The organism is Actinoplanes campanulatus (assembly GCF_014647795.1).
GTDB lineage: Bacteria > Actinomycetota > Actinomycetes > Mycobacteriales > Micromonosporaceae > Actinoplanes > Actinoplanes campanulatus.
The window spans coordinates 111,345-169,015 of sequence record NZ_BMPW01000010.1 but is presented as its reverse complement, the minus strand read 5'-3'; the positions used below and the strand labels follow the sequence as shown (position 1 = coordinate 169,015).

49 protein-coding genes, 2 tRNA genes and 3 pseudogenes (2 of these 54 cut by a window edge) are annotated in these 57,671 nt (G+C 68.0%); 22 read left to right on the top strand and 32 right to left on the bottom strand.

Annotation, left to right across the window (positions count from 1 at the left end):
* From IEZ13_RS20690 to IEZ13_RS20675, 4 genes and pseudogenes are all read left to right on the top strand, one after another.
* Positions 1 to 148 carry the final stretch of a proline--tRNA ligase gene (locus IEZ13_RS20690; RefSeq protein WP_183225820.1) on the top strand. The gene continues 1,586 nt to the left of window position 1, outside the view, so the window shows 148 of its 1,734 coding nt (coding positions 1,587-1,734); the start codon falls outside the window, past its left edge; it ends in the stop codon at positions 146 to 148.
* A gap of 56 nt (positions 149 to 204) precedes the next feature.
* A complete protein-coding gene (locus tag IEZ13_RS20685) occupies positions 205 to 570 on the top strand; it encodes a CBS domain-containing protein (RefSeq protein ID WP_183225852.1) in 366 nt (121 codons plus the stop codon).
* A 116-nt stretch (positions 571 to 686) separates the two neighbouring features.
* Positions 687 to 1,130, top strand: coding sequence for a SufE family protein (locus tag IEZ13_RS20680; RefSeq protein WP_183225821.1), 444 nt, complete (start codon positions 687 to 689; stop codon positions 1,128 to 1,130).
* A 1-nt stretch (position 1,131) separates the two neighbouring features.
* Positions 1,132 to 1,772: pseudogene (locus IEZ13_RS20675) on the top strand (DsbA family oxidoreductase).
* A 29-nt stretch (positions 1,773 to 1,801) separates the two neighbouring features.
* Here the strand turns inward: IEZ13_RS20675 and IEZ13_RS20670 are convergent.
* The 3 genes from IEZ13_RS20670 to IEZ13_RS20660 are packed head-to-tail and all read right to left on the bottom strand — an operon-like array spanning position 1,802 to position 3,644.
* Positions 1,802 to 2,353, bottom strand: a complete 552-nt coding sequence (locus IEZ13_RS20670) for a YbaK/EbsC family protein (RefSeq protein WP_183225853.1) — start codon at positions 2,351 to 2,353, stop codon at positions 1,802 to 1,804.
* Positions 2,354 to 2,404: 51 nt separating this feature from the next.
* Positions 2,405 to 2,857: a hypothetical protein gene (locus tag IEZ13_RS20665; RefSeq protein ID WP_183225822.1), complete on the bottom strand. Its 453-nt coding sequence runs from the start codon at positions 2,855 to 2,857 to the stop codon at positions 2,405 to 2,407.
* 1 nt (position 2,858) lies between these two features.
* Positions 2,859 to 3,644 carry an SDR family oxidoreductase gene (locus IEZ13_RS20660; protein ID WP_229794822.1) on the bottom strand — a complete coding sequence of 262 codons (786 nt, stop codon included), beginning with the start codon at positions 3,642 to 3,644 and terminating at the stop codon, positions 2,859 to 2,861.
* A 165-nt stretch (positions 3,645 to 3,809) separates the two neighbouring features.
* On the opposite strand from IEZ13_RS20660, the gene IEZ13_RS20655 reads away from it, so the two are divergent.
* Positions 3,810 to 4,262, top strand: a complete 453-nt coding sequence (locus IEZ13_RS20655; protein WP_183225823.1) for a hypothetical protein — start codon at positions 3,810 to 3,812, stop codon at positions 4,260 to 4,262.
* On the opposite strand, the gene IEZ13_RS20650 is transcribed toward IEZ13_RS20655, so the two are convergent.
* From IEZ13_RS20650 to gyrB, 8 genes are all read right to left on the bottom strand, one after another.
* Complete coding sequence (locus tag IEZ13_RS20650) at positions 4,151 to 4,663, bottom strand: NUDIX domain-containing protein (RefSeq protein WP_229794821.1); 513 nt, start codon at positions 4,661 to 4,663, stop codon at positions 4,151 to 4,153. The genes IEZ13_RS20655 and IEZ13_RS20650 overlap by 112 nt on opposite strands.
* A gap of 93 nt (positions 4,664 to 4,756) precedes the next feature.
* Entirely contained in the window at positions 4,757 to 5,428 is a 672-nt protein-coding gene (locus IEZ13_RS20645) for a DUF6461 domain-containing protein (RefSeq protein WP_183225824.1), read from the bottom strand.
* A 333-nt stretch (positions 5,429 to 5,761) separates the two neighbouring features.
* Positions 5,762 to 5,837, bottom strand: a tRNA-Ala gene (locus IEZ13_RS20640).
* An 8-nt stretch (positions 5,838 to 5,845) separates the two neighbouring features.
* A complete protein-coding gene (locus IEZ13_RS46650; protein ID WP_211304171.1) occupies positions 5,846 to 5,974 on the bottom strand; it encodes a DLW-39 family protein in 129 nt (42 codons plus the stop codon).
* 96 nt (positions 5,975 to 6,070) lie between these two features.
* Positions 6,071 to 6,144 (bottom strand) — tRNA-Ile (locus tag IEZ13_RS20635).
* Between the two features lie 74 nt (positions 6,145 to 6,218).
* A complete protein-coding gene (locus tag IEZ13_RS20630) occupies positions 6,219 to 7,133 on the bottom strand; it encodes a DUF3566 domain-containing protein (RefSeq protein WP_183225825.1) in 915 nt (304 codons plus the stop codon).
* Positions 7,134 to 7,136: 3 nt separating this feature from the next.
* Complete coding sequence (gene gyrA, locus IEZ13_RS20625; RefSeq protein WP_183225826.1) at positions 7,137 to 9,650, bottom strand: DNA gyrase subunit A; 2,514 nt, start codon at positions 9,648 to 9,650, stop codon at positions 7,137 to 7,139.
* Positions 9,651 to 9,759: 109 nt separating this feature from the next.
* Complete coding sequence (gene gyrB / locus IEZ13_RS20620; RefSeq protein WP_183225827.1) at positions 9,760 to 11,712, bottom strand: DNA topoisomerase (ATP-hydrolyzing) subunit B; 1,953 nt, start codon at positions 11,710 to 11,712, stop codon at positions 9,760 to 9,762.
* A 543-nt stretch (positions 11,713 to 12,255) separates the two neighbouring features.
* Between gyrB and IEZ13_RS20615 the strand changes: the two genes are divergently transcribed.
* Positions 12,256 to 12,822, top strand: coding sequence for a hypothetical protein (locus tag IEZ13_RS20615; protein ID WP_183225828.1), 567 nt, complete (start codon positions 12,256 to 12,258; stop codon positions 12,820 to 12,822).
* Positions 12,823 to 12,845: 23 nt separating this feature from the next.
* On the opposite strand, the gene IEZ13_RS20610 is transcribed toward IEZ13_RS20615, so the two are convergent.
* The 6 genes from IEZ13_RS20610 to dnaA all read right to left on the bottom strand — a co-directional run bounded on the left by IEZ13_RS20610 (position 12,846) and on the right by dnaA (position 20,165).
* Entirely contained in the window at positions 12,846 to 13,322 is a 477-nt protein-coding gene (locus tag IEZ13_RS20610; RefSeq protein WP_183225829.1) for a hypothetical protein, read from the bottom strand.
* Between the two features lie 32 nt (positions 13,323 to 13,354).
* The gene (locus IEZ13_RS20605) at positions 13,355 to 13,870 is read right to left on the bottom strand and encodes a DciA family protein (RefSeq protein WP_183225830.1); all 516 of its coding nucleotides are present in this window, start codon (positions 13,868 to 13,870) and stop codon (positions 13,355 to 13,357) included.
* 184 nt (positions 13,871 to 14,054) lie between these two features.
* A complete protein-coding gene (recF, locus tag IEZ13_RS20600) occupies positions 14,055 to 15,185 on the bottom strand; it encodes a DNA replication/repair protein RecF (RefSeq protein ID WP_183225831.1) in 1,131 nt (376 codons plus the stop codon).
* A gap of 3 nt (positions 15,186 to 15,188) precedes the next feature.
* The gene (gene gnd / locus IEZ13_RS20595) at positions 15,189 to 16,061 is read right to left on the bottom strand and encodes a phosphogluconate dehydrogenase (NAD(+)-dependent, decarboxylating) (protein ID WP_183225832.1); all 873 of its coding nucleotides are present in this window, start codon (positions 16,059 to 16,061) and stop codon (positions 15,189 to 15,191) included.
* Positions 16,062 to 16,100: 39 nt separating this feature from the next.
* Positions 16,101 to 17,234 carry a DNA polymerase III subunit beta gene (gene dnaN / locus IEZ13_RS20590; RefSeq protein ID WP_183225833.1) on the bottom strand — a complete coding sequence of 378 codons (1,134 nt, stop codon included), beginning with the start codon at positions 17,232 to 17,234 and terminating at the stop codon, positions 16,101 to 16,103.
* Positions 17,235 to 18,326: 1,092 nt separating this feature from the next.
* Positions 18,327 to 20,165 carry a chromosomal replication initiator protein DnaA gene (gene dnaA, locus IEZ13_RS20585; RefSeq protein WP_183225834.1) on the bottom strand — a complete coding sequence of 613 codons (1,839 nt, stop codon included), beginning with the start codon at positions 20,163 to 20,165 and terminating at the stop codon, positions 18,327 to 18,329.
* A gap of 596 nt (positions 20,166 to 20,761) precedes the next feature.
* Here dnaA and rpmH point away from each other — a divergent pair.
* The 8 genes from rpmH to IEZ13_RS20545 all read left to right on the top strand — a co-directional run bounded on the left by rpmH (position 20,762) and on the right by IEZ13_RS20545 (position 27,353).
* Entirely contained in the window at positions 20,762 to 20,899 is a 138-nt protein-coding gene (rpmH, locus tag IEZ13_RS20580; protein ID WP_183225835.1) for a 50S ribosomal protein L34, read from the top strand.
* Positions 20,900 to 20,935: 36 nt separating this feature from the next.
* Positions 20,936 to 21,292, top strand: a complete 357-nt coding sequence (gene rnpA / locus IEZ13_RS20575; protein WP_183225836.1) for a ribonuclease P protein component — start codon at positions 20,936 to 20,938, stop codon at positions 21,290 to 21,292.
* Entirely contained in the window at positions 21,289 to 21,546 is a 258-nt protein-coding gene (gene yidD / locus IEZ13_RS20570; protein WP_183225837.1) for a membrane protein insertion efficiency factor YidD, read from the top strand. The genes rnpA and yidD overlap by 4 nt, the downstream gene beginning before the upstream one ends.
* 1 nt (position 21,547) lies before the next feature.
* Positions 21,548 to 22,570: a membrane protein insertase YidC gene (gene yidC / locus IEZ13_RS20565; protein WP_183225838.1), complete on the top strand. Its 1,023-nt coding sequence runs from the start codon at positions 21,548 to 21,550 to the stop codon at positions 22,568 to 22,570.
* A 120-nt stretch (positions 22,571 to 22,690) separates the two neighbouring features.
* The gene (locus tag IEZ13_RS20560) at positions 22,691 to 23,257 is read left to right on the top strand and encodes a Jag family protein (protein ID WP_183225839.1); all 567 of its coding nucleotides are present in this window, start codon (positions 22,691 to 22,693) and stop codon (positions 23,255 to 23,257) included.
* Positions 23,258 to 23,388: 131 nt separating this feature from the next.
* A complete protein-coding gene (rsmG, locus tag IEZ13_RS20555; protein WP_229794846.1) occupies positions 23,389 to 24,051 on the top strand; it encodes a 16S rRNA (guanine(527)-N(7))-methyltransferase RsmG in 663 nt (220 codons plus the stop codon).
* A gap of 1,152 nt (positions 24,052 to 25,203) precedes the next feature.
* Positions 25,204 to 26,307 (top strand): ParA family protein, encoded by a 1,104-nt coding sequence (locus tag IEZ13_RS20550; protein ID WP_423243946.1) that lies wholly within the window; start codon positions 25,204 to 25,206, stop codon positions 26,305 to 26,307.
* Positions 26,304 to 27,353, top strand: coding sequence for a ParB/RepB/Spo0J family partition protein (locus tag IEZ13_RS20545; protein ID WP_183225841.1), 1,050 nt, complete (start codon positions 26,304 to 26,306; stop codon positions 27,351 to 27,353). Before IEZ13_RS20550 ends, IEZ13_RS20545 begins: the two co-directional genes overlap by 4 nt.
* A 5,178-nt stretch (positions 27,354 to 32,531) precedes the next feature.
* On the opposite strand, the gene IEZ13_RS20540 is transcribed toward IEZ13_RS20545, so the two are convergent.
* Both IEZ13_RS20540 and IEZ13_RS20530 read right to left on the bottom strand, forming a co-directional pair.
* The gene (locus IEZ13_RS20540) at positions 32,532 to 32,825 is read right to left on the bottom strand and encodes a hypothetical protein (protein WP_183226543.1); all 294 of its coding nucleotides are present in this window, start codon (positions 32,823 to 32,825) and stop codon (positions 32,532 to 32,534) included.
* Between the two features lie 109 nt (positions 32,826 to 32,934).
* The gene (locus IEZ13_RS20530) at positions 32,935 to 33,237 is read right to left on the bottom strand and encodes a hypothetical protein (RefSeq protein ID WP_183226542.1); all 303 of its coding nucleotides are present in this window, start codon (positions 33,235 to 33,237) and stop codon (positions 32,935 to 32,937) included.
* A 1,088-nt stretch (positions 33,238 to 34,325) separates the two neighbouring features.
* Between IEZ13_RS20530 and IEZ13_RS20525 the strand changes: the two are divergent.
* Positions 34,326 to 35,008 (top strand): annotated as a pseudogene (locus IEZ13_RS20525) (hypothetical protein); the annotation flags it as partial.
* 72 nt (positions 35,009 to 35,080) lie between these two features.
* Here the strand turns inward: IEZ13_RS20525 and IEZ13_RS20520 are convergent.
* On the bottom strand, positions 35,081 to 36,040 hold the full coding sequence (locus IEZ13_RS20520) for a D-alanine--D-alanine ligase family protein (protein ID WP_183226541.1): 960 nt from the start codon (positions 36,038 to 36,040) through the stop codon (positions 35,081 to 35,083).
* Positions 36,037 to 37,350, bottom strand: coding sequence for an aminotransferase-like domain-containing protein (locus IEZ13_RS20515; RefSeq protein ID WP_183226540.1), 1,314 nt, complete (start codon positions 37,348 to 37,350; stop codon positions 36,037 to 36,039). Before IEZ13_RS20515 ends, IEZ13_RS20520 begins: the two co-directional genes overlap by 4 nt.
* 155 nt (positions 37,351 to 37,505) lie before the next feature.
* Here IEZ13_RS20515 and IEZ13_RS20510 point away from each other — a divergent pair, with 155 nt between their 5' ends.
* The gene (locus IEZ13_RS20510; protein ID WP_183226539.1) at positions 37,506 to 38,162 is read left to right on the top strand and encodes a GNAT family protein; all 657 of its coding nucleotides are present in this window, start codon (positions 37,506 to 37,508) and stop codon (positions 38,160 to 38,162) included.
* Positions 38,163 to 38,166: 4 nt separating this feature from the next.
* On the opposite strand, the gene IEZ13_RS20505 is transcribed toward IEZ13_RS20510, so the two are convergent.
* The 8 genes from IEZ13_RS20505 to IEZ13_RS20470 all read right to left on the bottom strand — a co-directional run bounded on the left by IEZ13_RS20505 (position 38,167) and on the right by IEZ13_RS20470 (position 46,844).
* Positions 38,167 to 39,318 (bottom strand): N-acetylmuramoyl-L-alanine amidase, encoded by a 1,152-nt coding sequence (locus IEZ13_RS20505; RefSeq protein ID WP_183226538.1) that lies wholly within the window; start codon positions 39,316 to 39,318, stop codon positions 38,167 to 38,169.
* An 87-nt stretch (positions 39,319 to 39,405) separates the two neighbouring features.
* Positions 39,406 to 39,729, bottom strand: a complete 324-nt coding sequence (trxA, locus tag IEZ13_RS20500) for a thioredoxin (protein ID WP_183226537.1) — start codon at positions 39,727 to 39,729, stop codon at positions 39,406 to 39,408.
* Between the two features lie 16 nt (positions 39,730 to 39,745).
* Positions 39,746 to 40,705 (bottom strand): thioredoxin-disulfide reductase, encoded by a 960-nt coding sequence (trxB, locus tag IEZ13_RS20495; protein WP_183226536.1) that lies wholly within the window; start codon positions 40,703 to 40,705, stop codon positions 39,746 to 39,748.
* Positions 40,706 to 40,832: 127 nt separating this feature from the next.
* Positions 40,833 to 41,687, bottom strand: a complete 855-nt coding sequence (locus IEZ13_RS20490) for a hypothetical protein (protein WP_183226535.1) — start codon at positions 41,685 to 41,687, stop codon at positions 40,833 to 40,835.
* Complete coding sequence (sigM, locus tag IEZ13_RS20485; protein ID WP_229794819.1) at positions 41,684 to 42,343, bottom strand: RNA polymerase sigma factor SigM; 660 nt, start codon at positions 42,341 to 42,343, stop codon at positions 41,684 to 41,686. Before sigM ends, IEZ13_RS20490 begins: the two co-directional genes overlap by 4 nt.
* 37 nt (positions 42,344 to 42,380) lie before the next feature.
* Entirely contained in the window at positions 42,381 to 43,997 is a 1,617-nt protein-coding gene (locus tag IEZ13_RS20480) for a protein kinase family protein (protein ID WP_372441894.1), read from the bottom strand.
* Between the two features lie 167 nt (positions 43,998 to 44,164).
* The gene (gene murJ / locus IEZ13_RS20475; protein WP_229794817.1) at positions 44,165 to 45,901 is read right to left on the bottom strand and encodes a murein biosynthesis integral membrane protein MurJ; all 1,737 of its coding nucleotides are present in this window, start codon (positions 45,899 to 45,901) and stop codon (positions 44,165 to 44,167) included.
* A 49-nt stretch (positions 45,902 to 45,950) separates the two neighbouring features.
* The gene (locus IEZ13_RS20470) at positions 45,951 to 46,844 is read right to left on the bottom strand and encodes a hypothetical protein (RefSeq protein ID WP_183226532.1); all 894 of its coding nucleotides are present in this window, start codon (positions 46,842 to 46,844) and stop codon (positions 45,951 to 45,953) included.
* 57 nt (positions 46,845 to 46,901) lie between these two features.
* Here IEZ13_RS20470 and IEZ13_RS20465 point away from each other — a divergent pair, with 57 nt between their 5' ends.
* The 3 genes from IEZ13_RS20465 to IEZ13_RS20455 all read left to right on the top strand — a co-directional run bounded on the left by IEZ13_RS20465 (position 46,902) and on the right by IEZ13_RS20455 (position 49,709).
* The gene (locus IEZ13_RS20465; RefSeq protein ID WP_183226531.1) at positions 46,902 to 48,332 is read left to right on the top strand and encodes a CCA tRNA nucleotidyltransferase; all 1,431 of its coding nucleotides are present in this window, start codon (positions 46,902 to 46,904) and stop codon (positions 48,330 to 48,332) included.
* A 686-nt stretch (positions 48,333 to 49,018) separates the two neighbouring features.
* On the top strand, positions 49,019 to 49,222 hold the full coding sequence (locus IEZ13_RS20460; protein WP_183226530.1) for a hypothetical protein: 204 nt from the start codon (positions 49,019 to 49,021) through the stop codon (positions 49,220 to 49,222).
* Between the two features lie 31 nt (positions 49,223 to 49,253).
* Positions 49,254 to 49,709 carry a methylated-DNA--[protein]-cysteine S-methyltransferase gene (locus tag IEZ13_RS20455; protein WP_183226529.1) on the top strand — a complete coding sequence of 152 codons (456 nt, stop codon included), beginning with the start codon at positions 49,254 to 49,256 and terminating at the stop codon, positions 49,707 to 49,709.
* Between the two features lie 90 nt (positions 49,710 to 49,799).
* Here IEZ13_RS20455 and IEZ13_RS20450 read toward each other — a convergent pair whose 3' ends face one another.
* Both IEZ13_RS20450 and IEZ13_RS20445 read right to left on the bottom strand, forming a co-directional pair.
* Complete coding sequence (locus IEZ13_RS20450) at positions 49,800 to 50,879, bottom strand: inositol-3-phosphate synthase (RefSeq protein ID WP_183226528.1); 1,080 nt, start codon at positions 50,877 to 50,879, stop codon at positions 49,800 to 49,802.
* 23 nt (positions 50,880 to 50,902) lie between these two features.
* Positions 50,903 to 51,529 (bottom strand): PadR family transcriptional regulator, encoded by a 627-nt coding sequence (locus IEZ13_RS20445; protein WP_183226527.1) that lies wholly within the window; start codon positions 51,527 to 51,529, stop codon positions 50,903 to 50,905.
* Between the two features lie 159 nt (positions 51,530 to 51,688).
* Here IEZ13_RS20445 and IEZ13_RS20440 point away from each other — a divergent pair, with 159 nt between their 5' ends.
* From IEZ13_RS20440 to IEZ13_RS20430, 3 genes and pseudogenes are all read left to right on the top strand, one after another.
* Positions 51,689 to 52,156, top strand: coding sequence for a DUF5318 domain-containing protein (locus tag IEZ13_RS20440; RefSeq protein ID WP_183226526.1), 468 nt, complete (start codon positions 51,689 to 51,691; stop codon positions 52,154 to 52,156).
* 406 nt (positions 52,157 to 52,562) lie between these two features.
* Positions 52,563 to 54,935: a transglycosylase domain-containing protein gene (locus IEZ13_RS20435; RefSeq protein WP_229794816.1), complete on the top strand. Its 2,373-nt coding sequence runs from the start codon at positions 52,563 to 52,565 to the stop codon at positions 54,933 to 54,935.
* Positions 54,936 to 55,067: 132 nt separating this feature from the next.
* Positions 55,068 to 56,509: pseudogene (locus IEZ13_RS20430) on the top strand (glycosyltransferase family 87 protein).
* Here the strand turns inward: IEZ13_RS20430 and IEZ13_RS46645 are convergent.
* Positions 56,497 to 57,671: the final stretch of a hypothetical protein gene (locus IEZ13_RS46645; RefSeq protein ID WP_229794815.1), read on the bottom strand. It continues 1,252 nt past the right edge of the window; only the last 1,175 of its 2,427 coding nucleotides appear in the window; its start codon lies off the right edge, out of view; it ends in the stop codon at positions 56,497 to 56,499. The pseudogene IEZ13_RS20430 and the gene IEZ13_RS46645 sit on opposite strands and share 13 nt — an antisense overlap.

Here is a 57,671-nt window from a genome sequence, read left to right as displayed (position 1 = left end):
TGCCGAGCTCATCGGCATCCCGCGGTCCGTCGTGGTCGGCCGCCGTCTTTCGGAGGGGTACGTGGAAGTGCGCGACCGGCGCAGCCAGGAGCGGCAGGAAGTGCCCGTTGCGGATGTGGCGGGTGTGATCACGGCGGAGGCCGGGTAACCGTGAGATACCGGCAGCGGAAGGGTGGTAGCACGGTGAGGCTGGTCGCGGATGCGATGACCCGTCAGGTGGTCTATCTCCCAGAGGACACCCCGCTCGACGAAGCGGCCCAGGCCATGCGTGACCGGGGCATCGGCGATGTGGTGGTGACCAGCGGCCCGACCATGACGGGCATCGTCACCGACCGGGACATCGTGATCCGCGCCATCGCGGAGAATCTGCCACCGGCCACCACGACGCTCGGTGCGATCGCCACCCGGGAGCTGCTCATGGTCGAGCAGAGCGCCTCGGTGGAGGAGGCGGTGCAGGCCATGCGTGAGCGGGGCGTCCGCCGTCTGCTGGTCTGTGACGCCGACCGCAATCTGGTCGGGATCCTGAGCCTGAGCGACGTCGCCCTGCTGCCCACGTCAGCCGCCGCCTGAGCGACATACGCGCTGCTGCCCACCTCGGCCGGCACTGACCGGCTCACGATCCGGCGCTGCCAAGGGCCCGGCGCACCACAGTGGGTCGCGCTGATCAGCGCGTTAGGGTCGATGGCGTGACTGACATGCCACCGAAGCTGGCCGAGATCGTCGACGAGTTCGCCTCCGCCCCGCGCGAGGTCGTGCTCGAGATGCTGCTGGAGTTCGCCGACGCCGTTCCGCCACTGCCCGCGGACCTGGCCGGGCACGAGGGCATGGAGCAGGTTCCGGAGTGCCAGACCGCGTTCTTCCTGAAGGCGGTGGTGCAGCCGGACGACACCGTGGTGGCCCATTTCGACTGCCCACCGGAGGCGCCGACCACCTGGGCGTTCGCCGGCATCCTGGCCGAGGGTCTGGCGGGGGCGAGCACCGGGGAGATCCTCGCCGTACCCGATGATCTCTATGCCCGGATGGGGCTGGCCCAGGCGATCAGCCCGTTGCGGGTCCGCGGCGGGACCGCCATTCTGGCCCGCCTCAAGCGCCAGGTCGCCGCCCAGGCGACCCCGGTCGAAACGGAGTGACGTGGATATTCAGGTTTGGTCCGATGTGGTCTGCCCGTGGTGCTACATCGGGAAGCGGCGGCTAGAGAACGCCCTGGACGCATTCGACGGCCCCGCCACAGTCACCTATCGGGCCTATCAACTGGACCCCGCCCCGGTGCCGGATCCCCTACCGATCAAGCAGGTGATGGCGGCGAAGTTCGGCGGCCCGGCCCGCGCCGAGCAGATGTTCGCGCAGGTCACCGCGATCGGCGCCAGTGAGGGCCTGACCCTGGAATTCGACCGGGCGATCGCGGCCAACACCTTCGCGGCGCACCGGCTGATCGCCTGGGCGCAGACACAGGACCGCCAGGCGGACATGCTGGACGCGCTCCAGCGAGCGCACTTCACCGACGGCATCGACATCGGTTCGCTTCCTGCCCTGGCCACGGTCGCCGGCTCGATCGGCCTGGACGGCACCGCCGCGCTCACCTATCTGGAGACGGATGCGGCTCCAAGGCGGTCCGGATCGACATAGAGGAGGCACGGGCGCTCCGGATCAGCAGCGTCCCGAACTTCGTGATCGACGGGAAGTATCAGGTCCAGGGCGCTCAGGAGACAGAGACGCTGGTCGCCGCCTTCGCGGAGATCGCGCGGCGGGCAGACGTCAACACCGGTCTATGACGTTTCACGTGAAACAGAATCGATGACCGTCACACCGTCTCGCGGGCCAGGCCATCGATGACCTCGGCGCCCGGTAGGGCGCCGAGGGCCGGGCCGGCAATGGCGATTTTGCTGTGCCGAACACCGGAGCCGACAATCACGTGCGGGGCGGCGACCACCCGGGCGTCGACCAGAATCGGCCACGAGGCGGGGAGCCCGATCGGGGTGATCCCGCCGAACTCCATCCCGGTCAGCGCCACGGCGTCGTCCATCGGCGCGAAGCTGGCCTTCCGCACGTCCAGGTGCCGCCGGACCACGCCGTTCACGTCGGCGCGCGTGGTCGCGAGGATGATGCAGGCCGCATAGCGGGTGACCTCGCCGCGGCGCCCGGCCACGATCACGCAGTTGGCGGACTCGGCAAGGCCCACTCCGTACGCCTCACAGAAGGCCGCCGTGTCCGCCAGCCCCGGGTCGATCGGCGCGACCAGCACCTGATCGGCGTCGATCGGTGCCTCAGCCGGCCAGACCGTCAGCGCCTCGGCCACGGCCGGCGCGAGCAGATCCGGCCGGGTCTGGGCAATTTCGGTCCGCAGCCTTCCCATCATGACTACATCCTTGCCCAGTCAATCGATCACAACTCGGCGGGGTACGCCTCAGTCGTAGAAGAACGACTCAAGGTCCTCCATCGATCCGGGCCCGGCCAAAAAGTGCTCGGCAGCCGCGACGGCCCGCTCTGAGGGAGTGTCCGACCGCGCCAGCCAGACCTCACCCCACTCAGCGACCGCATAGATGCCGGACAACAGCTCCGGCATGCGCGCCGGATGCGGTGGCTGGTGCCCGACCACGGGCGACAGGGTCCAACCACCGGCCCGGGCGGCCAAACGAATGACACCCGCCCAGGCCGCTATTCGCCCCACCCGTACGCGTAACGGATCATCGATGAACGGCGGCACCCGGCCGCCGTGGAGGCACTGGGTAGCCACCGTGATGTCCGCGATCACCCGCCTCTCCACGGTGTCGCGAACCCAGCGTCCCTCCTGGGATTCGTCGATCGCGGCCGCCCACCACTCCCAGGCCGCTTCGATCCGGTCCACCGCCTCGTGCATGTCACACAGGTTCGCACCCGGTGTTCCCGTACCGCTCGACCAGGTAGTCGTCCCAGGTATGCGTACCCGTGGATCCGGTGGTACCGACCAGGCCACCCTCCCGAACCGCCCGGGCCAGACCACCCGGCAGCCGCACCAGCCAGACCGGCCGCCTGCTGCCACGCGCCGCGAGCCAGGGCCGGGCCATCTCCCCCAAGGTCAGCGCCTGAGGGCCCGCCAGCTCGGTGGCCTGTCCGGTGGCCGGTTCACCGAGGAGACTTACGATCCGCTCCGCCACGTCCTGGACGTGCACCGGCTGCACCCGAAATCCCGGGTCGACGATGAGCGGCCCCAGGCGGCTCGACGCGGTGAAAAGGGTGTCGACCAGCGAGGGGAACTGGGTGGCCCGCAGGATCGTGAACGGCACGCCGGAGTCGCGAACCACGGCCTCGGTGGCGAGCTTGGTGCGGTAGTAGCCGAGTGGCACCCGGTCGATCCCGACGATCGACACATACAGCGCGTGCCGGACCCCCGCCCTCGCCGCCGCGGCGAGAAGCCGCCGCGTGCCCTCCACGTCCGTCTCCCGCTGGCGGCGGCCCGGCGCCGAGGCCAGGTGCACGATCGCGTCGGCACCGCGCACGGCGTCGTCGAGGCCGTCTCCGCTCGCCAGGTCGGCGGCCACCCACCCCGGCCGCGCCCGCCGGCTCATCGGCCGCACCCGGTGGCCGGCGGCCGTCAGGGCGGGCACCACCGCCGATCCGAGAGTGCCGCTCGCCCCGGTCACCAGCACTGTCATCGAGTCACTCATGCGGGAGAGACGAACCCCGGCCCGGCATCGTGACGTGCCCTCGATCACGATGCGGGCGGACAATAGACCCAAACCCTTTCAGAGGTACGCGGATTCGCGGACCACGAAGGCCTGATTTTCGGAAAGCCCTCAGTTCCGGCCGGATCATGCCGACCGTCAGTGATTGTGGAGGACCGCCGAAAGGCACGCGTTGGGACCGTCAGTGGGCTCGCGCTACTGACCGGTGCGACCGCGTTCATCTCCATTGCCGGCGGCCATCATTCGCTCTTCGCCACCCTACTGCTGGGTCTGCTGGCGGCGATGATGGCGCACGCCCTGGTGGTGGAGGTCCAGCGTCAGGCTCGTCGCCGGTCCCAGGTCCTCTGGTACTGGACGGACACGGTCAACGCCGTGCTGCTGGCGATCTGGGCACTGACCGCCGTCGCCGCGAGCTGCGCCCCGTTCACGTCCCTGCCGGTACGCATACTCGGCGGCCTCCTGGCCGTGGGCTACACCGCCACCTGCATCTACTTCGTGCTGGAGCGGCGCCGCGCCGTGACCGCCCCGTTCCTCCCGGTGCCCGCCCCCTCGGCGGAGCCGGAGGACGCGCCGGTGGCGGACTCGACCCCCACGGTCTGACCGGCAAGCGTCGGCAGAACCACCATCAACGGCGGGACCGGCACCCCGTTGGTCTCGATCGGCAGCTCGGGAACGGGCAGCCAGTCGACACCGAGCTGCTCCGGGCCGGAGCCGTCATCGCGCCCGACACGTGGCTCGCCATCCGCGACACTGACCGCGAAGACCGAGGTCATGCCGGACGGGTAGGGCATCTCCAGCACATAGCGGGCGTCGCTGACGACGAGGCCGGTCTCCTCGAACACCTCGCGCCGCACCGCCTCCTCGGCCGTCTCCCCTGGACGCAGACCGCCGCCGGGAAGAGTCCACCACTCACCGCCACCGGATCGCCGGCTGCGCTCGTGCACCATCAGCACACGGCCGTCCCGCACGATCACGGCGGCGGCCCGTCTTCGTTCGTCCACGCCATGCAGGCTAACCGCCGGGCCTGTGCGCCGCAGGGCTCATTCATTCCTCTGTGGATAACCGGCACAGCCCAAGACCGGGCAAATGCACACCTACGGCTTCGGAACGGTGACCAGCAGATATGTACGGTCCCGCAAGAACGCCGCGGTCAACGCGATGCCGGTGTGCCGGGCCATGAAGCCGAGCGCCGCACCCGTGGGATCCGTCACGCCGCGAGCGTCGAGAAGCCCGGCCGTGGTCAGCTCGGACCGGAACTCGTCCAGCCCGCCGCCCCCGGCCCGCTCCGGTGCCGCCGTGTCGAGGTCCAGAGCGAGGTTCCCGTCCCGGAAGACCATGAGCCGGCCGGGCCCACCCCCGCCTCCCCGGTAGGAGACGATCTCCCCGCCGTCCGCCGACAGCGGCTCCACGATCTGCGAGGTGACACCGAGCGATCCGTTGTCCTCCACCAGGATCGACCAGTCGCCGGCGCTGGCGATCCCGATGAAGAACCGCTTCGGGTCGCCCGTCTCCCCGTCTCCGGGGCCGACGACCCGGTACCACTCGACCCGCTCCAGTTCGTCGCCACCGAGCCGCTCTATCAGGGCGTACGGCTTGATGCCCCGAACCAGGGTGAAGCAGAACCCGTGGGTGAGGTCGGCGCTCCTGGCCGGCCAGCCGTAGTCGACCTCCGGACCGGCCGACGGAAGGGGCTCGGCGAAACCGGGGCTGCCACAGCCGGACAGGCCGGAGAGTGCGATCAGGAGAAGGGCGGAGCGGCGATTCACCGCGACAGTAGATCAAAGTTCTTGTAAGTCTCGCGCCCGCCTACCGGTTAACGCCAATCGACCAACCGTTGATGAGCGGCGCGGATCAGCGTTCCATGCTTACCTCATCGATCACCGAAGTGGTCTGCGTCGCGTCGAGGTCCATAGTGGCCAGGGCGCCGGCGCACCGCGTTCCTGGCAGAGATACGCCGCGAGGTAGCTACTCCTCGCCGAACAAGGCAAATATCGCGGACAGCAGTCCTGCATTCCCTGCGATGGAGGCCGTCGCGGACCGGTGGGACCTGGGCTGAAATGGCCCCGATGTGGTCCCACGATCTTGGTGACAGACCGATTTGGTGGAGCCCAGGGGACTTGAACCCCTAACCCCCGCCTTGCAAAGGCGGTGCTCTGCCAGTTGAGCTAGGGCCCCGTGACCCGCTATCGCAGGTCGGGAGCGGTGGTCGCCTCGTGCCACAGAGCGCGCTCGTCGCTGGAGGCCTTGACCTTCTTGACCACCAGGGCCGCGACCCCGACGACACCGGCAATGATGAGGAGCTTCTTCAGCACTGAACTGCTACCCCCTAGGCACCGCTCGGAAAGGACGGTGAATGACAAGTGGCCCCGACTCACGTGATCTCGTGAGTGGGGCCTCTCAGTCACCCGTGGGGCTAGCTGGAATCGAACCAGCGACCTCAGAGTTATCAGCTCTGCGCTCTAACCGACTGAGCTATAGCCCCTCACCTGCGGACTGAACGTTACCGCATCGGGTTGCGGGCTTCCAAAGCGGGGTACCCGCAACCCGATGCGTTCGTCAGTCCCGCTCGGCCAGTGTCAGCTCGATGCCGCCGACCAGGTCGGCGCAGACGTTGTAAATGAACGCGCTCAGCGTGGCCAGCGCGGTGAAGAGCACCACATTGACCGCGCCGATCAGCATCGACGTGCCGATGACGCCCCAGGCGGTGATCTTGAACGTGCCACTGGACGACGTCTCGTTGCCGCCGCTGGCGGTGACCAGGTCCTGCAGGTTGCCGTTGACCGAGCTCCACACGCCCATGGTGTCCAGGGCGAGGTAGAGCACCGAGGTGGCGACCACCACGACGATGAAGAGCACGATCGACACGGCGAACGAGAACTTCATCACCGACCAGGGGTCGATCCGCTTCAGGTTCAGCCGGGCACGACGGGGGCCGCGCGCCGCCGCCGACGACACCGTCGAGCGGGCCGAACGGACCGCTTCCGAGACACGGGCGGCCCCGACCGCTGCCGCACCTCCGGCGGCAGGCCCGCCCGGAACGGTGCCGGTCCGCTGTTTCGCGGCCCCGGCAGCGGCACCGGGAGCGGCCGGCGCCGCTGACGCGGGCGCGGTGGTGGGTCGCGGCGGGGTGCTCGGGCTCGCGCCGGGAGCAGTTCCGGGGGTACGCCCGGCGGGCGTCCCAGGAGCTGCGCCCTTGCCCTTGGTGACGACCGGCACCGAGGCCGACCCCTTCACCCCGGACTGCGCGCCCGGCCGTTTGTCCGCGCCGTCGCTGCTGCCGGCGGCTGGTTCACCCGGCGGCGGGGCCATTCCCGGCGCGCGGGTGAACTTGGGCGCGGACGGGGCATCGGCGGGGACAGCGGCGCGCCCTGCGGTCTCGCGACCGTTCGAGGCGGCGCCGTCCTTCTTGGCCGCGTCGTCCGGAGTCGCTGAGCTCCCCGGGCCCCCCGACTTCGCCTGTGTCTCCGGCATCAACTAGTCCTGTTCGTCAGGCTCGTCGGCATTGCGAGCAAGCGCCACGATGGTTACACCTTCAGGGAGGTCCATCAGCTTGACCCCCATTGTGTTCCGATCCCGTGTGCGCCGTACAGGCTTCACGGGAGTCCGGATGACACCACCATTGCTGGTGATGGCAAACAGTTCATCCTCCGGGCTGATCACCAGAGCGCCGACAAGTCCACCACGACGCTCCGTGATCTTGGCGGTCAGCACCCCCTTACCGCCACGCCCCTGCACCGGATACTCCTCGATGGGCGTGCGTTTCGCATACCCACCGTCGGTGGCGACCAACACATCCATACCCTCGCGGACGACTTCCATCGCGAGGAGCTCGTCGTTCTCGCCGAACCGCATGCCGATCACACCGGACGTGGCCCGCCCCATCGGGCGCAGCGCCTCGTCGGTGGCGTTGAACCGGATGGCCTGCGCCTTCTTGGAGACCAGCAACAGGTCGTCCTCCGAAGCCACCAGCGCCGCGCCCACCAATTCGTCATCCTCCCGCAGGTTGATGGCGATGATGCCACCGCTGCGGTTGGAGTCAAATTCCTCCAGGCGGGTCTTCTTCACGAGCCCATTCTTAGTGGCGAGCACAAGGTGCGGCGCCACCTGGTAATTCGGGATCTGGATGACCTGCGCGATGTGCTCGTCCGGCTGGAAGGCCAGCAGGTTCGCGACGTGCTGGCCCTTGGCCACCCGGTTGGCCTCGGGCAGCTCGTACGCCTTCGCCCGGTAGACCCGGCCCTTGTTCGTGAAGAACAGCATCCAGTCGTGGGTCGAGATGACGAAGAAGTGCGAGACGATGTCGTCCTGCCGCAGGGATGCGCCGCTCACGCCCTTGCCGCCGCGCTTCTGCGACCGGTACATGTCGACCTTGGTGCGCTTCGCGTAACCGGTCCGTGTGATGGTCACCACAACGTCTTCCCGGGCGATGAGGTCTTCCATGGAGACCTCGCCGTCGAACGGGATGATCTGGGTACGCCGGTCGTCGCCGAACTTCTGGACGATCTCGGCCAGCTCCTCCGAGACGATCGAGCGCTGCCGCTCCGGCTTCGCCAGGATGTCCTTGAAGTCGGCGATCTCCAGCTCGATCTTCGCGAGCTCGTCGACGATCCGCTGCCGCTCCAGCGCGGCCAGCCGGCGCAGCTGCATGTCGAGGATCGCGGTCGCCTGGACCTCGTCGACGTCGAGCAGCTGCATCAGGCCCTGGCGTGAGTCCTCCACCGTGGGCGAGCGCCGGATCAGGGCGATGACCTCGTCCAGCATGTCCAGCGCCTTGGCCAGACCACGCAGGATGTGTGCGCGCTCCTCGGCCTTGCGCAGCCGGAACGCGGTCCGCCGCTGGATGACCTCGATCTGGTGGTCGACGTAGTAGCGGATGAACTGGGCGAGGTTCAGCGTGCGGGGGACGCCGTCGACCAGCGCCAGCATGTTGGCGCCGAACGTCTCCTGGAGCTGGGTGTGCTTGTAGAGGTTGTTCAGCACCACCTTGGCGACCGCGTCGCGCTTGAGCACGAGGATCAGGCGCATACCGGTACGGCCGGAGGACTCGTCCCGGATGTCCGCGATTCCGGTGAGTTTGCCCTCCTTGACCAACTCCGCGATACGCTCGGCCAGGTTGTCCGGGTTCACCTGGTACGGCAACTCGGTCACCACGAGGCAGGGCCGGCCGCGCTGGTCCTCCTCGACCTCGACCACCGCGCGCATCCGGATGGAGCCCCGACCGGTCCGGTACGCCTCGGTGATCGCCGTCTGCCCGACGATCAGGCCGTACGTCGGGAAGTCCGGGCCCTTCACGATCTCGAGCATCGCCTCGAGCGCGGTCGCCTCGTCCGACTCGGGGTTGTCGAGCTGCCACTGCACGGCCGCCGCGATCTCGCGCAGGTTGTGCGGCGGGATCTTGGTGGCCATGCCGACCGCGATGCCCTCGGACCCGTTGACCAGCAGGTTCGGGAACCGGGCCGGCAGGATCGTCGGCTCCTTGGTCCGCCCGTCGTAGTTGTCCTGCATGTCGACGGTGTCCTCGTCGATGTCCCGCAGCATCTCCATGGCAAGCGGGGACAGCTTCGACTCGGTGTACCGCATGGCGGCCGGCGGGTCGTTACCCGGCGAGCCGAAGTTGCCGTTGCCGTCGATCAGCGGGTACCGCAGTGACCAGATCTGACCCATCCGGACCAGGGCGTCGTAGATCGACGAGTCACCGTGCGGGTGGTAGTTGCCCATCACGTCGCCGACGACGCGGGCGCACTTCACGTACCCGCGGTCCGGACGGAAGCCGGCGTCGTACATCGCGTAAAGGATCTTGCGGTGCACCGGCTTGAGGCCGTCACGGACGTCGGGCAGCGCACGGCCGACGATCACGCTCATCGCGTAGTCGAGGTACGAACGCTGCATCTCGACCTCGAGGCCGACCGGCTCGACCCGCTGGGTCACACCGCCGCCGGTGTCGTTCTGGATCTCGTCGCCGTCGGGGGGCTCGGGAGTGTCAGTCACTTTTAACCCTTACTCAAGTGATGCCAGGCAAATACGACCAGAACGGGCATATAGCTGTGGATAACGTTGTGGAAATGCGGTGCAAGCTGTGGATACGGCTTGCCCGGACTCAGATGTCCAGGAACCTGACGTCCTTGGCGTTGCGCTGAATGAACGACCGCCGCGCCTCCACGTCCTCACCCATCAGCACGCTGAAAAGCTCGTCCGCCACCGCGGCGTCGTCGAGCGTCACCTGGCGCAGGGTGCGGGTGTCCGGGTTCATCGTGGTGTCCCACAGCTCGTGGAAGTTCATCTCGCCGAGACCCTTGAACCGCTGGATGTCGTCCGGCTTCGCGTTCGCCTTCTTCTGCTGGCGCAGCGCGATCAGGCCGTCCCGCTCGCGGTCGGAGTACGCGTACTGCGCGTCGTCGCCCCGCTTGTTCCACTTGAGCTTGTAGAGCGGCGGTGAGGCCAGGTAGACGTGCCCCTGCTCGACCAGCGGCCGCATGAAGCGGAACAGCAGCGTGAGCAGCAGGGTCTGGATGTGCTGGCCGTCGACGTCGGCGTCGGCCATCAGGATGATCTTGTGGTACCGCAGCTTCGAGATGTCGAACTCGTCGTGGATGCCGGTGCCCATGGCCGTGATCAGCGCCTGGACCTCGTTGTTCTTGAGCACCCGGTCGATCCGGGCCTTCTCCACGTTGAGGATCTTGCCGCGGATCGGCAGGATCGCCTGGATGCGGCTTTCCCGGCCGGACTTGGCCGAGCCGCCGGCCGAGTCACCCTCGACGATGAACAGCTCGGTCTCGCGCGGGTCGGTGGACTGGCAGTCGGCCAGCTTGCCCGGCATCGAGCCGGACTCCAGCAGCGACTTGCGCCGGGCCAGCTTGCGGGCCTGCTGCGCGGCGATCCGGGCGCGGGCCGCCTGGTCCGCCTTCGTGATGATCAGCTTGGCGTCCGCCGGGTTCCGGTCGAACCAGTCGGCCAGCTGCTCGTTGGCGACCTTCTGCACGAAGCTCTTCATGTCGGTGTTGCCGAGCTTCGTCTTGGTCTGACCCTCGAACTGCGGCTCCCGCAGGGTCACCGAGATGATCGCGGCGAGGCCCTCGCGGATGTCCTCACCGGACAGTTTCTGATCGCCCTTGAGGAACTTCTTCTCGATGCCGTACTTGTTGACGATCGTGGTCAGCGCGGCGCGGAAACCCTCCTCGTGGGTACCGCCCTCATGTGTGTTGATGCGGTTCGCGAAGGTGTAGACCGACTCGCCGTACGACTCGTTCCACTGCATCGCGACCTCGACGCCCATACCGGCGTCGTTGTCCTCGGCGCCGAACTCGATCACGGTCTTGTGGATGGCGCTCTTCGTGGCGTTCAGGTGCCGGACGAAGTCGGAGATGCCGCCCGCGTACATGAAGGCGACCTTGCGGGGCTCACCGTTCTCGTCGGCGAACTCGGTCCGCAGGTCGGTGAAGTTGATGGTGAGGCCCCGGTTGAGGAACGCCATCTCCTGCAGCCGGCGGTAGATCGTCTGGAAGTCGAACTCGACGGTCTCGAAGATGTCCGGATCCGGCCAGAACTGCACGGTCGAGCCGGAATATTCGGTCGGCTCGCCCTTCACCAGCTCGCTGGGCACGGAGTGGTCGTACTTCTGGCGCCAGAAGAAGCCGTCCTTCTGGATCTCCACGGCCATCCTCGTCGAGAGCGCGTTGACGACGGACACGCCGACACCGTGCAGACCGCCGGAGACCTTGTAGGCCTGACCGTCGAACTTGCCACCCGCGTGCAGCACGGTCAGCGCGACCTCGACACCCGGCTTCTTCAGCTGCGGGTGCAGGTCGACCGGGAAGCCACGGCCGTTGTCGGTGACCGAGACGCCGCCGTCGGCGAGCAGGACCACGTCGATGGTGTCGCAGTAGCCGGCCAGTGCCTCGTCGACGGCGTTGTCCACGACCTCCCAGACCAGGTGGTGCAGACCGCGCTCACCGGTGGAACCGATGTACATACCGGGACGCTTGCGGACCGCTTCAAGGCCTTCGAGCACGGTGATCGACCCGGCACCGTATTCCTGCTGATTCTCTGACACCCTCGGCCACTTTCTCGCGCCGGGCCGAAAGGCCCCGCTACGGGGTTGGCGGGCCGGGCCGGCGACGACATGAGCACGCACGAGGGACCGGAGATGACCCCGCGGGGAGGAGCGGACCACCGGTGGAACCATGCGCGCCGGTCGCCGCGGACCGCCCGCGGATCGTGATCGGCTGGAAAAACCGCATAGCGTGACGATGCAGGCTGGCAGGGGGGCCGGCCCGACCGTCAAGCACAGTTTTCCCGGTCGCTGTCGATTCTACTCCGCCGGAACGAATCGGCGAGGGTCCGGCACCCCTTCAGGGTGCCTGAGAGTGCCGTAGCGCGATTTGAGGCGCTACCCACGTAATCCCCTACACGCCACTGGTGCCCCGCGCAATGGCAAACGCTGCGGCAGTTTCGCCGCTCGGGCGCGCCTGCGATGCCCGGCCCGCACTCACTGCCACACTGCTCGACAACGTCCCGCGGCCGTGTCGTAACCTCGCCCGCGCGGGCCGGAGACGGCCGGGTGGTCGCAGGGCAGGTCGAGGAGGGGTGGCCCCGGATGGCGCACGACAAGGGCCTGGACAACGTCGCGGTGCACTGGCCGCGGACGAACCAGTACTACGATCCGGTGGCTCCCGCCGAGTTCGTCGACTTCGGAGCGATCGCCGACCGGCCCGAGATCGCCGCGCCCACCGGCGCGCTGGCGCTGCACATCGCCAAGACCGGCACGGTGCGGGCCACCGCGTACACCGAGCTCATCGATCTTCTCCTGGGCCTGGAGGGCGTGCTTTACGCCACCGAGGCGGCTGCCGAGGACGAGGACCCGGTCATCGACCCGGACGGCTGCGCCTGGATCGCCGGCGGCCTCGAGCGGTTCGTCGAGGGCCACGAGAAGCACGGCGACCTGGTCACCTTCGACACCGTCACGGACGTCATGCGCACCGCGATCTCCGCCGGCCGGCTCGCCGAGCAGCAGTTGCGCTGGCTGGACCAGCGGCTCGCGGCCCTGCGCGACGACGCCGGCAACTCGCCGCACTGGAGCTTCGCGCGCACCGAGCTGGCCGTGCTGGCCGGCTTCTACCGCCGCTGCGCCGACCGCGGCTTCGCGGTCTTCGCAGACTACTGAGAGCCCGACTGATGAAAGCCCGGTCACCGGGTACGTGGGTGGCGGATCAACCAGGTCACGCCACCCGCCACCAGCAGGACGACCAGCACCGATCCGGCCCAGAAGATCCGGGAACGATCGGCGCCCCCGGTCTCCACACCGGTCGCCAGTAGCTCGTTGCCGTCACACGAGTTCGTCCGGTCGTCGGTGGCGTACACGCGGTACCGGCCCCCCTCGACGAACCTGTATCCACAGGACGCCTCGTCCTTCTCGGTAGCCAACGTCACCGAGTCGTCCACATCGCCCTTGAGCACGGATTCGACCGCGAACCGGACATCGACCCGCGAGCCCCACACGCCCCCGTCGACCTCCTGGACCACCCCGACGAAGGCGGTCTCGGCCTGCTCCAGTGGGTCGAAGCCGGACGCACAGGAGCACGCCCAGGCCGGCCGCGCGGCCACCGGAATCGGGGCGAGAACCAGCAACATCAGGACCAGGACCCGGCGCACATGCGTGATCATGCGGTTCAGACGCACGGGACGCCGTTCCGGTTTCAGCCGTAGGTGTCCCGCGGTCCACGACCCTGCACCCGGCGCGGCCCCCGACTCCACGACGGCGCCGCCGGCCCGTGGATGTTGAGCCGGGTCACCACGTTGTTCCCGACCTCGCCGGCGATCTTCCGCAGCAGCGTGGCGGCCAATAGCCGCAGCTGGGTGGCCCAGGCGGTGGACTCGGCCTCGACGGTCAGCACCCCGCCCTCCAGCCGCACCGGACGACTGTGCGCCGCGATGTCCGGCCCGACGACCTTCTCCCACGAGCCGAAGACGGTGGCCTCAGCCTTCGGTTTCTCCCAGCCCCGGGCCCGCATGAGGCGCTCCAGCATCGCCCCGAACGGCTGTGGATCGCGCGGATCCGGGCCAGGTCCGGAGTAGCCGCGCAGCCGTCGCCCGCTGCCCTGTCCGGTCCCGGTCCGTTTGCGCGGGGTGCGCGCGGCCTCGCGTCGCCGCGCGAGCGCGGCATCCAGCACGGCCCGAGCCAATTCCGGTCCGGCAAGGCCGTCGTTATCCACAGCCTGTGGATCGTCCGGGCCTTTCTCAGGGGTACGGTCGGCGCGCTCAGCGCCTCCCACAGCGCCGCGAAGCTCCCGAGCCTCATCCGCCCCCGCCCAGAGGTCCCCGAGGGCGCCCTCGAGGCGCTGAGGGGGCTCTTCGGGCCGGGCAGGCTTGCGTCCGGCTGACCGGTCCCGGTCAGGGTCAGGAAACACGGGTCACCGCTCCCGTCCCGACGTCGTAGCGCGCGCCCCGCAGGCCGGCCGGCACATCCTCGGGCACCGCGCAGGTCACCAGCAACTGTGCCGCGTCGGACACCAGAGCCGCCAGCCTTTCCCGGCGATCGGTGTCCAGCTCGGCGAAGACGTCGTCGAGGGCCAGCACCGGCTCGATCCCGTCCGAGCGCAGCAGGTCGTACGCCGCGAGCCGCAACGCCAGCGCGAACGACCAGGATTCACCATGGCTCGCGTACCCCTTGGTGGGCAGCTCGCCCAGCTGCAACGAGAGGTCGTCGCGATGCGGGCCGACCAGTGTCGTCCCGCGCTCGATCTCGGCCGCCCGGCGCTCGGCCAGCGACTCCAGGATCATCGCCTCCAGCGCCGACCGGTCGGTGGGCAGCGACTCACCCAACCGTGACGCGTACCCGATCACCGCCGCCGACCGTCCGGCGGCGACCGCGTCGTACGCCTTCGTCAGGTGCGGGCCCAGCGCCGCCGCCAGCTCCAGCCGCCCGGCCAGCAGCTCGGCACCGTGGTACGCCAGATGCTGATCCCAGACCGCCAGCGTGGACAGGTCCTGTCCACGGGTGCCACCCACCTTGCGGGTCAGGTAGGCGGTCCGCAGCAGGGCGTTGCGCTGCTTCACCACCCGGTCGTAGTCGGCCCGCACCCCGGCGTAGCGGGGCTGCCGGGCGACGAGCAGGTCGTCGAGGTACCGACGGCGCTCGGACGGGTCGCCACGGACCAGTTCCAGGTCCTCCGGGGCGAACAGCACCATCCGCAGGGCGCCGAGCACCTCCCGCGGGCGCCGCACCGGTGAGCGGTTGAGCCGGGCACGGTTCGCCCGGCCCGGCACGATCTCCAACTCGACCAGCAGCTCCCGACCGTCGTGGGCGATCGCGCAACGGATCACCGCCGAGGAGGCGCCGACCCGGACCAGCGGGGCGTCGGTGGCCACCCGGTGGCTGTCCAGAGTCGCCACGTAGCCGAGCGCCTCGACCAGGTTGGTCTTACCCATGCCGTTCTGGCCGACGAGCACGGACACACCGGGATCGAGATCGACCGCCACCCGCTCGTAGGAACGGAAGTCGGTGAGCTCGACCCGGCGTACGTGCATGGATCAGCGCTTGACGGCGTGGCCGCCGAACTGCTGGCGCAGCGCGGCGACGGCCTTCATGGCGGGCGAGTCGTCCTGGCGGGACTCGAAGCGGGTGAAGATCGACGCGGCCAGGACGTGGGCCGGAACGGCGAGACGCACGGCCTCGTCGACCGTCCAGCGGCCCTCGCCGGTGTCCTCGACGTAGCCCTTGAGGTTGGCCAGGGTCGGGTCCTCGTCGAGCGCCCGGTCGAGCAGGTCCAGCAGCCACGACTTGACGACGCTGCCCTCACGCCAGCTCTTGATGACGGCCGGCACGTCGTCCACCAGCTCGGACGCCATGAGGATCTCGTAGCCCTCGCCGTACGCCTGCATCATGCCGTACTCGATGCCGTTGTGGATCATCTTGGCGTAGTGGCCGGCGCCGTGCGTGCCGGCGTGCGCGAAACCGAACTCGCCAGCCGGCTTGAGCGCCTCGAAGATCGGCTTGCAGTGCTCCACCTGGGCGGCATCGCCACCGACCATCAGCGCGTAGCCGTTGGTGATGCCCCAGACGCCGCCGGAGACACCGACGTCGAGGTAGTGGATGCCCTTCGCCCGGAGGCGCGCGGCACGTGGGGCGTCGTCGGTGAACTTCGAGTTCCCGCCGTCGATGACGATGTCGCCCTCGGAGAGCAGGTCCGAGAGCGCGTCGATGGTGTCCTCGGTGATCTTGCCGGCTGGCACCATGGTCCACACGACACGTGGGGCCGCCAGCTTCTCCACCAGCTCAGCCAGGTTTGCTGCGTCGCTCTTGTCCGCGTTGTGGTCGAAACCGATGACCTCGTGCCCCGCTGCACGCAGTCGTTCCCGCATGTTGCCACCCATGCGGCCGAGACCGATCAGGCCGAGTTGCATGGTGATCTCCCTAGATGAGCGATTGGTTCAAGCTCAGTATCAGCGAGTCACTCGAATCGGCATGATCAGATAGCGGTAACCCGGGATGATTTCGCCGCTTTCGCCAGCGGGCGAGATCACAGCGGGCTTGAACGCGTCGACGAAGGCGAAGACGGCGGTCGGAGCTCCGAGATTCTGCAGGCCGTCGATCAGGTACTGCGGGTTGAACCCGATCGTCAGCGCCTCACCGGTGAACTCGGCCTCCATCGCCTCACTGGCGCGGGCCTCCTCGGTGCCACCGGCCTCGACCACCAGGCCGTCCTCGCTGAAGCTCAGCAGCACCGGGGTCTGGCGCTCGGCGACCAGGGCGACCCGGCGGACCACCTCGACCAGGGCGGCCACACCGACCCGGGCCTCGGCGTTGTGCGAGGCCGGGAAGAGCGAGCGCACCGGCGGGTAGTTCGCCCCGTCGAGCAGGCGGCTGGTGGTGCGCCGGGTGCCACCGGCGAACCCGATCATGCCCTCACCGGCCTTGCCCTGGGTCAGTGCCAGGGTGACGGCGCCACCGGTCGGGCCGAGGGCCTTTGCGGTGTCGTTCAGCGTCTTGGCCGGCACCAGCGCGTTGTGGCTGATCTCCGGGTCGTCCGGGGTCCACTCGATCTCCCGCATGGCCAACCGGTAGCGGTCGGTCGCCAGCAGCGCCATGGTCGAACCGTTCAGCTCCAGCCGCACACCGGTCATCATCGGCAGGGTCTCGTCCCGGCCCGCGGCGATCGCGACCTGCGAGACGGCGGAGGCGAAAACGGCCGCGTCGACGGTGCCCGCGCTGGACGGCATGTCCGGCAGGGTCGGGTAGTCCTCGACCGGCATCGTCGGCAGGGTGAACCGGGCGCTGCCGCACACCAGCTCGAGATGCGCGCCGACGGCGGCGATGTCCACCGGCTTGCCCGGCAGTGCCTTGGTGATCTCGGCGAGCAGCCGGCCGGAGACCAGGGCGGCCCCCTCCGCGTCGGCCTGCACCTCGACGGTCACCTGGCTGGAGACCTCGTAGTCGAAGCCCGACACCTGCAGGCGGCCGTCGGTGACCCGCAGCAGAACGCCGGCGAGCACCGGCACCGAGGGCCGGCTGGGCAGGCTCTTGGCTGTCCAGGCCACGGCGTCGGCGAGTGCGTCTCGCTCCACCCGGAACTTCATGCTTCCTCCGCGATGCGTCCTCATACAGGGGGCTTGGACCCCACTGAACTCTATGGCTCCGGCGGTATCCCCGTGTGCCCGACCCCGGTGCTGTGCAGTCGAGCCCGAGGCGTGGCGAGCCGGAACCAGCCCATCCACACCTTCCACAACGCTGATGATTGGTTTTTGTTTTCTTAGAAGAGATAACTTCATCGTCTTCATAGGGGCTGTGGATTCTGTGGATAACTCGCGTTTGCGCTGGTGACAGGGTTATCCACCGGTGATTCACATGTGGGTAACCGGGGTATAAACCCGGGTCGTTGTCCACAGTTGTCGACGCAGCGAGAGTTGTCCACCGCTGTCCCCAGGCTATCCCCAGGTTTTCCACCGGGTTTATCCCCCGCCCTGTGCATAACGCGGGGACGCTACCGACACGTTGTCCCCAGAACCTTCAACAGGTAATCCACAGGCGTCCACAGCCTGTGAGATCAACAACTACTCTTCGTGACTGTCCACATCGATTTCCACAGGAGTTATCCACTTCTGTGGGTTGAGGTGTCAGGAGTTATCCACCGCCTGGGGAGCCAGCCTGTGGATGCCTGTGGATGAGTGTGGATAACGTTGGCACGAAACTGGCACGTCGCGACGTTGACAACTTGCCCTTCAGTGTCCTCACGAGAAGGCAGTTATTAGCTTCAATGTCTTCAGGTTTCACTAATGATCTGGGTATAACTTGTGGAAAACCCCGTGTAGAACTCGTGGAAAACTGTGGGTAAGTAGAGAAACGGCAGCTCAGAGGCTGTGCGCATTGCGTCGCACATTCTGTCCGACCCTGTGGGTAACTGCCTTTTGAGCCCTGCACGGCCGGATGCGGCTGGGGATAACCCATGGACGGTCCCGGTGAGCGGGCCGATCCGGCTCAGACAAAGATCCATTGGGCACGAGGGAAGCCCGCCCAGCCTTGTCCACACCGTCCCGTGCGAGGGCGTGGCAGGTTGCGGAGTGAGTGGGCAGCACCGCCCGGCGGGTGCGTGAGGGCGTGCCCCGGCAGCTAGCCGGGCATCGCGAGGCGCCGGCCGCGTGGTGCGGTCGAGCGCGCGTACGCCGTACCCCTCAGGTGTTTTGTTTGATCCTGTTGGTGAGCTCGGCGATCTGGTTGTAGAGCGACCGGCGCTCGGCCATGTGCTGGCGGATCTTGCGGTCGGCGTGCATCACCGTGGTGTGGTCGCGGCCGCCGAACGCCTGCCCGATGCGGGGCAGCGAGAGATCGGTCAGTTCCCGGCAGAGGTACATGGCCACCTGCCGGGCGTTGACCAGCACCCGGCTGCGCGAGTGCCCGCGCAGGTCCTCCAGGGAGACGCCGAAGTAGTCGGCGGTCGAAACCATGATCTGGTCGGCGGTGATCTCCGGGCCGGCGCCGTCCGGCATGAAGTCGCGCAGCACCTCCTCGGCCAGCGAGAGCTGCACCGGCGAGCGGGTGAGGCTGGCGAACGCGGTCACCCGGATGAGGGCGCCCTCGAGTTCGCGGATCGAGTTGGAGACCCGGGACGCGATGAACTCGAGCACGTCGTCGGGGGCGTACATCCGCTCCTGTGCGGCCTTCTTCTGGAGAATCGCGATACGCGTCTCGAGGTCGGGCGGCTGGATGTCGGCCAGCAGACCCCACTCGAAGCGGGTGCGCATCCGGTCCTCGAGGGTGGCCAGCTGGCGCGGCGAGCGGTCCGAGCTGATCACGATCTGCTTGTTGGCGTTGTGGAGCGTGTTGAAGGTGTGGAAGAACTCCTCCTGCGTCCGCTCGCGGTTCTCCAGGAACTGGATGTCGTCGATCAGCAGGATGTCGACGTCGCGGTAGCGGCGCTGGAACGCCTGCGTCTTGTCGTCCCGCAGGCTGTTGATGAAATCGTTGGTGAACTCCTCGGTCGACACGTAGCGCACCGAGCGCGCGTGCCCCAGGGTGGTGGCGTAGTGCCCGATCGCGTGCAGGAGGTGGGTCTTGCCCAGCCCGGAGCTGCCGTAGATGAAGAGCGGGTTGTACGCCTTCGCCGGTGACTCCGCGACCGCGACCGCCGCGGCGTGCGCGAACCGGTTGGACGAGCCGATGACGAACGTCTCGAACATGTACTTCGGGTTGAGCCGGTTGCCGTCCTGCCCACCGGGCCGCGGCGTGGTGCCGGGACCCCGCAGATCGATCGGCGGACGGCCCGGCCCGTTGTCGCCGGCGCGGCTCGGCACGTCGTCGCGGCGGTCCGGACCGGGCATCGGCCGGTCGTTCTGCCGCAACTGGGCGGCGTCGGCCGCCATCCGATGCGCGACCGCGTCGTTGGGCTGTTCCTTCTCGGCCGGCGGCGCGGCCGGGGACCGGTTCACCGGCGGCGGCACCGTCGGCATCGGGTCGGCGAAGAGCGCCTCCTGGCCGTCGTGGGCGGCCGGAACCCCACGGGGGAACGGCGCCTGCGGAGCGGAGTGCTGCGCCGACCCGGTCGGGTACGGCTCCGGCGCGTGCTCGGCCGGACCGAAGGCAGGCCCCTGGTAGGGCGGCGGTTCTGGCATCCGCGGCGAGCCCGGATAACCCGGCAGCTCCGGCTGAAAGGGCCCGTTCTCGGCGTAGTGCCGTGGCTGCGGGTCCACCATCGGACCGGCGGACGGCTCGGCCGGGGTGCCGTAGACGGTGCCCGGCATGCCGGAGCCGTCCTCCGGGGGCCGGACCGTGACCGCCACCTGTATGGGCCGGCTGAGCCGGCGGCTGAGTGCCTCGGTGATCGCCGGGCGCAGCCGTGACTCGATGATGTCGCGGGTGTACGTGTCCGGAACCGATAGGAGAGCGGTGTCCTCGACTATCGCCCGCAGCCGGGTGAACTGTAGATAGGCGCGCTGCTGCCGTGACGCGATCTCGTCGGACAGCTCGTCCAACGTCTCACGCCACAACTTGCCCAGGTCGACCTGCTCGGCCACCGCCGCGCCACCCCCATCGCCACCGACCCCCGGTGGGCCTTGTCCGGCCTTTCGCCTGTGCCTGTCGGCGCCCCGTGACGGGCAACCGGCCGGCGTCCCCCAACCCAGCACAGTTAACGTGCTGAACACGCACGGCGCCACCAGCTATCCACAGGTTATCCACAACCTGGGTCAGTGCCGGTGGCCGCTCCCGGCCGGATGGTCGGCAGATTTACCGGAGCCTGTAGTTGGCGCGGGCGGTAAACAGGCTCACCGTGGCGAACGATCCACCTGCTTGTCCGGTTTTGGCCGCTGCTTCGCGGGCTGCGAACGGCCGGATGAGACCAGCAACCGCGCACGCTAACAGCGGCGACAGGTGGACTACAACCGCCGTCCTGTCCATCCACCGCACGCGCGCGGGAAAAGATTCACTTTGTGCACGGAAAGACCTGCCAGGCGATCATTGCCCGCCCATGTCGGCGTGCCGACCAAGGATATGGTTGACCACCCCGGGGGCCCTGCGTAGGGTTGGGCGGTTGCTCCGCCGCGCTCTGCTAAAGTGGCGTCTTGCAGCGCATGATGCCCCCAGAGTCGTAGTACGAAGACGGAGTTTTGACGTGAGCAAGCGCACCTACCAGCCGAACAACCGCCGGCGTGCCAAGACCCACGGCTTCCGGCTGCGCATGCGCACCCGTGCCGGTCGCGCCATCCTGTCTGCCCGCCGGTCCAAGGGCCGCGGCCAGCTGTCGGCCTGAGCCGACCGCTAGTCGGGTCGGAATGCCCAGGTAGTCGTGCTGGCCGCGGTGCAACGATTGCGGCGTAGCGCGGACTTCGCCGCAGCGATTCGCGGCGGCCGCCGTGCCGGTCGCGGCACCCTGGTCGTTCACCTGCTTCTTGATGAGCCGGCGTGTGCCTCCACGGCGCGCGCCGGCTTCGTCGTCTCCAAAGCGGTGGGCAACGCGGTCGTCCGCAACCGGGTGCGCCGCCGACTGCGTCACCTGGTCCGGCCACTGCTCAGCGAGCTGCCCACGGGCGCGTCCCTGGTCGTCAGAGCATTGCCACCGGCGGCCGCGGCGACGTCCGCCACGCTGGCCACCGACCTGGAAGGTGCGCTCGCGGCCGCCCGCAGACCCCGGCGGCCGCGATGACCCTGGCCGCCCGGGTCCTGACCGCAGCGGTCGTCGCGTACCGTCGATACTTGAGTCCGGTGCTGCCGGCCCGCTGTCGGTTCTACCCCTCGTGCAGCGCTTATGCCCTGGAGGCGTTGGCGCGTTACGGCGCGATCCGGGGTACGGGCCTGGCGATCTGGCGGCTCCTCCGCTGCCATCCCTTCCACCCTGGCGGGTACGACCCGGTGCCTGACCCGATCCGTCACCGTCCTGCCGATGTGACTGGAGATTAGATTGAGTCTCGACCCGATCTACTACGCCATCTCGTGGATTCTTCTGCGCTGGCATTCCTTCTGGGATGCGATCGGCATACCCGAAGATCGTGTCATCGGTACCAACTGGGCCTGGATCCTGGCGATCTTCTGCCTGGTGGTGACACTGCGGGTCATCCTCTTCCCCGTCTTCGTCAAGCAGATCAAGAGCCAGCGTGCGATGCAGGCGCTGCAGCCCAAGGTCAAGGCGCTGCAGGAGAAGCACAAGGGTGACCGGGAGACGCTCCAGAAAGAAATGATGGAGCTGTACCGGACGGAGAAGGCGAACCCGCTCATGGGCTGCCTTCCGATGTTCCTGCAGATCCCGGTCTTCTTCGGTCTCTTCCACGTGCTCCAGCACCTGGACCCGAACATCTCGGACGCGAACAAGCAGCTCTACGGCTGGCCGCTCGATCAGTTCAACAGCGCCGCCCACGCGCACCTGTTCAACGCCCCGATCAGCGCCAAGTTCGGTTCCTCCGCCGCTGAGCTGTCCGTCCTCGGCGCGGACGGCACCACGGTCAAGATCGTGGCCGGCATCTTGGTCCTGGTCATGATGGCCACCACGTTCCTCACCCAGCGCCAGATGATCCTCAAGACCGGCTGGGCCGAGGACCCGCAGCAGCTGATGATCCAGCGGCTGATGCTCTACGGCATCCCGTTCTCGCTGCTCATCTCCGGTGCGCTTTTCCCCATCGGTGTGGTCATCTACTGGGTCACCAACAACCTGTTCACGCTGGCGCAGCAGCAGTGGGTGCTTCGCAAGTTCCCGCCGCCGCAGATGGCCAACAAGGGTGGCTCGGCGGGCCGGGTGGCGCCCGGGACCAAGGTCTCCGGTGGCAAGAACCTGGTGCAGCCCGCCCGTACCGGTGGTCTGTTCGGTCGTAAGAACACCCCCGAGCCGGCGAGCCCGGTGGTCGACACCAAGGCCCTCGCACCCAAGCCCGGTGCCAAACCGGTGAATCCCAAGAAGGGCGCCAGGCCGGCGAACAAACCCAAGGGATGATCGCGGCTTAGGCCCAACACCCGGCAGGGCCTGAGCGCGCCCCTCGAGACCTCCCCGCGCCGCGCGCGGGAAACATCGGACCGATCTCGGTCCGGCCCGAATGACAACGGAGATGAGACCGTGACCGACACCAGCACTCCCCCTTCCGCCGACTCGTCAGCCGAAGCCACCGCTGCCGAGCCGGCCGGCACCGAAGAGGCCAAGAAGTCGGAGACTGTCGCCTCGGACAGCGACCTGTTCCGCCAGAGCGAGATCGCCGCTGACTACGTCGAGGGTCTGCTGGACATCCTCGACTACGACGGCGACATCGACGAGCTCGTCTCCGCGGGCCGGCCGATGGTCGAGGTGGTCGGCGGCCGTCTCCAGCCGCTGGTCGGCCAGCGCGGCGCCACCCTCGAGGCCCTGCAGGAACTGACCCGCCTTGCCATCTTCCGGGCCACCGGCTCGCCGAGCCGCCTGCTGCTCGACATCGGTGGCTACCGTGCCGCCCGGCGCAAGGAACTCGGCGCGGTCGCCCGCAACGCCGTCGAGAAGGTCAAGGAGCACGGCGACCCGGTCCGCCTCGAGGCCATGTCGGCGTTCGAACGCAAGTGCGTGCACGACGTGGTCAACGCGATCCCCGGTGTGCAGAGCGAGTCCGAGGGCGTCGAGCCCAACCGCCGCATCGTGGTGCGGGCGGCGGACTGATCGTGACCACCTCCCGCCACGGCGCGGGTGACTCCGGCCCGGGCGTCGAAACGCCCGGGCCGTCGTCTTTCCCGGCGCCCGACCTTCGTCCACCGGCCACCGCTGTCGAGGTCTTCGGGGAACGGCTCGCGCTGGCCACCCGCTACACCGAACTGCTTGCCACCGAAGGCGTGATCCGGGGCCTGATCGGCCCGCGGGAGGCGCCCCGGCTGTGGGAGCGACACCTGATCAACTGCGGCGTCATGGCGCAGCTCATCGCACCCGGCGCCGCCGTGGTCGATGTGGGCTCCGGCGCCGGGCTGCCCGGCCTGGTGCTGGCGATCGCCCGCCCGGACCTGCGGGTCACCCTGGTCGAGCCGCTCGCCCGCCGGACCGCGTTCCTCACCGAGACCGTCGAGGACCTGGGCCTGGACAACGTCACCGTTCTCCGCGGCCGGGCCGAGGAGGTCGTCGACGTGCTGCCCGGAGCCGATGTGGTCACCGCTCGCGCTGTGGCCGCGCTCGACAAGCTTGCCGGTTGGTGCCTGCCGCTCGCCGCCGTGGGGGGCCGTCTCCTCGCGATGAAGGGCTCGTCCGCTGCTGAGGAGATCGCCGAACACACGGCGGCGATCGCGGCTCTCGGTGGTGGGGAGCCGGTCATCCACCTCTGCGGGGCTGGACTGATCGAGCCCCCGACCACGGTGGTGGAGATCGTCAAGGAGGCGCATGTGGTGCCCGGCCGGAAGAAGGCCGCTTCGGTTCGCTCGGGCCGTGGGTCTGCATCCCAGCGTGGCCGGCGGGATCGCCGGGGTTAGCCATTCCGCGACTTTCGGTCCCGGTCCGATTTCCTTCGGGCCGGGACCGCCTTTTTGGTACGGGGTAGCGCGCTCGTATGGCGCGGTTCGGGTGACCCATGTTTCACGTGCAACGTGGGGCGCCCTCGACCGCGGTCTGGCGGGTGCACGGTTGTCCACAGGCCCATGGGGGGCTGGGCGCGCTTGTGGACAACGGCCGGTTCGGGTCGCCGACTGTGGTCTTTCTGGTCCCGATCCCATTTTCGTTCGGTAGGTGGAGCAGTGATGCGTCAAGGTGGGTACACCGCCCTGCGGATGGGCCTCATTCGGCCGTTGGCGGGGTTTCGGGATCTTCCGTGCACTCGTGGTGCATCTTGTGTTGTGGACGCGTCTCGGCGGCCATGAGGGGCTCGGCCTCGTCTGGCTCACACAGGGGCCGCATCGTTGGATCCTTGAGCGGCTGATCCTCGGTCGTTGCCGCCGCCGTCCGTTGTCGTGAGCGGTCTTCGTCGGGTCTCATCTGGGCGGTCCGCCGCCGTTCCTAGGCGACTTGGAGGCCCGCGAATCTGGGTTCGGCTCTCGCTTCTCCGGCTTTCGCTTCGGAGTGCCGGCGGATCTGTTACGGCGTGCGGGAGCGTGGTGGGTGATACGCAGCCGTCCGCACTTAAGTCGTATACGGGTCGTCCGACTCGGCGGTGACCGTTGCGCCGTACCTGAGGTCCGACGCCGTCACCCGCCATACCGCCTAACGTGGTTGCGGCCCTGGTGGTATGTCGCCTGACGCCTCGCGGCTGCCGGTTTTGGGAGGGCCGGGGCAGAGGGGTCTGTCATGGTGGTGTGCCTTCGGGCGTACACCATGGGGGTTGATCTTCGGGTTTGGGTCGATCGACGGCATGAATGGGTGAAGCCTGGATGTCTGTGCCGAGCGTCATGGTGTTCGGGTCGCTGCTGACGGACGATGGAGCGGCGTTGTGCTCGACTCATCGGAACTTAGGACCATGGCGACACATGCCCGACACCCGTAGGCTGGCCGGATGTCGATAGTGTGGACCGGATCTCCCCTGCCGGGCACACGTTCTGCCGGTCAACCCCTTCCTAGCCATCAGGGATGAAGCGGTGCATGAGTACGGTGTTTCACGTGAAACCGAGTCGCCTCTCGACAGGCCGTCGGGAATGAACGTGGGCGGGCTGCGCGCGGGCGAACAGGACGTTCCGCAGCCTCGGGCGAGCGCCTATGGGCCCCCGTCGGCGTACGAGTACGGAGCTCCGATGCCAGGCCACTCCTCGGACGAGGCCCGAGGGCGTGCGTCCGTGCCGTCGGGGCATCAGATGGGGGCCACTCCTTCTTCGGGGGCGCCCGTTCAGTCCACCGAGCATGTTTCACGTGAAACGCCGGTAGCGGATGAGGACGATCCGCCCCTAGCCATGGAAGCGTTGCGAGCTGTGCAGATCCTCAACCCGAGCGGCGAGATCATCATGCCGCGCCCAGACCACCCGCGGGTGATTTGCGTCGCCAACCAGAAGGGCGGCGTCGGGAAGACGACCACGACGGTCAACCTTGCCGTGGCGCTGGCGCTCCACGGCAACCGTGTGCTGGTAGTGGACCTCGACCCCCAGGGCAACGCCTCGACCGGTCTGAACGTCCCGCACCACGCGGGCGTACCCGATGTCTACGACTGCCTGATCGACAACGTGCCGCTGGCCGAGGTCGCGCAACCGGTCGAAGGTATTCCGAACCTCTTCTGCGTTCCGGCCACCATCGACCTGGCCGGCGCGGAGATCGAACTGGTCTCGGTGGTGGCCCGTGAGTCCCGGCTTGCCCGGGCCATCGCGGGGCATCCCGAGAAGTTCGATTACGTCTTCATCGACTGCCCGCCTTCTCTCGGGCTGCTCACCGTGAACGCCCTCTGTGCTGCGCAGGAGGTGCTGATTCCCATTCAGTGCGAGTACTACGCACTGGAAGGTCTCAATCAGCTGATCAACAACATCAACCTGGTGCGTCAGCACCTGAATCCCACCCTCGATGTCTCTACGATCTTGCTGACGATGTACGACCGGCGTACCCGTCTGGCAGATGCGGTGGAACAGGATGTACGGAATCATTTTGGTGCCAAAGTGCTGAACGCGGTGATCCCCCGGAACGTGCGTGTTTCGGAGGCTCCCAGCTACGGTCAGTCGGTGATGACCTACGATCCGGGATCACGAGGGGCTACCAGCTACTTCGAGGCGGCCTTGGAGATCGCGATGCGCGGGGTCAACACGGGAGGCACGGTATGAAGAACCGTCCGCGGGGTGGCCTGGGCCGCGGCCTGGGCGCGTTGATTCCCACAGCGCCTGCCGCGGAAGTGGCAGCTCCCGTAGAGGCGCTTCCTGAGCCGGTCGTCGTCGAGTCGGCCGTTGCTCCGACCGTTCAGCCCACGCCGGTCACCCCGCCGCCTGTTCCCTCGCCGGCCGCCCCGGTCGACGGTGACCTCGCACCGGTACCCGGCGCGCGTTTCGCCGAACTTCCGGTGTCCGCGATCGAGCCGAACGCCAAGCAGCCGCGTCACGTCTTCGATGAGGAAGCGCTAGAGGAGCTGAAGACCTCCATCCAGGAGGTCGGCTTCCTCCAGCCGATCGTGGTTCGTGAACTTGGCGACGGTCGGTACGAGCTCGTCATGGGCGAGCGGCGGTGGCGTGCCGCGCAAGCTGTCGGCAGGGAGACGATCCCCGCGATCGTCCGGTATACGCCCGACGACGCGATGTTGCGTGATGCCCTGCTCGAGAACATTCATCGGGCGAATCTGAACCCGTTGGAAGAGGCGGCCGCATACCAGCAGTTGCTGGAGGAGTTCGGCGCGACGCATGAGGAACTGGCGCGCCGGATCGGCCGTAGCCGTCCACAGATCTCCAACACGATCCGGTTGATGAACCTGCCGGCACCGGTACAGCGCCGGGTGGCGGCTGGGATTCTCTCCGCCGGGCATGCACGAGCGTTGCTCGGTTTGGACGACAGTGACGCCCAGGAGAAGCTGGCCACGCGGATCGTTCAGGAAGGGCTTTCGGTTCGGGCGACCGAGGAGATCGTTCAGCTGACGGCTTCCGAGGCGCCGGCTAAGAAGGCGGCTCCTACACGTCGGGCCAAGGTGCACGCGCCGGCGTTGAACGATCTGGCCGAGCGGCTCTCGGATCGGTTCGACACTCGGGTGAAGGTGGACATCGGGCGGAACAAGGGCCGCATCACGATTGAGTTCGCCACGGTGGACGACCTTGAGCGGATCGTCGGCATGATCGGTGTGGAGGAGGAAGGCGCTCCTCGGGACGGTGAACAGTCCGAGGAGTGAGACTTTCTCGGTGAGTCGGCCAATGAGGGCGCGTGAGTGATCACGCGCCCTCATTGCATGGGGCCTGATCCGGTTCTGTCAGACGGATTCTCCTGAGATTTCACGGAGCGGCCGAACGCGGTGAGTGCCGTATTCCGACGCGGCTTAAGACCGTCTTTGTGCCTATAGTGGTTTGTGAAAGCTTCAAAGCGATTCACGTTGAAGTTCTCTTATGCCCTATTGGGGTGTTCACGGTCCTTGTCTTCGCGGAGACACCACACACGGTTGATGCAACCTTGACCGGCTCTCGACGTCATCAGCTGTGAGGTCACGCCCGTCCCGAGCGGGCTGATTGACATTGTAGGCGCGCCTCGCCTGATGCCCCTCCTAGTGCCGCCCGCGCGGTGTCCCTCTCGCCGGAGCCTCAGCGACGAGCCGCTAACCGCGAACGACCAAGACTGGGGGTTGATCAACCTGATCCGGAGTGTTCCGGGGTGGCCAGGGATGGGGAATATACGGATCCGCGCTCCGGACCCGCAACGCGTGCTGGCCGAGCGACGTAGCGCTTCCGCCGTGCCTGGCCGGGCCGGCGTGATTGTCGGTGACATCGGGAGGCCGGCTTTAGGCCGACCATCGGCGAGCTGCCGATCACACAGTTTGGCCAGTAGCACTCGTCTGAACTGGTTCGTGCGTGCCCCTGACCTCTGGCCGTTCTCCAGCTGGGTAGCGACGAGTTCGTCTGGCTGGATCTCGGCTGCATCCGCTAGCGACACCACGGCACCCCGATCCCGGGGACTCCCACAGCTTTCCCTGCGGCGATGCGCCTGCCTGCTCTACAAGCGCACCCACGAGACCGGCACCGTTCAACCAAACTGGCTGCCGACCCTCGATCAGGCCGTCAACGCCGTGATGGGTCAGTCGCCCGTCCCTAGCCGTTTGACGATCCCCGTGCTGGCGAAAGGACCGAGGTGCCCGCCGCTCGAGATCGCTGTTGGGCTTGCCGCTTGAGCCCATCGCTTGGAGCCCGCAGCTGAAGCCGCCGCCCTGTCCCTCGCCTACATCAGCAACGTGATCATCCTGATCCTTCTCTTCGAAGCCGGCGTCCCGGCCGTTAACGCGCGTGGCGGGATCACCGTTTACTAGGCCTCCACCCACCATCGCCCGGCAGAGCCTTATGACGTCAAGGAGCCCCAGACCCTGTTTGGGTTGCAAGCCTGGGTTGATCGCCGGTTCCCCCGACCGATCAGTACTACGCGAGGTTCAACTCCACCTCGCCGGTCGGCGCCTACCAGGACGTCGGCTATTTGCCTGGAACGCGCGCACCGGCGAAGTCTTCGTTGACTGCGAGGCTGTCGACTCCGGCGCCACGAGCAACGACAGAACCGGGCAGCGCTACGACCACAGCTGCGGCAGTTACCCGATCTTCGAACAGCGCCAGCACGGGATGGCTGGCGTGCCCCGACGCGGCCTCCACACCCTGATGCCTTCGCATCCCCCTGAGGCCTTCGCACCCTCCTGAGGCCTCCATACCCTAATGCCCTCCGCACTTGAGCCGACCGCGACCGTGCTGATGGCCGGTCATGAGCACGTCGGCGACGGTCACTTCCAGTTCAGTACAGGCTGCTCAAAGGCTGCTTCTCGAACGTCGGCCGACTGCCCTCTGTAGGCAGGTGTCAGCGCGGGCGTAGCGCTGGACGATGTTCCGGACCAAGTCGAGCCGAAGCAAAGCATGATCTGCTGGACTCGCATGCCTTGCTCAAGGCGAAGATAGGCCTCTAGCGCACGCCCGTCGGTGTCCTGCTCATCGACGACGCAGGGGTTGTTGTGGTTGCCTACGACCATGCCGCCATCAACCAACTTCCACAGCGTTGCCGAGTTTTCCGCCCCAGCCTGACCGTGTCACGGCAATCCAATGGGGGTACCTGCGGCAGTGCTGCCCGATCCTGATTCCCGGCACAGCGCCGATGGGGTGGGCCGTGCCTGGCGACGATTTCTGGGACTCATCCATCAGTCCGCAACCGCGGCGAGCGAGCACCGTGGTGCTTGACGCCTAGTGGCTCGCTCCCGGTGTGTAGGTATGGGTGTGCCAAGGTTGCGTTTCAACGTGGGCTCGGTTGTAGTCGGGCGGCGGCTGTTTAGTTCCTTGGAGAACGGGTCGCGCCCAGGGATAACCAGTTGATCCGCGTGTGCCGACCCACGGCTTCGTTTCACGTGAAACATCGCCACCTGAGTCGTCTGTCGCCTAACGCAGATGTTGGCCGGTGCGTCCGATGTGCTGTGCGGCCGCGAACCGCTGCCAGCGCCGGCCGCCCGAACTCGGGTCGGCAAGGGGGCCGTAGGCCGAGATGTTCTCCCGACCCTTCGGGAGCTGTTCGACGGCGGGGAAACTTGGCGTGGTTCCCATGCACTGCCGGCCTCTTTGGGCCGCCACTGAGCCGGGGGTTCCAGGAGTTGAGCGGTGCAGTGGGGCGCCTTGTTCGTGCCCTTCATCTAATCGCTTCTGTTCGCCGTCTTGCGGCTGGAAGCAACTGAGGTGCCTGAGGCAGCCGGGCTATCAAGGGGCCGGTCGTGCTGCGGAAGCAGAATGCTGCTGACCGAGGCGCGTTGCAGAATCGCCGGGCCCGAGCCTGGTGGGCGCAATCAGGTTGTGGCCGTTTCACGTGAAACCAGAGGGCCTGATGGAAGTTGTGCCCGGTGCCCGGTGCCCGGTGCCCGGTGCCCGGTGCCCGGTGCCCGGTGCCCGGTGCCCGGTGCCCGGTGCCCGGTGCCCGGTGCCCGGTGCCCGGTGCCCGGTGCCCGGGAATGGTTCAAGACGCGGACTCGGCTGCCCAAGCAGGGGATTGGCTAAGGCTTGGAATGCGCCAGATGCGGGCCACGGCCACCGCCCCTAGGGAATGCCTGGCGCTTAGTCCACCACGTTGAAGAACGGTCGCTTGAGCTTGAGTCCGCACCGGGGCGGGGTGCGCATTTAGCACGGTGCGCCGTTTCACGTGAAACACAGACAGGCGGACCTCGACCTCATGCCAGTGGTCCGCTTAGGTCTGGCCTGGAAACCATCCCGAGTAAGCGGGCGGTGGGAATAGGCGGCAGCCCGATCACTACGCCGTGCATTTGATGATGGACCGCGCTTCGGGTGCGCTAGACATCGGTGGTGTAGCTGGCGTGGTGGGCGAGGCTCCGACGTGAGCATTCAGACCGCGTCGCTGACGCGCCAGTGCTGTGGTGGACGCCGAGCATGGTCGCAAATTGCTGGCTGCTCATTCCTGTGCCTCGCACCGATTGCTGGCCTGGCCGTCAAGTAGACGGTGCGGGCGGCCGGCGGGTGCCGCATGAGCTCTGTTGTGCGGAACTCAGAAGGCCCGGGTTGTGTCGGCGTTCCCCATTGGTAGTCCACCTATTCGGGCCGAAGCCGTGCGTCCGGCTGTAGACGGTATAGGACGGTCGGGGTGGCGCAGCGGACTGGCACCGTGATGGCGTCGCCTTGGCCGCGGTGGCAATCGGCGCCATCGTGGTCGTGGTTGGAGGCAGGCCGGGCCGTGTCTGTCGCGGCGACGTTGGTGAGCCGTAGCTGAGGAGCTATCTCGATGTGGAGCGGGTTGCTGTTGGGTCCAGGATCGAGGTCTAGGTGCTCACTGCAATCAGCTTTAACGTTCGCATCCCATGGTCTAAACGCCCGGCGCCGCCAGGGGGGTGCCGCCGCTGTTCGCCGCCTGCCGCTCGCTGCTCGCCGCCTGCCAATTGCTGCTCACTGCCCGCCCGCCGCCTGCCGCCGGACGACGCGTGTGCTTGCGGCAGTTCATGAAATTCCGGCTAGGCCGCCATCGCCCGACCTGCAGGAGACCGAGTGGAGTCGTCGCTCTCGGCTACCCCTGGCATGGCACTGAGCCTCCTGCGATGGCTACCTTTCTCCGCTCAACCGCCAGACATCCCCCGCTGATCTACACGGTTGCCGATCGGGGAGGACGTCGGCGATACGAGGAGCCGCTGGGGAAGATCATGGGAACTTCGGGGTCTGTGAGCTCACGAGTAGGTGTCACGCGGCGGCCGGAATGGCCAGGTGCGCGCAGCCATTACACCGTGACGTGGTGCGTGGAATTGAGAACCGAAGCCGACCGCCCGTAGGAAGGTGCGAAGCGGTTCCCAGCCGATTGACGACTTCGAGGAAAGATCGAGAAGTGGGTGACCTGCCCCGGCCGGCGGCCAGACCCCGCCGGTGTGGCGAACCGGCGGGTCACCACGATGGGCTTGTCGGCGAAGAATCTCAACACGTCATCCGGTGGCGTGGTCATTTCGGTAGAGAATCCTGACAGGCGGGCCAAGGGTGGCCACCGTGATCCAGCCACGGTCGCCGGCCCCGATCAGGACTGGATGTTCCGGCCGTGCATGACCGAGTTGGGGTAGTGGATGCAGTCCGGCTGCCCAGGGATCGTGTACTGGCGGGCGGCGGCCCCTCGTTGCGGTGTGCATGGCTGTCCTGGTCGAGATTGCGGGGGAAGCTCTTGCGACGGCTGGGGAAGAGTCGTGCCCGTGCGGGTGGGCCGTTCTTGTTGACCACGCCTGCGACGAAGTCCCTTCGGGCTTGCTGCAGCGGCTGGTTTCGGCGGTGAGTTGACTCGGGAGATGCGGTAACCGTTGGCAGCGGGAGAGCCAGCTGGAATAGAAGCCGAGGCGGGCTGGCCGTGATGCCGGTCAGGATTCTGGTGGTCGACGATCGCGAGGACGTTTGGGGGCTGTCGTTCGGTCCTCGGCACCCGACCTCTACAGGGGCTGTGATCGAAAGGCGGAGGATGCGCAAGAGTCATGAGGCTGCTGGACATTTGTGCGTGATGTCGTCCTTGCTGGTGTACGGATGGCCGGCGTTGCGAGCTGATGACTCGACTCAGAATTGGTCGGCCCCAGGCTGCTGAAGCTTCGCAGCGTCATGGGCACGGTCCTTGGCATGGAACGGGGCACGTGTATGCGGGCATCGCGCCAGGATGCCTCTGCTCACCGGGCTGATTCGACACTGATCAACGGGGGATCCGTGGCGGCGCTTGATCGGTTCCCCGTGTGGCGACCGGCCGCCGCGGCATCTCGCTGGCAGGGGACCGGGGTTTACGGTCAGCCGCGAGCGCGCCTGGCACGGGTTCTCTGGAGACCGGGGAGCGCGCCTGGCACGGGTTCTCTGGAGGCCGGGGCCCGAGGCGATGGGCTTGGCCTTTAGCGAGTTCTGGACCGGCTGCGACGTTCGTCAGCGGCCATGCGGATGTCTCTGGAGTCGATGACGGCTTCGCGTAAGAGGCGGATCAGCGCTACAAGGCCGCCGTCAGCCAGCAACAGGACGTCGTCGAGGACGCTGTCCGGCAGGGCGAGCTCTTCGGGACCGTAGCAGTCGTGCCAGGCCATGTCGGTGACATGTAGCAAATCTAGGGCGGCCTCGACATGGCTGAGCGGGAACTCCGCTGCGATACGGCGCCTGCGTTCGTCGCGCCGGTTCTCGCTACCGACAGCCATGTATACCTCGTCCACTTAAGGTGCCAGAGCATTCTGTTGCGGAGCAGGTCGAAGCCGGCTTGGCCGTACATCTGACGTTTGATCATCTTGATGCGGTTGACGATCCCCTTTACCGAGCCCAGCTCTGTACTGCAGGGCCAGGCCGGTGGCGGAGCCGGTGATCCCGGATACCAGGCAGCCCGGTCTGTGGGGCAGTGGTGATCCAGCCCTTAAGGCTGGCGCTCTGCAGGCCGGTGAGCGTGGTGGCGAGCGAGGCGGTGTTGGCCAGGTTGGGACAGCGGTCGAGCCCGCCGACGTCAACGCCGTCGAGATTGTCCAGGTGCCCGTAGATCCAGCTGGCCACCTGCCGCGCCGACGGCGGTTTGGTCCGTGGGACGAGATCGGGTGTGGTGTGGTGCTGTTCCCCGAACACTCGGGCGATGAAACATGTGACCTCGCGGTACACGGTGATCGCGTTGAGACAACCCTCGCCGATGCGGCGGAGCAGATCGGCCTTGAACGGGTCGAGTCTGGCCGGGGCGAGCCTTCTACTTGACGATCATTTCCTGCCAGGTGGCGGCGTGGGCTCTCGACAACGCCCTGCGATGACCCATCGTAAGACCGGCCCAACAGAACGGGTTTGAAGTGGCTTCAGCCGGCACAAGCCCTCCTGAACGAGGGTCGAACGGGTCCTGCCGCTGAGAAGGTAGGGATCGCCGAGCAGCCGGTTCAAGCACAGGCCGAGGAGGTGGTTGTCCTGTGGATCCAGGTGCAACCGTCGTAGCCGCCCCCTGGGCAGACAACACCATGAAGCAGGCCCGAGCTGCGCAGCGTCTGCCTTGGACGCCGGATGCACTGAGAGATCGAACCCCTACCGCCAGTAGTTACACACAGGTGATCGGCACTCCCGTGTCCGTCCTGATTGGACACAAGCGGCCGGCGTGGCCATCGTGGCGCGACCCGCGCAGGTCTCTGCGAGCAGCGAGTCCAATACAAGCCCCAAACCGGCAACATCCCAGTTCGATGACGGTGACTGGAACCATCGATTCCGCAGGCGACTTCAGGAGCAGCTCACCGGCCTGCGGCCGCCACCAGAGCGAAATTCACGGCGGGCCTCGTATGAGTGACGGACATGCGTGGACACCACTATCCACAGGCTGTGTGTTGCACCTGTTGATGGTGTGCCCACCGCTGTTTCACGTGAAACGACGCCGATGTCGTGCCGGTCGTCCACCGGTCTATCCACAGGGCGCGCAAGCCTCCTACGTCGTGTTTCACGTGAAACGGGAGTGCCTGTGGATAACTCCTGTGGATAACTTGGGGACGGCTGTGTGGAGAAACGGAGCGTCACCGTTGTCTACGTCACGTGCCCGGCTCCGGCGGGTATAACGACATCCCTCCGTCGTGCGAAATTGACCCAGGACAGGCTGTCCCGTGCTGGGCTAAGGTCACGAAGTGTCTGAGAACACCACCCCGCTTCCTGACTTCACACGCTGGCCGTCGTTTCCCTTCGAGGGCGATATGCGGGTGAAGAAGCTCGCACCACCGGTCGAGGTCGAGCCACCCCGCAGCGGCGAAGACGCCTCGGATTGTGTGGCGTGCAGCACGTCGGATGACGCCTACATCTGGGTCAGTGAGCGGTGGCGGGTCCGTGCCATGGACCGTCCGACCGGCCTGCCGATGGTCCTCATCCTGGAGTGCCGATCCCACCTGGATCTCGGCGACCTGCCGAACCTGCTGGCAGCGGAGCTCGGTGTGATGACCGTGCGCCTGGAGCGAGCGATCCGGTCGCTGGACGGTGTCGCGAGGGTTCACGTGAATCGGTGGGGCGACGGCTCAGCGCATCTGCACATGTGGTTCCTGGCCCGCCCCTACGGCCGGCTCCAGCTCCGCGGGACGTTCCTTTCGCTCTGGGACGACATACTGCCGGTCGTTCCCGAGTCGCAGTGGCGGGAGAATCTCGCCCTGGTCGCCGCCTGGCTCGCCGACTTCGGCGGTAAGGCCAACGCGGAGCCGGCACACATCGAGTGGGAATCGCCGGCCACGCTAAACGTGCCGGTCCCGACCGACGCCGACGCGGTCGACGAGCGACCGGTCACCCTCGGGGATGTGGAAACCGGCGGGAGCCCGACAGGCAGCTCCGGCATTCACAACGCGAACAACGGCTACTGATAAACCCGGGTACGACAAGGGGCGGCGGATCAATACGACCCACCGCCCCGGCAACAACAAGGGCCTGCACGACCCACCGCCCCCGCTACGACAAGAGGCAACGCCTAACCCTTGCGGGCGACCGCCCGCTCCACCAGCGCACTGAGCACCGCACCCAGGTCGACCCCGGCGGCCTGAACGGCCAGCGGCAACAACGAGGTCTCCGTCATCCCCGGCGACACGTTGCATCCCAGGACTTGCGGCTCCCCGTCGACCCCGATGATCACGTCGATTCGGGACAGGTCGCGCAGACCGAGAGCCTTGTACGCCGCCAGCGCCGTCTCCGACACCTTTGCCGCCACCTCCGGCGACAGTCGTGCCGGCACGTGCCAGGTGGTCAGACCGGCCGTATAACGGGCCGCGTAGTCGTACACCCCGTCCCGCGGCACGATCTCGACGATCGGCAGCGCCTCCGGCCCCGTCCCCAGGTCGATGATCGAGACGGCGACGTTGGTGCCGGTCACAAACTGCTCGACCAGCGCGGTCGAGTCGTACGCGAAACAGCCCACCATCGCCGCCGGCAGGTCCGCGACATCCCGGACCACCGCGGCGCCCAGCCCGGACCCGCCCTGCGCGGGTTTGACCATGAGCGGCAGCCCCAGCCGGGACACGATCCGGTCGAGCACCGCCACCGCACCCAGCTCGGAGAACCGGTCGTGCGGCAGCGCCACCCAGTCCGGCGTCGGGATCCCGGCCTCACGCAGCATCGACTTGGCGGACGGCTTGTCCCACGCGAGGCGGGCGGTCCGGGCGTCGGCGCCGACATACGGCACTCCACACAGGTCGAGCACCCCGCGCAGCGAGCCGTCCTCACCGGTGGCGCCGTGCAGCGCGATGACGACGGCGTCCGGCGGATCGGCCTGCAACGCGGGAAGCAGTGAGACGTCCGCGTCGTGCATGTCGGCGGTCAGGCCGGAGGCACGGAGCGCGTCCAGCACCCGGCGACCGGACCGCAACGACACGTCCCGTTCGTAGGACAGTCCACCGGCAAGGACGAGAACTCGTACATCCATGGTTGAGATCATGCCAAGTCGGGGCCGGGAGCGTCGGCAGCGGCCGGACCGCGACGGCGCTGGTGGCTCTGTTGCAGTGCGCCGCCGCCGAAGACGGCGCGCATGGCCAGCTCCTGCTCCATGACGCCGGAGAGGCGGCGGATGCCCTCCCGGAGCCGGTCCGGCGCGGAGAAGCTGAAGTTGAGGCGCATGTTGTTGCGGCCGGTGCCGTCGGCGTAGAAGCCGGTGCCGGGCACGTAGGCGACCCGCGCGGCGATGGCGCGCGGCATCATCGCCTTGGAGTCGAGGCCCTCGGGCAGGGTCGCCCAGACGAACAGGCCGCCGGTCGGGCGGGTCCACGTGGTGCCGGCCGGCATCAGGTCATCGAGGGCGCCGAGCAGAGCGTCCCGGCGTTCGCGGTAGATCTCCCGGTACACCTTGAGCTGTTCGCGCCACGGCATGGTGGACAGGTACTGGGTGACGGCGCCCTGGGCGAACGCGCTCGGGCACAGCACGTTGGCCTCGCTCATCATGACCAGCTTCTCCCGGACGGCGTGCGGCGCCAGGATCCAGCCGACGCGCAGGCCGGGCGCGAACGTCTTGGAGAAGGTGGAGCAGTAGAAGACGCCCTCACGGCGGCGGGCCCGCAACGGCAGCGGCGCCTCACCCTCGAAGGCGAGCATTCCGTACGGGTCGTCCTCCACCACCAGCAGACCGGCGCGCTCGCAGATGTCGAGGACGCGTTCCCGTCGGTCCTCCGACAGGGTGACACCGGCCGGGTTCTGGAAGGTCGGGATCGTGTAGAGGAACTTGGCTTTGCGGCCGGCCCGTGCGGTGGCCTCGATGGCCTCCTCGAGTGCTTCCGGGATGAGGCCCTCGGCGTCCATTGCCACGTGCCGGACCTGTGCCTGGGCGGCCTGGAAGACGCCGAGTGCGCCGACGTAGGTCGGCCCCTCGGCGAGCACCACGTCGCCCGGGTCGAGGAACAACCGGGCCAGGAGGTCGAGGGCCTGCTGGCCGCCGACGGTGACCACCACGTCGTCCGGCGAGGCGTTGTGGATGCCGGAGAGGGTCATCACCTCGCAGATGCGTTCGCGCAGCTCGACGGTGCCCTGGCCGATGCTGTACTGGAGGCTGGTGGCGCCGTGCTGGGAGGCCAGGTCGCCGAGCATCTCCCCGACCGCGTCGAGCGGAAGCGCGGCGATGTAGGGTGAGCCGCCGGCCAGCGACACCACTTCGGGGCGGCTCGCCGTGGCGAACAGGGCACGGATTTCGGACGTCGTCATTCCGCGGACGCGTCGCGCGTACCGATCGGTGTAATCGTCCTGGGTGGTACCGGTCATGCGAATCACCTCTTCATCAACGAGACTGACAGCGATCCTAGTCGGGTCTGGCTCTTGCCCGACCTGCTCCCGTTCATGGTGGTTCCGACGTAGGATTCGGCGGGGGCGCGGCGGCGTCCGGTCCTGTCCCGTGAGCGAGCTGCAAGGGGGCCGCCATGTCGCGACGCCTGGTCAATCTCACCCTCGACACGCTCGAGGACCTGCCCCGGCCGTGCCGTGAGTGCGTCTACTGGGAGCTGGATCCGGTCTCCGCGGAGCGGGCCTGCGCCACCGGCGATCCCGGTCTGGAGAAGGAGGCGTGGGTCTCCCAGACGCTCCTGGAGTGGGGTTCCTGCGGCAAGCTCGCCTATGTGGACGGCATGCCGGCCGGGTTCGTCATGTACGCGCCACCCGCCTACGTGCCCCGCTCGATGGCCTTCCCGACGTCCCCGGTGAGCGCCGACGCCGCTCTGCTCACCACGGCCAAGGTGGTGCCCGCCTTCGCCGGTGGCGGCCTGGGCCGGATGCTGGTGCAGGGAGTCGCCCGTGACCTCACCAAGCGCGGTGTGAAGGCCGTGGAGGCCTTCGGTGACGCCAAACCGGACGAGGCCGACGCGACGTGTGTGGCCCCGGTCGATTTCTTCCTGTCGGTGGGCTTCAAGACGGTCCGCCCGCACCCCCGGTTCCCGCGGTTGCGGCTGGAGTTGCGGACGGCCCTGTCCTGGAAGTCCGACGTCGAGTACGCGCTGGAGAAACTGCTCGGCTCGATGAGCCCGGAGACGCTGCTGCGCCCGGTCCGGCCGGTGACCGCGACCAGGTCCGCCGACAACTAAGGGGCTAGGCCTTGTCGGCCAAGGCCAGACGAAGCTGGCGTACGTCGATCGACCCGGTCGGCACGTCGCGTTCCACCGGGAAGTACATCCGCTGGACCGCGGCGAGCAGCGCCTCGACGATCTGCTCCCGGAACATCGGGTCGATCAGCCGCTCCCGGTCCTTCGGCGAGGTCAGGTAACCGAGGTCGACCCGGACCGTCGGCATGCGGGTGAGGCGCAGCAGGTCCCAGGTCTTCGCGTGGGTCCGGCAGTCGTGCATCCCGGTGCGCACCACGATCTCTCGCTGCACCAGGGCCGCGAGCCGCTCGCCCACGGTCGAGCTGAGCCCGTTTCCGGTGCCGTAGTGGTAGGTCGCCACACCCTCGGCCGCGTCGGACGTGTGCCCATCCAGATGCAGCGAGATCAGCAGGTCGGCGCCGAGGCTGTTGGCCAGGGCGGCCCGCTCGGCGCCGCTCATCGGGGCGGCCGGCGACGGACCGCGGGTCAGGTGCACCCGCATGCCGGCCGCGGAGAGCCGGCCCTCCAGCCGGGAGGCCAGGTCGAACACCAGGTCGGCCTCGTTCCACCGGAGTGGCCCGTCCGGCACCAGGACGCCGGTGTCGTCGCCACCGCCGTGGCCTGGGTCGATGACGATCGTCTTGCCGACCAGGTTGGGACCGGACTGCCGGAACGCCTCGGCCTCGCGCAGCCACTGCGGGCGGCCGCCGACCACCTTGCGGCCCAGCCGGCGCAGCGCCTTCATGGTCTGCGGGCCACAGGAGCCGTCCTGGACGAGGCCGACCTCGCGCTGGAACTGGGCCACCGCGCGGGCGGTCCGGGCGCCGTAGACGGCGTCGGGGCGACCGGTGTCGTACCCCATCTCGAGCAGCCGCTCCTGGAGCGCCCGGACGTCCTCGCCGACGAGCGCGTCGGGCACCGAGTGGAACAGGGTCCGGGAGCCGAGCCGCCAGCGGGCCGCGTCCAGCGCGCCCCACGTCTCGTCGCCGACCATCCCGTCGACGCCGAGACCACGGTTCTGCTGGAAGGCGCGGACCGCGGTCTCCAGCGCCTCGTCGAAGACGTCGGGTTCAGCCTCGTCGAGCAATTCCAGGCCGACCAGGATCGACCGAATCTCGGAAACTGCTGGGCCGGTGTCTCCGCGTCGGATGGACCGCACTCACGACTCCCTAGGACGAGAAAGGACGACCCTCCGGAGAGTACGCCCCGCGACCCGGACGGGCGCGGGGCGTTGTGCTCGAAAGCGTCAGAGCGCCGACTCGATGAAGTTGACCAGGAAGCTCTTGGGCTTGGCGCCGGCCACCGAGTTGATCCGCTCACCGTCCTTGAAGATGGTCAGCGTCGGCACCGACATGACCTGGTACGCCATGGCGGTCTGCGGATTCTCGTCGATGTTCACCTTGACGATCTCCACCTTGTCGCCCATCTCGGCGGCGATCTCGGCGAGCAGCGGGTCGACCTTCTTGCAGGGCACGCACCACTCGGCCCAGAAGTCCACCAGCACCGGCTTGTCGGAACGCAGCACATCATCGGCGAAGGTGGCGTCAGTGACCACCTTGGTTGCTCCCACGAGGACCTCCCGGGTCTTACAGCTCTACGAATGAAGCGATGAAGCGCTCAGCGTCGAGCGCGGCGGCACAGCCGGTGCCGGAGGCGGTGATGGCCTGCCGGTAGGTGTGGTCGACCAGGTCACCCGCGGCGAACACGCCCGGGACGTTGGTCCGGGTGCTGGGCGACTGCACCTTCACATAGCCCTCGTCGTCCAGCTCGATCTGGCCCTTGAAGAGCTCGCTGCGCGGGTCGTGACCGATGGCCACGAAGACACCGGTGACGTCGAGGACCTTGGCCTCGCCGGACTGCACGTTCTTCAGGCGGACGCCGGTGACCTTGCCGTCCTCGCCGAGGATCTCCTCGACCACCGAGTTCCACTCGATCTTGATCTTCGGGTTGTCCAGCGCCCGCTTCTGCATGACCTTGCTGGCCCGGAACGAGTCACGGCGGTGCACGATGGTCACCGTCTCGGCGAACCGGGTGAGGAAGGTGGCCTCCTCCATGGCGGAGTCGCCGCCGCCGACCACCACGATGTCGTGGCCGCGGAAGAAGAAGCCGTCACAGGTGGCACACGAGGAGACGCCGTGGCCGAGCAGCTCCTGCTCGCCGGGGACGCCGATCGGCCGCCACGCGGAGCCGGTCGCCAAGATCACGGCGCGGGCGAAGAACTGCTGGTCACCGACCCAGACGGTCTTGAGGCCCTCGGTGCCGGCCTCGGTCGGCTTGTCGGTCAGCTCGACCCGGGTGACGTCGTCGGTCAGGAACTCGGCGCCGAACCTTTCCGCCTGGGCGCGCATGTTGTCCATCAGCGCCGGCCCCATGATCCCGTCCCGGTGACCCGGGAAGTTCTCCACCTCGGTGGTGGTCATCAGGGCGCCGCCGGAGTTCACACCCTCGATCACCAGGGGGTTCAGGTTGGCGCGGGCCGCGTACAACGCCGCGGTGTAGCCCGACGGTCCGGAACCGATGATGATCAGATTGCGGACCTCGTCCACTGCCGACTCCTCAGTCTGTTTTCGTCGCACGCGTTTCAGTCGGCGACACTGCACGCTAAAACGTCATGCTAGGCATTCGCCATTCCCCGGCCGGGCCCGTGTCGGACCTCACGCGAAGGGGGTTCGGTCAGCGTACCGGGAGTTGCACGACGGTGTCCGCGCCAGCACCGGGTGCGCCGCACTCCGGGCCCACCGCCCACACCCAGATGCCGTTGGCCGCGCTGAACCGGACGATCATCGCCGGTTTCCCGTCGAACCTGGCGTAGTCCACCAGCTCCACCGCGATCTGGCCGGCCCCGTTGTTCCGCGTGATGGCATCGAGGCAGCCGATCAGCCCGGCCGGGTCGATCAGCCGGGCGAGAGGACTGAATCCGCTGGCCTGCTCCGCGGCCGCCGGCTCCGAGCTCTCCGACAGGACACCGGCCTGGGACCGTTTCGCGCTCGTCGCGACCAGCGTGCCCGCGGAGTAGTCGGTGTCGCTGAAGATCACGTTGTCCGCCGGGATGCTGGCCATCATCGGGGCGCTCTGGTCGGCGGCGCTTCCGGCCGCGGTGCTTTCCGCGCTGTCGTCGGTCATGCCCACGTCGGAGAGTTGGCTCACGCCGAATCCGGCGAACGCGAGCAGGGCGGCCGCCACTCCGATCGGCGCGGCCCACCGTCGTGCCCGCGCACGCCGCACCCCATCAAGATCAACAACCTTCGCGGGTACGGCGGCCGCAGCCCCCGGCATCTCCTCCGGGACCCGGAACATCGCGTCCAGGCGGGCCGCCAGATCATCGGGCATCGGCTCGGGCTCGAACTCCCGCAGTGCCTCCTCGACCGCGATCATGCCGGGTTCCAGCAGCTCGAAAGCCCTGCGCCAGGCCGGGTCCCCGGACACCAGGGTGGCCACTCGCTCCTGGTCCGGGGTGCCGTCCAGGGCGCCACCGACATAGTCGGCGAGAAGGTCGAGGTCGACCCCGTCGAACTCGGCGCCCGTCACCGTGGTTCCCTCCGTTCCGGTCCGGTCGGCAGCGGTCTCGCCGACTCCGACCTGGATGGGACGGTCCCACCGTCGGTCCGGTTCCCCCGGAGATATCCCAGGGTCACCGCCATTCTGGCCCGGCCGCGGGCGCACCGGCTCTTCACCGTCCCCTCCGCCACGCCGAGCATCGCCGCCGCCTCGGCCACGCCGTACCCCTGCACGTCGACCAGCACGATCGCGGCCCGCTGCTCGACCGGCAGGGCGGCCAGCGCCTCCCGCACCACGAGAACCGTGTCCTGGTCGGGGGTGGGTGCGGCCGGCTCCGGAGCGGAGGGTCGGTCGTCGTCACGGTTGCCCTCCGGCAGCGGCACGGTCGGGTGTGCCTGCCGGCGGCGGATCCGGTCGAGGCAGGCGTTCACCACGATCCGGTGCAGCCACGTCGTGACGGCCGCCTCGCCACGGAACCGGGCCGCATTGCGATGCGCGTTGAGCAGGGCGTCCTGAACCGCGTCGGCGGCCTCCTCGCGGTCGCCGACGGTCCGCAGCGCCACCGCCCAGAGCCGGTCCCGATGGCGGCGGACCAGCTCGGCGAACGCCTCCCGGTCGCCGGCCACGTGGGCACGGATCAGCTCGGCGTCGCTCGGCGTCGCACCTGATCCGTCCCGGAAAGTCACGTCAGCAATCTAGTGCAGGGGGACACGCCGTGAGGTCTCAGTATCCGTACAGCTCGATCTCGTTGACGTTGACCTGGTAGCCCGGGGTGTCCTCGTTACGCGGCAGCTCGCTCAGGAAGACCATGACGTACTGGTACTTCTGGGTCGAGTCGGCGACCGAGAGCACGTGCTTCGTGCCGGTGCTCTTGGTCGGGCCACCCTCGGCGTCGCTGAGCGACGTGAACTGCTCGAGCACCTTCTTGTCGCCGGTGGAGCTGTCACCCGGGTCGCTCGTGCCGACCCGCAGGTCCATCACCACACCCGGCATCGACGTGAAGACCTGCACCTCGGACAGCGACCGTGCCTCGCCCAGGTCGATCAGCAGGCCCATGCCCTTCTTGTTGTTACCGAACTTGGGCTGCGAATACCACGCCAGCTTCCACGCGGTCTCCTGGTCGCCGTCGACGGTGAGCTTGGCCTCGGCGGTGTCGTCACGGTCGCCGGGCGGCGGGTCGACGATGCGCACCATGTCGGCGGTCAGCTTGATCGGCTTCGGCACGGGCGCCTGGGTCTGCGTCACGTCGGGGGTGTCGGTCTGCCCCGTGCCGCCGTCGGCCGTCGTCGACTGGCCGCTGTCGGCGTTGGAGCTGGTGTCGTTGATCGCGTTGATGCCGAAGATCAGGCCGATGATCGCGATGACCACCAGGGCACCGACCCCGAGCAGGATCTTCGGCGCGCTGCGGACCGGCTCGCTGGAGCCCGAACTGCCGCCCTGCACGAAGCGCAGGGGACCGACGTCCTCGAACTCGTCGTCCTCGGAGGCGGCGTCCAGCCGGCCGAGCTCCGCGGTGAGCGCGTCGGACGCCGGGGCGGCGACGCGACGGTCCAGTAGGTCCATGGTCAGATCGTCGAGGTACGCCGGGACACCGGCCCGGATCTGACGTGGAGCCGCCGGGTTGCCGGAACTGTCGCGATTCGCATCCGGAAGGCCGGACTGGCCCACCTCGGCGTGCGGCCAGTGACCGGTGAGAGCGAAATACAGAATGCCGCCGACCGCGCGGACGTCCGCCTCGGCGCTGTCGGCCGCGTCGGCCCGCGCGTCGGCCAGCACGACACGGCCGTCGTCAGCGATCAGGGTGCTGCCGGGATGCACATTGCCGTGCACCATGCCGGTGGCGTGCACCGCGGTGAGCGCGTCGGCCACCGAGTGTGCGATGGCGATCGCCCGGGCCGGGTCCAGGGGGCCCTCGGCGCCGATCAGATCGCGCAGCGACTCGCCGTCCACCCACTCCCGGACCACATAGGCCCGCTGCTGCTCGTCGATCGCGTCATAGACGCCGACCAGGTTGGGGTGGATCACCCGGCTCGCCGCGACGGCGGCCTGGAGCATCTCGGTGGCGGAATCACCGCCCGGATGCCGGAGCACGACGGCGACCGCCCGGCGCAGGATGACGTCGATGCCGCGCCAGACCTGCCGGCCCGCACTGTCGTTGTTGACGTGCTGTTCCAGCTGGTAGCGCTCGGCCAGGATCTCACCGACGGCGGGGGCACCGAAGGTCATGACCGGCCCGGCTCCGTCGGCCGCGGTCTCGTGGCCTTCGCCGACCTGGGTCACCAGTCCTCCCTCGGTGGTGCATTCCTCGGTGTGCTTCTCGGGTGCTACAGGCTCGGGCACTGAACGACACGAGGATCCGGCGCACATGCCGACACCGACCATACCCGTACTCGGCCATGGTCTGGCAGGTCGTCCCCCCGGCGCGGCATCGGCGCCAGGCGACACGAATCGGCTGATTCAGTGCCTGATCAGTCGAGAATCACCTGTTCAGGACGTTTATCGGGGGATCAGCGACCGATCTTCCGGCGAACCATCCCGACCACCTGGCTCACCTCGTGAACACGCAGCAGCAGAGCCGTGCCCAGGTAGGCGATCAGGATCACCGCACCGCCGACGGCGATCTGCACGATCGCCTCGACCCGGCCGTCCGGCTCGCCCGAGCCGGGCAGCAGCTGCACCACGAACAGCGCCAGCCCGGCCGCCACACCGGCGGCCACCGCGACCTTGAGCAGGGCTACGAGCACCGAGCCCAGGTTCAGCCGACCGATCCGGCGCCGCAGGACGGCCAGCGAGATCAGGGCGGACAGCAGGTAGGAGATGCCGTTGGCGGCGGTCATCCCGGCCGCGGTCAAGGACGCGTCGAGGATCGCCGCGAGCACGAAATACCCGGTGATCCGGGCCGCGACCACCGGCAGGTTGATCAGCGCGGCGGTCTTGTTGCCCTGCAGCGCGTAGAAGACGTTGGTGCAGAGGAAGCTGATCGACAGCGGCAGCACGGCGAACGCCGCGACGGTCAGAACCGTGCCCATGTCCAGCGCGTCCGCGTTGGTGATGCGCCCGCCCTGAAAGAGGAAGACGGCAATCGGCCCGCTCAGCACGGCGTAGGCCACCACGATCGGGGCCAGGGCCGCGGACACCAGCCTGATGCCGCGGCTCAGGTCGTCGACGACCTCGTTGAGCCGGCCCTCGGCGGCGGCCGCGCTCATTTTCGGCAGCAGGGCGGTGATCACCGAGACGCCGATGATCCCGTGCGCCATCATCATCAGCAGGAAGACGTTGTTGAACGCCAGGGCGCCGGGGTTGTCCTCGCCGCCGGCGCTGTTCAGGGCCCGGACCAGCGCGAAGACCGCGATCTGGTTGGCGGCGACGTAGCAGAGCATCCAGCCGGCCAGGTGGCCGATCTCGCGCAGCCCGAGCTCGCGCGGCGCCCAGCGCCACTTCCAGCGGAAACCGACCTTGCGCAGGGCCGGCAGCAGGCCGACCGCCTGCACGACCATGCCGAGCAGGGTGCCGGCTCCGATCAGAACCAGTTCGGCCGTGCTGATGTTCTCCGCGGTCAGTTCCTTGTCCGTCCCGAAGGCCAGCAGGAACACCCCACACACCGCGATCACCACGATGTTGTTGAGGATCGGTGCCCACATCGGGGCTGCGAAATGACCGCGTACGTTCAACACGGCGCCGATCAGCGCCGACAGGCCGGTGAAGAAGATGATCGGCAGGATCAGGTAAGAGAAGTTCGTGACCAGCTCACGGAAGGCCTGGTCGGTGTTGTCGCCGCTCGTCTGGATCGCTGTGATCAGTGGCGCCGCGAGCACCACCAGGACGGTTGCGATCCCGAGCATGACCACCGCGAAGGACAGCAGCCGCTGGGTGAACTCCTGGCCGCCGTCCGGTTCGGCCTTGCGCCGCCGCACCAGCAGCGGGATCAACACGCTGGAGAGGATGCCGCCGAGCAGCAGCTCGTAGATCTGACCGGGCAGGAACTGGGCGCCGGTGTAGGCGTTACCGACCGCCTGGCCGAGAACCATGCCGATCAGCGCGTTGCGGACGAACCCGATCACCCGGCTCACCAGGCTGCCGATCGCCATGATCGCGCTCTGACCGGCGGTGCTTCCACCCTCGGGCGCGGACTGCCGCTGCGGCTCCGAAGCCGGGGCGTCCACCGAGACCACGGTGACGCCCTCCTGCGCCGACGGTCGCCCGTCCGGTGTCGCATGCGTGCTGCGGTACAGGCCGCCGTTCACCCGAGCCTCCCGAGCCCTACCGATGATGGAGCCACCATAAAGGCAGACATCACACGTGGTGACGGAGGAGGGTGCCGGGCTCGGCCCCGGCCAGGGTCTCCACCACCCAGCATGCCTCCAGCGGAACGAGAGGCTCACTGAGCGCATCGAGCACGGTCGGGTGGTCGCAGCCCGCCCCGGTCAGCGCGCCGAGCAGGGCCGGCACCGCCGTCAGGTCGCCCGAGCCGACGATCCGCCCGGCCAGCGAGCGCGTCGCGGCGTACCAGTCATGATTTGGCATCTCGGTCAGCAGAGCGCTCGCGTGGCGTACCAGATCGGAAAGGTCCTCGTGCGGAAAGCGATGCCCGGCACGGACCTGGAGCCGCGCCTGGGCCGGGGTGCTCAGGGACGCGATCGCGGCCTCGTCCAGAACCTGCGGCGACGAAACCTGCGGCGCCGGCCACCAGCGCTCGCTCGTGAAGAGCGGCAGCGGGGCCTGCTCCGGACCGCTCGCCAGGGCCGCCAGCTGCTCGTCGAAGGGGATCTCCCGGCGCAGCGACCGGTACGCGGCCTCGCGCACCGCAGCGATCTCCGCCGGATCGTCGTCGGCGGCGGCCGGCGCGAACGGCGACAGCAACGCCACCACCAGACCGGGATGCGGCAGCAGCGGGTCGGACAGTGCGATCAACCGGGCGAAGCGCTCCAGCTCCCACCAGCGCAGAGCCGCCGGGTACGGCCCCGACGGCGGCGCCCAGCCCAGTTGCACCGGTTCGCTGGCCGACGGCCGGCGCAGCCCGAGAGCGCGGTCCCCGGAGGGCAGCTCGATGTCGAGCACCAGCGCGTAGCCGCCCACCACCGGAAACGAGAGGTGCACCTCGGCGGGCAGACCCTCGGTGTCGAACGGCTCACCCGTCCAGAAGGCAGGGGTCTCGGCCAGGCGTCGCAGCGCCTCGGAAACGGGCATCCTGTCATCCTGCCCGGCGACACCCTCAGCTGCCACGGCCGATACCCTGGTAACCCCATGTCTGTTCTGAATTCCGCCCAGCAGAAAGCGGTAGCCGAGCTGCTCCGCGTGTCCCCCGTCGCCGACGAGCTCGGCCGGCGGTTCGCCGCCGCAGGTCACGAGCTGCATCTGGTCGGCGGTTCGGTCCGCGACGCGCTGCTCGGCAGCCTCGGCGACGACCTCGATTTCTGCACCGACGCCCACCCCGAGCAGACCCTCACCGTGGTGAACGGGTGGGCCGACGCGATCTGGGAGACCGGGCGCGAGTTCGGCACGATCGGCATCCAGAAGAACGGGCTGCGGATCGAGATCACCACGTTCCGGGCCGAGGCCTATGACGGGGTGACGCGCAATCCGGTGGTGTCCTACGGGACGTCGCTGCTGGACGACCTGTCGCGGCGTGACTTCACGATCAACGCGATGGCCGTCTCGGTGCCGGGACACGAGTTCACCGACCCGTTCGGCGGCCTGCGGGACCTCGCGGCGCGGGTGATCCGTACGCCGGCGGCGCCGCAGATCTCGTTCGGCGACGATCCACTTCGGATGCTGCGGGCGGCGCGGTTCGCGGCGAAGCTGCGGTTCACGGTGGACCCGGCGGTGGTGACCGCCATGTCGGACATGGCCGCTGATCTCGACCGGATCACCGCGGAACGGATCCGGGACGAGTTCACCAAGCTGATGTCCAGCGTCGACCCGATCGCCGGGCTGCGGCTGCTCGTCGACACCGGGCTGGCCGACCGCTTCCTGCCCGAGATCTCCGGCCTGAAGCTGGAGATCGACGAGCACGCCCAGCACAAGGACGTCTACGAGCACACGCTGATCGTGGTGAGCAACGCGATGCGGCTCGAGGGTGACGAGGGCCCGGACTTCGTGCTCCGGATGGCCTCGCTCATGCACGACATCGGCAAGCCCGCCACCAAGGCGGTCGGGCGGGACGGCCGGGTCAGCTTCCACCACCACGAGGTGGTCGGCGCGCGGCTCACCAAACAGCGGATGAAAGCCCTGAAATACCCCAAGGACGTGACCGGCGAGGTGGTCGGGCTGGTCGCCCTTCACCTTCGTTTCTACGGGTACGGGCGGGGCGAGTGGACCGACTCGGCCGTCCGGCGGTATGTGACCGACGCCGGCCCGCTGCTGTCCCGGCTGCACAAGCTGACCCGCTCCGACGTCACCACCCGCAACCGGCGCAAGGCCGCCCAGCTGGCCGCGGACTACGACGCGCTGGAGGTGCGGATCGACCGGATCGCGGCCGAGGAGGACCTCGCCAAGGTCCGCCCCGACCTGGACGGCAACGCGATCATGGAGCTGCTCGGAGTGCCGCCGGGCCCGATCGTCGGTCAGGCGTGGCGCTTCCTGAAGGAGCTCCGTCTCGACCACGGGCCGCTCGACCGGGACGAAGCCGAGGCGGAGCTCTTCAAGTGGGCCCGGGAGCAGGGCCACATCTCCTGACCTTCGGCAGGCCGATGCTCAGGTCGCGGCCAGGCGCGCAAGGGATCGGAATTTTTGCATGTCCTGTGGAAGCGGGTTGCGTCGATACGGTAGCGTTCTGAACCGCAGTGATCATCCCCCTGAACGGCCCCTCCGAACCCCAGGGACAACCATGACCTCCGTACGCTCCCGCGTCTTCGCCGCCCTGCTGGCCGCCGTTCCCACCGCCGGTCTGCTGGCCGTCGCGTCGCCCGCGCAGGCCGCCACCCTCGACATCACCGTCAAGTCGGTCTCGATCAGCAAGAGCGTCTTCGTGCTGGGCTCCGGCGCCGGCTGCCAGAATTTCACCATCACCGCCGTCACCAGCGCGCCGATCCCGACCGCCGGCTACGAGATCGCCGGTGTGGGCGCCGACATCGAGGCCCCGAGCGGCAAGACGGTCAACGGTGGCCAGTTCGCCCAGGTCGGCTCGACGGCCACCTACAAGGGCACGTTCAAGATGTGCGGCAAGGACACGGCCGGCCGCTACACCGTGAACGTCTACGGCGCCCAGATGAAGGCGGGCAGCGAGCCCGAGCTCACCAACGTCGTGAGCAAGAAGATCTACCTGAAGCGGCCCTCCAAGCTGACCCTGAACGCCGCTCCCGAGCCGGTCGTCAAGGGGCAAGAAGCTGACCGCCAAGGGTGTCCTCAAGGTCAACGGCAAGGTGCTCGGCGGCGCCAAGGTCAAGGTCTACTTCAAGCCGGCCGGTGCCACCACCTTCACCTACAAGGGCACCGCCACCACCAACGGCAAGGGCGTCTACAGCAAGAAGTTCACCGCCACCAAGAGCGGCGTGTGGCAGGTCGTCTACGCCGGCAACACCAGCCGCAACGCCGCGACGGCCGTCGACGGCGTCAAGGTCAAGTAGCCTGTCGTACCCCCGGGGCAGACTTGGGGGCATGTTCGTCATCGAGACGCCGATCGGTCCGCTCGGTGTGACCGTCGACGGCCCGGCCGTGGTGGGTGTGCGTTTCGCCGCCCGGCCGGGCCCGTCCACGGAGCATCCGGCGGTCGAGCAGCTGCGGGACTACTTCTCCGGCACGCTGACCGACTTCACCGTGCCGTTCGAGCTGCGCGGCGGGTCGGAGTTCGAGCGGGCCGTCTGGGGCGAGATCGCGAAGATCCCCTATGGCGAGATGATCACCTATGGGGCGATCGCCACGGCGCTGGGTGATCCGGGTGCGGCCCGCGCTGTCGGCACGGCCTGCAACCGCAATCCGATCCCGGTGATCGTCCCCTGCCACCGGGTGGTCGGAGCGGGCGGCAAGATGGTCGGCTTCGGCGGCGGCCTCGACCGCAAACGGATCCTGCTCGAGATCGAGGCCCGGGTCGCGCTGCAGAAGGCCTGGAGCTGACGCCGTACCGAATCCGGGTGTGCGAAAGGCCGGCCCACGATGTGGGCCGGCCTTTGCCGCTCAGCTTGCGCTTCGCTCGGGTGACGCGCGTCAGCGCTCGATGTCGCCCTTGATGAAGGCCTCGACGGCCGCGTGGGCGTCGTGGTCGCTGTACTGCACCGGCGGGGACTTCATGAAGTAGGAGGACGCCGAGAGGATCGGGCCACCGATGCCGCGGTCCTTGGCGATCTTCGCGGCGCGGACCGCGTCGATGATCACACCGGCCGAGTTCGGCGAGTCCCACACCTCGAGCTTGAGCTCGGCGTTCAGCGGGGTGTCACCGAAGGAGCGGCCCTCCAGGCGGATGTAGGCCCACTTCCGGTCGTCGAGCCACGGCACGTGGTCGGACGGGCCGATGTGCACGTCGCTCTTGAGCATCTCGTGCGGGATCTGGGAGGTCACCGACTGGGTCTTCGAGATCTTCTTCGAGACCAGGCGGTTGCGCTCCAGCATGTTCATGAAGTCCATGTTGCCGCCGAAGTTGAGCTGGTACGTGCGCAGCAGCTCGACACCGCGGTCTTCGAACAGCTTCGCCAGCGCGCGGTGCACGATGGTGGCGCCGACCTGGCTCTTGATGTCGTCACCGACGATCGGCAGGCCCGCGTCCTCGAACTTCTTCGCCCAGACCGGGTCGGAGGCGATGAAGACGGGCAGAGCGTTCACGAACGCGCAGCCGGCGTCGATCGCGGCCTGCGCGTAGAACTTGTCGGCCTCCTCGGAGCCCACCGGCAGGTAGGAGACGACGACGTCGACCTCGGCGTCGCGCAGAGCCTGCACGACGTCGACCGGCTCGGCCGAGGACTCCTCGATGATCTCGCGGTAGTAGGTGCCGAGACCGTCGAAGGTCGGACCACGCTGAACGGACACGCCGCTCGGCGGCACGTCGGTCAGCTTGATGGTGTTGTTCTCGCTGGCGACGATCGCCTCGCTGAGGTCCATGCCGACCTTCTTGGCGTCCACATCGAACGCCGCGACGAACTTCACATCCGAGACGTGATAGTCGCCGAAGGTCACGTGCATGAGACCCGGGACGCGGTCGTTGGGGTCGGCGTTCTTGTAGTACTCCACGCCCTGCACGAGGGACGAGGCGCAGTTACCCACACCGACGATGGCGACGCGGACGGAACCCATCGCGTTTGCCTCCTTGTTGTTCATCACGGCCGGTCCGGTTGCGGACTCGGTGTTTCCGGGGGATCGGGGTTGAGAGCGCCGGCGAGACCGGCACGATTTCGAAAAGCGGGGGTACGGCCGGAGCGCTCGTTGGTGATCAGCTCCTCCAGCCAGCGGACCTCGCGCTCGCACGCGTCCAGCCCGTGCCGCTGCAACTCGAGCGTGTAGGCGTCGAGGCGGTCGGCGGCGCGGGCGAGCACCTCGCGCAGCCCCTCGCGGCGCTCCTCGATGCGGCGCCGGCGGCCCTCCAGGATGCGCAGCCGGGTGGCGCGATCGGTCCTGGAGAAGAAGGTGAAGTGGACCCCGAAACCCGCGTCGTCGTACGTCTCCGGGCCAGCCTGGGTGAGGAGGTCGGCGAAATGCTCCTTGCCCTCGGCCGTGATCTTGTAGACAACCCGCCCCCGCTTGCTGGTCATCGGGGGGATGATGTCGTTGTTGGCCTCTGCCTCACCGATCCAGCCGGCAAGCTTCAGCCGCTTCAACGTCGGGTAAAGAGTGCCGTAACTGATCGCGGCGCGGAGTGTGCCGAGTTTGGTGGCGAGTTCCTTGCGGAGCTCGTAACCGTGCATCGGAGCCTCCTGCAGGAGGCCGAGGATCGCCATCTCCAGCATTGGCCCCTCCCCACATGTGCGCTCCGATGTATCGGCTCGATACATCGTCACCGTAGATCGGGACGGCCATGGGCGCAACTCGGGCATCGTGTGCAGTCGCCGTGCCACGCAGCGTGATGGCGTTCGCCGGGAAAGCGACGACCGCGTACTCTCTTCGCCATGCGCACGCAGCGGCAGGTGGTCGACTACTCGCTACAGAAGCGGGCAGTCCTGCGTGACGTTCGGAGCGGCCGTATCGGCACGCTCGAAGTCTGCGACGCGTCTCCTTACTTGAGAAACGCGGCTACGTACCATGGTGAGCCCATCGACGAGCGTTGCCCGATCTGCCGACGGGAAAACCTGACGCTCGTGCACTACGTCTATGGCGACGAGCTCAAGCAGTCCGCCGGGCAGGCCCGCAAACTGGCCGAACTGCCCGTCATGGCGATGACGCTGCGTGAGTTTCAGGTCTTCGTCGTAGAGGTGTGCCGCGCTTGTGCGTGGAATCACCTGGTCGAGAGGTTCGTGCTCGGTCGCGACGGCCTCGCCGCTGAGGAGACGTTGCATTCCGGGGCTATGGTCTCGTCCGGTGGTGGGGGATCCCGCCGGACAGGTGACTCGGCACACAACGGGGAGGGCCGGAGATGAACCGGACCGATCTGGTTAACGTGTACGGGTTTGGGGCCGGCGTACGGTCCTCGCAGACACAAGACAAGGGGGCTGCCGGGACCGCAGCCCATAACGCCCGCTCGAGGCGCAGTGTGGGGACGGCTCGTCCGGGCCTCCCGACCGCGCCCCCGCGACCGGTAGGTGTGAGGGAATGAACGCGTACGGCGATCCGCAGTCCGCACGAGCCCGGGCCAGAGTGCCCGGGCCGTCCGCTGCTTCCACGCCTGACGACCAGCCAGCCGGCGAGGCCCGGCCCCGCCCGGACGCTTACCGGCGTCCATCCGGTGCCGCCTCGGTAGGCGGTCAGCCGGGACGGGCATCCGTCGGCTCCGCCTCGGTCGGCTCGGCCGCCCCTGGCCGTGCCGCGGTCGGTGGCCGCGCCTCGGTGGGCGCCGCTCCGGTCGGCGGCCGTGCCTCGGTGAGCGGCGCGTCCATCGGTGGCCGCGCCTCCGTGCCACCGGGCGGCGGCGGGCCTCCCGGCGGTGGTGGCGGTGGATCCGGCGGCTCCGGTGGGTCCGGTGGCAAGAAGCCCCGCAGCAAGTCCGACAAGAAGTACCGGCGCGCCAACATCCTGACGGCGGCCGCCGCCGTGCTGGTCATCATGCTCGGCGTCGGCATCGTCGGCGGCACCTACTTCTTCGACGACGTGAAGCTCAAAACGCCGGAGGCGGAGGCGCAGATGAACATCATCTACGACGCCACCGGCAAGAACGTCCTCGCCAAAGAGGGCGAACCCCGGATCAACGTGCCGTACCAGCAGATCAGCGATGTCATGATGAACGCTGTCGCGGCCGCCGAGGACAAGAACTTCTGGACGCACAACGGCATCGACATGAAGGGCATCGCCCGCGCCGCGTGGAACAACTTCACCGGCGGCGACCGGCAGGGTGCCTCGACCATCACCCAGCAGTACGCGCGGCACGTTGCTCAGGAAAAGGACATCACCTACAGCCGCAAGCTGCGCGAGGCGGTGCTCGCCCGGAAGCTCGAGTCGGAGTACGACAAAAAAGAGATCATGGGCATGTACCTGAACTACATCGACCTCGGTGAGGGACGGTACGGCGTCGAGGCCGCGGCCCAGGGCTATTTCGGCAAGTCGGTGAAGAATGGCGCCAAGAACGCGATCAACGCGTACGAGGCGGCGGTGCTCGCTTCGATCATCAAGCAGCCCTACCCGACCGACACGCATGCGGGCTACGACCCGAACTACAACCTCAAAGACGCCAAGGACCGGTGGGAGTACACCCTCGCGAACATGTACGAGATGAATGCGATCTCGAAGGCGGACTACGACGCCCGGAAGTACCCCACGGTCAAGCCGATCGCCAAGGCCAGCTCCAAGAAGAGTGCCGATCAGAAGCCGGTCGGCATGGTGCTGCGGCATGTTCAGTACGAATTGAAGCAGCTCGGCATCAAGGAAGCGGACCTGGAAAAGGGCGGCTTCACGATCACCACCACGATCAACCCGAAGGTGCAGAAGGCGGCGGAGGCGGCCGGCTCGAAGCTGAGCAAGACCTCGCCGATGTACGACCTCCGCACGAGGAAGTACCAGGCCGCGGTGATCGGTATCGACCCGACGAACGGCGAGGTGCTCGGGTACTACGGCGGTGACGACCCGAACGGCATCGACTACGCCGGTTACATGTCCGGTGATGGCAGTGGCGTCCCGGCGAACGGTGGCCAGTCCCCGGGCTCGACCTTCAAGATCTACACCCTGGCGGCCGGTCTGAAGGAGGACATCTCCTTCAAGACGATCTGGAACGGCAGGAAGGAGAAGGTCGGCGGTGGCAAGATCAGCAACGCCGGAGCGGATGACAACAGTGTCTGTGGCGGCAAGATCGAGTTCTGCGACCTGGAGACCGCGACCGTCAAGTCGTACAACTTCCCGTTCTACTGGATCGCGGAAGGCATCGGCCAGGACAAGGTGATCGCGGCCGCCAACGCCGCCGGTGTCGGCACCATGTGGAACGACGACGGCAAGAAGATCGACCTGAACAACACCAAGCCCGCCACGTGGAAGAACAACTTCGACAACGAGGTCGCGTTCGGCCAGTACCGGGTGGTTCCGCTCGAGCACGCCGAGGGTGTCGCCACCATCGTGAACGAGGGTGTGCACCACAACGCGCACTTCATCAAGACGATCAAGCAGCGCGATGGGGAGACCGGGGTCGAGAAGATCATCCACAGCGCCGACAAGGGCGGCAACCGGGTCTTCGCCGCCGACAAGATGTCCGACCTGCTCGGCGTCATGGCCAAGATCCCGGGGCACGCCGGCAACACGATCAACGGCCGTGAGTCGGTCGCCAAGAGTGGCACCTGGGAGGTCGAGGTCAACGGCGAGAGCCTGAACGGCGACACCTGGTTCGTCGGTGGCATCCCGCAGCTGGCCGCGACCGTCTGGGTCGGTGGCTCCGGCAACCGTGTCTCGCTGAAGGAGGCCGACGGCGGCCCGATGTTCGGCTCCGGCACCCCCGCCGCCATCTGGGAAGAGTTCATCGAGACCACGGCCGAGGCGATGAAGTGGGAGGAGAAGGACTTCCCCGAGCGCATTCCGACCGGTAACCCGGAGAGTGAGTACGCCAACGGTGTCGCCCCGGTCGAGGTGCCCACGACCGACCAGAACAGCCAGTTCTGCCAGACCTTCCCGACCAACCCGCTGTGCCAGATCAACAACGGTGGCCCCGCCGGTCCGGGCGGGAACAACGGTGGCCCGAACGGCGGCAACAACACCGGTAACGGCGACGAAGACGGCGATTGACGCCCCGGATCGTTGACAACGGCGCCCACCTCGACGAGGTGGGCGCCGTTTCGTATGGGGCACCTGTGAAGATCGGGACGCCACCGTGGCCCGTCACCCCTCGCGGCCGCTGATGCGGCATGATGCCAAGACATGAGCGCCCAACCGCCCACCGATCGGCCTGACGTCGCGAATGCCACCTCGGACGGTTTCGTGCGGGGACTCTCCCAAGCCATCGGCGGCCCACTCGGTGCACACGCCGTGCCACCGGGCTCCCGGCCCGGCCGGTTCTGGACCGCACCGCGCATCGTGATGGCGCTGGCCTGCCTGGTCCTGGCGCTCTCCTGGGTGCAGAAATCGCCCTGCATGGACGGCAACTGGCAGAACAACGTCCAGTACACCCGGTACTGCTACACCGACGTGCTGGCGCTGTACTACGCCGAGGGCCTGAACGAGGGCAAGGTGCCCTACGTCGACCATCCGGTCGAGTACCCGGTGGTCACCGGCTACTTCATGGGCGCGCTGGGGCTGCCGGTGCACGCGTACGGCGCGAGCCACCCGAACATCAACCAGGGCAGCTGGTTCTACAACGTCAACGCGCTGGTGCTCTGCCTGTTCGCGGTCCTCAGCGTCGCCGTGGTCCTGGCCTTGCGCCGGCGCCGGCCATCGGACTGTTCGCTCTCGGCCTGTTCCTCTGGGCGCGACGACGTCCGGGCTGGGCCGGGGTGCTCTTCGGGCTGGGCGCGGCGGCCAAACTGTGGCCGCTGTTCATCCTCGGGCCGATCCTCATCGTGGCGCTGCGTACCGGGCGGTTGCGGCCGTTCTTCGGGGCGTTCCTGGCCACCGGCGCGACCTGGCTGCTGGTCAACCTGCCGGTCATGGTCTTCTGGCACGAGAGCTGGCTGCGGTTCTTCCGGCTCAACTCGGAGCGGCCGGTCGACTGGGGCACGTTCTGGTACATCGGGCGTTACCTGGACGGGAAGTGGAACGCGGGCACGGTGGGCGACCAGGGCCCGTTCCAGTGGCTCAGCGACCACATCCCGACCCTCAACTACCTTTCGTACGCGCTCTTCGGTCTCTCCTGTGTGGGCATTCTGCTGTTGGGCCTGCTCGCCCCGCGCCGTCCGCGGATCAGCCAGCTCGCCTTCCTCGTGGTCGCCGCCTTCCTGATCTTCAGCAAGGTGTGGTCCCAGCAGTACGTGCTCTGGCTGCTCCCGCTGATCGCACTGGCCCGTCCCAAGTGGGGTGCCGTCATCGCGTGGAGCCTCGCCGAGGTCGCCTACCTGGCCGCCTTCTACGCCGAGCTGATCGGTGCCGGCGGCAAGACCGTCATCCCGGAGGGCACCTTCGTCCTGGCCTCCACCTTCCGCCTGGTCACCGTGGCGGTGCTGTTCTTCCTGGTGGCCCGCGAGATCTGGCGGCCGGAACTGGACGACGTCCGGCGCTCCTACGGCGGCGCGGACCCGGACGCCGGCAAGCTCGACGGTCCGGAGGCCCCCTGGCTCACCGGGTTCCGCGGCTACTTCCGGATGGGCCCGTCCCAGGAGGCGCCGGTGCTGCCGGACGAGCCGAGCCCGGCCGTTCAGTTGAGGTAGAAGACCACGGCGTCCGGGAGATCCTCCCGGCGGATCTGCAACGCGTCCACCGGCAGGTCGACGGCGTCTTCCCAGGAGGTGCCGGCCACCTGGTCACGCAGCAGCAGGACCTTCCGGACGCCGATCGACTCCAGGTACTCGATGCTGGTCGCGTCCGGGAAGCCGGCCGCCTTGGCGCGCAACTCGTTCTGCTGGGTCGCGTTGAAACCGCCGCCGCCGTTGGCGATCTGCTGGAACCGCGAGGTGGTCCACAGCTGCACGGTCTGATCGGTCAGATCGGCGGTGGGCAGGACCAGCATCGGGCCGGGGACGGTACGCAGGGCGGGCGGTTGCGCGGCCACCTGCGGGTGTGCCGTGGTGTTCCAGCCCTCCAGCGCCACCAGGATCAGTGGGATCAGGGTGGCCAGGCGCAGCCACGGGCCGGGCCACGGTGGAATCCGCTGGGCGGCCCAGTGCTCGATCCGGCGGACGAAATCGTCCACGGCGCCCGCCGCCAGGATCGCCAGCAGCAGGGTCACCCAGAGCATCAGGCGGCCCGGGATGCGCAGGTCGAACGCGGCCGGGAAGTGGCCGAACACCGGAAGGTACGTCCAGTGGCCGCCGAAGAAGTTGGTCCCCAGCGTGAGGATCACCGTGACCACGAGACCGATGACCAGCATCGCGCGGTGCCGCAGCCGCCACACCGAGAGGAACAGGCCGGCCAGGGCCAGGGCGTACAGCGCGAAACCGGGAAGCAGGGACATCTCGGCGGCCCAGCCGAGCGAGGCCCGGGGGGTGGCGTGTGCGGCGCCCCAGATGCGGGACTCGGCCGGGCCGATCAGCAGACTCCGCAGCGGCGGCGAGAAGAAGGTGATCTCCTCGATCCGTGAGCCGGTGTCCTTGAGCCGGATGTACGGCACGGCCATCAGGATGCCGACCGACAGGAAGATCGTCGCGCCCAGGATGTTGATGTTGGTGAGCAGCCAGCCGATGACCGGTTTTCGCTCCGGCCTGGGCGGGCCCGCCAGGTAACGGCCCAGACTGATCCACCGTCGCCGGGGTGGGCTCTCCAGCACATCGGTACGCGGTCCCGCTGGCGTTGCCTTGCCCACCTCCATCGACGCGGCCACCTGAACCTCGGACCTCGGCCGGCCGGGCTTCGGCGGATCGGTCACCGGCGGCG

Excerpts from the sequence above, each read along its gene's own strand:
- IEZ13_RS20685 (WP_183225852.1), top strand. The coding sequence starts at position 205 with ATGACCCGTCAGGTGGTCTATCTCCCAGAGGACACCCCGCTCGACGAA.
- IEZ13_RS20670 (WP_183225853.1), bottom strand. The coding sequence starts at position 2,353 with ATGGGAAGGCTGCGGACCGAAATTGCCCAGACCCGGCCGGATCTGCTC.
- IEZ13_RS20665 (WP_183225822.1), bottom strand. The coding sequence starts at position 2,857 with ATGCACGAGGCGGTGGACCGGATCGAAGCGGCCTGGGAGTGGTGGGCG.
- IEZ13_RS20660 (WP_229794822.1), bottom strand. The coding sequence starts at position 3,644 with ATGAGTGACTCGATGACAGTGCTGGTGACCGGGGCGAGCGGCACTCTC.
- IEZ13_RS20630 (WP_183225825.1), bottom strand. The coding sequence starts at position 7,133 with ATGCCGGAGACACAGGCGAAGTCGGGGGGCCCGGGGAGCTCAGCGACT.
- IEZ13_RS20615 (WP_183225828.1), top strand. The coding sequence starts at position 12,256 with ATGGCGCACGACAAGGGCCTGGACAACGTCGCGGTGCACTGGCCGCGG.
- IEZ13_RS20610 (WP_183225829.1), bottom strand. The coding sequence starts at position 13,322 with ATGATCACGCATGTGCGCCGGGTCCTGGTCCTGATGTTGCTGGTTCTC.
- recF (WP_183225831.1), bottom strand. The coding sequence starts at position 15,185 with ATGCACGTACGCCGGGTCGAGCTCACCGACTTCCGTTCCTACGAGCGG.
- gnd (WP_183225832.1), bottom strand. The coding sequence starts at position 16,061 with ATGCAACTCGGCCTGATCGGTCTCGGCCGCATGGGTGGCAACATGCGG.
- dnaN (WP_183225833.1), bottom strand. The coding sequence starts at position 17,234 with ATGAAGTTCCGGGTGGAGCGAGACGCACTCGCCGACGCCGTGGCCTGG.
- yidD (WP_183225837.1), top strand. The coding sequence starts at position 21,289 with ATGACCCTGGCCGCCCGGGTCCTGACCGCAGCGGTCGTCGCGTACCGT.
- IEZ13_RS20550 (WP_423243946.1), top strand. The coding sequence starts at position 25,204 with ATGAACGTGGGCGGGCTGCGCGCGGGCGAACAGGACGTTCCGCAGCCT.
- IEZ13_RS20545 (WP_183225841.1), top strand. The coding sequence starts at position 26,304 with ATGAAGAACCGTCCGCGGGGTGGCCTGGGCCGCGGCCTGGGCGCGTTG.
- IEZ13_RS20540 (WP_183226543.1), bottom strand. The coding sequence starts at position 32,825 with ATGGCTGTCGGTAGCGAGAACCGGCGCGACGAACGCAGGCGCCGTATC.
- IEZ13_RS20520 (WP_183226541.1), bottom strand. The coding sequence starts at position 36,040 with ATGATCTCAACCATGGATGTACGAGTTCTCGTCCTTGCCGGTGGACTG.
- IEZ13_RS20515 (WP_183226540.1), bottom strand. The coding sequence starts at position 37,350 with ATGACCGGTACCACCCAGGACGATTACACCGATCGGTACGCGCGACGC.
- IEZ13_RS20510 (WP_183226539.1), top strand. The coding sequence starts at position 37,506 with ATGTCGCGACGCCTGGTCAATCTCACCCTCGACACGCTCGAGGACCTG.
- IEZ13_RS20470 (WP_183226532.1), bottom strand. The coding sequence starts at position 46,844 with ATGCCCGTTTCCGAGGCGCTGCGACGCCTGGCCGAGACCCCTGCCTTC.
- IEZ13_RS20465 (WP_183226531.1), top strand. The coding sequence starts at position 46,902 with ATGTCTGTTCTGAATTCCGCCCAGCAGAAAGCGGTAGCCGAGCTGCTC.
- IEZ13_RS20455 (WP_183226529.1), top strand. The coding sequence starts at position 49,254 with ATGTTCGTCATCGAGACGCCGATCGGTCCGCTCGGTGTGACCGTCGAC.
- IEZ13_RS20450 (WP_183226528.1), bottom strand. The coding sequence starts at position 50,879 with ATGGGTTCCGTCCGCGTCGCCATCGTCGGTGTGGGTAACTGCGCCTCG.
- IEZ13_RS20445 (WP_183226527.1), bottom strand. The coding sequence starts at position 51,529 with ATGCTGGAGATGGCGATCCTCGGCCTCCTGCAGGAGGCTCCGATGCAC.
- IEZ13_RS20440 (WP_183226526.1), top strand. The coding sequence starts at position 51,689 with ATGCGCACGCAGCGGCAGGTGGTCGACTACTCGCTACAGAAGCGGGCA.